At 64.1% G+C, this 55,093-nt stretch carries 55 protein-coding genes, 1 tRNA gene and 1 pseudogene (1 of these 57 only partly in view); 35 read left to right on the forward strand and 22 right to left on the reverse strand.

The window, feature by feature from the left end:
* The first annotated feature begins 12 nt into the window (after positions 1 to 12).
* Positions 13 to 966, forward strand: coding sequence for an AEC family transporter (locus IVA88_RS20870; RefSeq protein WP_247499068.1), 954 nt, complete (start codon positions 13 to 15; stop codon positions 964 to 966).
* Positions 967 to 1,000: 34 nt separating this feature from the next.
* Here IVA88_RS20870 and IVA88_RS20875 read toward each other — a convergent pair whose 3' ends face one another.
* A complete protein-coding gene (locus IVA88_RS20875; protein ID WP_247499069.1) occupies positions 1,001 to 2,185 on the reverse strand; it encodes a UbiH/UbiF family hydroxylase in 1,185 nt (394 codons plus the stop codon).
* 87 nt (positions 2,186 to 2,272) lie between these two features.
* On the opposite strand from IVA88_RS20875, the gene pcsA reads away from it, so the two are divergent.
* From pcsA to IVA88_RS20890, 3 genes are all read left to right on the forward strand, one after another.
* Complete coding sequence (gene pcsA / locus IVA88_RS20880; RefSeq protein ID WP_247499070.1) at positions 2,273 to 3,040, forward strand: phosphatidylcholine synthase; 768 nt, start codon at positions 2,273 to 2,275, stop codon at positions 3,038 to 3,040.
* Positions 3,037 to 3,759 carry a TerC family protein gene (locus IVA88_RS20885; RefSeq protein WP_247499071.1) on the forward strand — a complete coding sequence of 241 codons (723 nt, stop codon included), beginning with the start codon at positions 3,037 to 3,039 and terminating at the stop codon, positions 3,757 to 3,759. Before pcsA ends, IVA88_RS20885 begins: the two co-directional genes overlap by 4 nt.
* Positions 3,760 to 3,846: 87 nt before the next feature.
* Positions 3,847 to 4,821 carry a quinone oxidoreductase gene (locus IVA88_RS20890; protein WP_247499072.1) on the forward strand — a complete coding sequence of 325 codons (975 nt, stop codon included), beginning with the start codon at positions 3,847 to 3,849 and terminating at the stop codon, positions 4,819 to 4,821.
* Positions 4,822 to 4,941: 120 nt separating this feature from the next.
* Here the strand turns inward: IVA88_RS20890 and IVA88_RS20895 are convergent, their stop codons facing one another.
* Entirely contained in the window at positions 4,942 to 6,138 is a 1,197-nt protein-coding gene (locus IVA88_RS20895; protein WP_247499073.1) for an acetylornithine transaminase, read from the reverse strand.
* Between the two features lie 458 nt (positions 6,139 to 6,596).
* On the opposite strand from IVA88_RS20895, the gene IVA88_RS20900 reads away from it, so the two are divergent.
* The 3 genes from IVA88_RS20900 (at position 6,597) to IVA88_RS20910 (ending at position 8,467) form a co-directional block, all read left to right on the forward strand.
* The gene (locus tag IVA88_RS20900) at positions 6,597 to 7,544 is read left to right on the forward strand and encodes a hypothetical protein (protein ID WP_247499074.1); all 948 of its coding nucleotides are present in this window, start codon (positions 6,597 to 6,599) and stop codon (positions 7,542 to 7,544) included.
* A gap of 154 nt (positions 7,545 to 7,698) precedes the next feature.
* The gene (locus tag IVA88_RS20905; protein ID WP_247499075.1) at positions 7,699 to 8,130 is read left to right on the forward strand and encodes a MerR family transcriptional regulator; all 432 of its coding nucleotides are present in this window, start codon (positions 7,699 to 7,701) and stop codon (positions 8,128 to 8,130) included.
* A complete protein-coding gene (locus IVA88_RS20910) occupies positions 8,063 to 8,467 on the forward strand; it encodes a carboxymuconolactone decarboxylase family protein (RefSeq protein ID WP_247499076.1) in 405 nt (134 codons plus the stop codon). The genes IVA88_RS20905 and IVA88_RS20910 overlap by 68 nt, the downstream gene beginning before the upstream one ends.
* A gap of 17 nt (positions 8,468 to 8,484) precedes the next feature.
* Here the strand turns inward: IVA88_RS20910 and rimO are convergent, their stop codons facing one another.
* Positions 8,485 to 9,810 (reverse strand): 30S ribosomal protein S12 methylthiotransferase RimO, encoded by a 1,326-nt coding sequence (gene rimO, locus IVA88_RS20915; RefSeq protein WP_247499077.1) that lies wholly within the window; start codon positions 9,808 to 9,810, stop codon positions 8,485 to 8,487.
* Between the two features lie 110 nt (positions 9,811 to 9,920).
* On the opposite strand from rimO, the gene IVA88_RS20920 reads away from it, so the two are divergent.
* The 5 genes from IVA88_RS20920 (at position 9,921) to IVA88_RS20940 (ending at position 15,744) form a co-directional block, all read left to right on the forward strand.
* Complete coding sequence (locus IVA88_RS20920) at positions 9,921 to 10,511, forward strand: ANTAR domain-containing protein (RefSeq protein ID WP_247499078.1); 591 nt, start codon at positions 9,921 to 9,923, stop codon at positions 10,509 to 10,511.
* Complete coding sequence (locus IVA88_RS20925; protein WP_247499079.1) at positions 10,508 to 11,671, forward strand: CmpA/NrtA family ABC transporter substrate-binding protein; 1,164 nt, start codon at positions 10,508 to 10,510, stop codon at positions 11,669 to 11,671. The genes IVA88_RS20920 and IVA88_RS20925 overlap by 4 nt, the downstream gene beginning before the upstream one ends.
* Positions 11,672 to 12,002: 331 nt before the next feature.
* Positions 12,003 to 13,784: a NirA family protein gene (locus IVA88_RS20930; RefSeq protein ID WP_247499080.1), complete on the forward strand. Its 1,782-nt coding sequence runs from the start codon at positions 12,003 to 12,005 to the stop codon at positions 13,782 to 13,784.
* Positions 13,781 to 15,388, forward strand: coding sequence for a sulfite reductase subunit alpha (locus IVA88_RS20935; protein ID WP_247499081.1), 1,608 nt, complete (start codon positions 13,781 to 13,783; stop codon positions 15,386 to 15,388). Before IVA88_RS20930 ends, IVA88_RS20935 begins: the two co-directional genes overlap by 4 nt.
* A gap of 203 nt (positions 15,389 to 15,591) precedes the next feature.
* Complete coding sequence (locus IVA88_RS20940; protein ID WP_247499082.1) at positions 15,592 to 15,744, forward strand: hypothetical protein; 153 nt, start codon at positions 15,592 to 15,594, stop codon at positions 15,742 to 15,744.
* Here IVA88_RS20940 and IVA88_RS20945 read toward each other — a convergent pair whose 3' ends face one another.
* The 3 genes from IVA88_RS20945 to pxpB are packed head-to-tail and all read right to left on the reverse strand — an operon-like array spanning position 15,745 to position 18,313.
* Positions 15,745 to 16,515 (reverse strand): 5-oxoprolinase subunit PxpA, encoded by a 771-nt coding sequence (locus tag IVA88_RS20945; protein ID WP_247499083.1) that lies wholly within the window; start codon positions 16,513 to 16,515, stop codon positions 15,745 to 15,747.
* A gap of 32 nt (positions 16,516 to 16,547) precedes the next feature.
* Positions 16,548 to 17,585 carry a biotin-dependent carboxyltransferase family protein gene (locus IVA88_RS20950; RefSeq protein ID WP_247499084.1) on the reverse strand — a complete coding sequence of 346 codons (1,038 nt, stop codon included), beginning with the start codon at positions 17,583 to 17,585 and terminating at the stop codon, positions 16,548 to 16,550.
* Entirely contained in the window at positions 17,582 to 18,313 is a 732-nt protein-coding gene (pxpB, locus tag IVA88_RS20955) for a 5-oxoprolinase subunit PxpB (protein ID WP_247499085.1), read from the reverse strand. The genes IVA88_RS20950 and pxpB overlap by 4 nt, the downstream gene beginning before the upstream one ends.
* A gap of 259 nt (positions 18,314 to 18,572) precedes the next feature.
* On the opposite strand from pxpB, the gene IVA88_RS20960 reads away from it, so the two are divergent.
* Both IVA88_RS20960 and IVA88_RS20965 read left to right on the forward strand, forming a co-directional pair.
* The gene (locus IVA88_RS20960) at positions 18,573 to 19,271 is read left to right on the forward strand and encodes a ribonuclease activity regulator RraA (protein WP_247499086.1); all 699 of its coding nucleotides are present in this window, start codon (positions 18,573 to 18,575) and stop codon (positions 19,269 to 19,271) included.
* A 25-nt stretch (positions 19,272 to 19,296) separates the two neighbouring features.
* Positions 19,297 to 19,701, forward strand: a complete 405-nt coding sequence (locus IVA88_RS20965) for a cupin domain-containing protein (RefSeq protein WP_247499087.1) — start codon at positions 19,297 to 19,299, stop codon at positions 19,699 to 19,701.
* A gap of 144 nt (positions 19,702 to 19,845) precedes the next feature.
* On the opposite strand, the gene IVA88_RS20970 is transcribed toward IVA88_RS20965, so the two are convergent.
* The 3 genes from IVA88_RS20970 to IVA88_RS20980 form a co-directional block, all read right to left on the reverse strand.
* Positions 19,846 to 20,196 (reverse strand): hypothetical protein, encoded by a 351-nt coding sequence (locus IVA88_RS20970; RefSeq protein WP_247499088.1) that lies wholly within the window; start codon positions 20,194 to 20,196, stop codon positions 19,846 to 19,848.
* A gap of 182 nt (positions 20,197 to 20,378) precedes the next feature.
* Positions 20,379 to 21,275, reverse strand: a complete 897-nt coding sequence (locus tag IVA88_RS20975) for a DUF2147 domain-containing protein (RefSeq protein WP_247499089.1) — start codon at positions 21,273 to 21,275, stop codon at positions 20,379 to 20,381.
* A gap of 170 nt (positions 21,276 to 21,445) precedes the next feature.
* Positions 21,446 to 22,240, reverse strand: coding sequence for a transporter substrate-binding domain-containing protein (locus IVA88_RS20980; RefSeq protein WP_247499090.1), 795 nt, complete (start codon positions 22,238 to 22,240; stop codon positions 21,446 to 21,448).
* Between the two features lie 114 nt (positions 22,241 to 22,354).
* On the opposite strand from IVA88_RS20980, the gene IVA88_RS20985 reads away from it, so the two are divergent.
* Positions 22,355 to 22,852, forward strand: coding sequence for a DUF1993 domain-containing protein (locus IVA88_RS20985; RefSeq protein WP_247500371.1), 498 nt, complete (start codon positions 22,355 to 22,357; stop codon positions 22,850 to 22,852).
* A 2-nt stretch (positions 22,853 to 22,854) separates the two neighbouring features.
* Here the strand turns inward: IVA88_RS20985 and IVA88_RS20990 are convergent, their stop codons facing one another.
* From IVA88_RS20990 to IVA88_RS21015, 6 genes are all read right to left on the reverse strand, one after another.
* Positions 22,855 to 23,334: a hypothetical protein gene (locus IVA88_RS20990; protein ID WP_247499091.1), complete on the reverse strand. Its 480-nt coding sequence runs from the start codon at positions 23,332 to 23,334 to the stop codon at positions 22,855 to 22,857.
* Positions 23,335 to 23,504: 170 nt separating this feature from the next.
* Positions 23,505 to 24,494: a hydroxyacid dehydrogenase gene (locus IVA88_RS20995; protein WP_247499092.1), complete on the reverse strand. Its 990-nt coding sequence runs from the start codon at positions 24,492 to 24,494 to the stop codon at positions 23,505 to 23,507.
* Between the two features lie 34 nt (positions 24,495 to 24,528).
* On the reverse strand, positions 24,529 to 25,629 hold the full coding sequence (ugpC, locus tag IVA88_RS21000) for a sn-glycerol-3-phosphate ABC transporter ATP-binding protein UgpC (RefSeq protein ID WP_247499093.1): 1,101 nt from the start codon (positions 25,627 to 25,629) through the stop codon (positions 24,529 to 24,531).
* Positions 25,630 to 25,635: 6 nt separating this feature from the next.
* A complete protein-coding gene (locus tag IVA88_RS21005; RefSeq protein WP_247499094.1) occupies positions 25,636 to 26,547 on the reverse strand; it encodes a carbohydrate ABC transporter permease in 912 nt (303 codons plus the stop codon).
* Entirely contained in the window at positions 26,547 to 27,485 is a 939-nt protein-coding gene (locus IVA88_RS21010; RefSeq protein WP_247499095.1) for a sugar ABC transporter permease, read from the reverse strand. The genes IVA88_RS21005 and IVA88_RS21010 overlap by 1 nt, the downstream gene beginning before the upstream one ends.
* A 147-nt stretch (positions 27,486 to 27,632) precedes the next feature.
* Entirely contained in the window at positions 27,633 to 28,973 is a 1,341-nt protein-coding gene (locus IVA88_RS21015) for an extracellular solute-binding protein (protein WP_247499096.1), read from the reverse strand.
* A gap of 471 nt (positions 28,974 to 29,444) precedes the next feature.
* Here IVA88_RS21015 and IVA88_RS21020 point away from each other — a divergent pair, with 471 nt between their 5' ends.
* Positions 29,445 to 30,239: a Spy/CpxP family protein refolding chaperone gene (locus IVA88_RS21020; RefSeq protein ID WP_247499097.1), complete on the forward strand. Its 795-nt coding sequence runs from the start codon at positions 29,445 to 29,447 to the stop codon at positions 30,237 to 30,239.
* A gap of 111 nt (positions 30,240 to 30,350) precedes the next feature.
* Positions 30,351 to 30,728, forward strand: coding sequence for a response regulator (locus IVA88_RS21025; protein ID WP_247499098.1), 378 nt, complete (start codon positions 30,351 to 30,353; stop codon positions 30,726 to 30,728).
* A 60-nt stretch (positions 30,729 to 30,788) separates the two neighbouring features.
* Here IVA88_RS21025 and IVA88_RS21030 read toward each other — a convergent pair whose 3' ends face one another.
* From IVA88_RS21030 to glk, 3 genes are all read right to left on the reverse strand, one after another.
* Positions 30,789 to 30,944: a hypothetical protein gene (locus tag IVA88_RS21030; RefSeq protein ID WP_247499099.1), complete on the reverse strand. Its 156-nt coding sequence runs from the start codon at positions 30,942 to 30,944 to the stop codon at positions 30,789 to 30,791.
* Between the two features lie 141 nt (positions 30,945 to 31,085).
* Positions 31,086 to 31,289 (reverse strand): hypothetical protein, encoded by a 204-nt coding sequence (locus tag IVA88_RS21035; RefSeq protein ID WP_247499100.1) that lies wholly within the window; start codon positions 31,287 to 31,289, stop codon positions 31,086 to 31,088.
* A 147-nt stretch (positions 31,290 to 31,436) separates the two neighbouring features.
* Positions 31,437 to 32,405: a glucokinase gene (gene glk / locus IVA88_RS21040; protein ID WP_247500372.1), complete on the reverse strand. Its 969-nt coding sequence runs from the start codon at positions 32,403 to 32,405 to the stop codon at positions 31,437 to 31,439.
* A gap of 251 nt (positions 32,406 to 32,656) precedes the next feature.
* On the opposite strand from glk, the gene pncA reads away from it, so the two are divergent.
* From pncA to IVA88_RS21075, 7 genes are all read left to right on the forward strand, one after another.
* Positions 32,657 to 33,301, forward strand: coding sequence for a bifunctional nicotinamidase/pyrazinamidase (gene pncA / locus IVA88_RS21045; RefSeq protein ID WP_247499101.1), 645 nt, complete (start codon positions 32,657 to 32,659; stop codon positions 33,299 to 33,301).
* Positions 33,302 to 33,317: 16 nt separating this feature from the next.
* Complete coding sequence (locus tag IVA88_RS21050; protein WP_247499102.1) at positions 33,318 to 34,433, forward strand: alpha/beta fold hydrolase; 1,116 nt, start codon at positions 33,318 to 33,320, stop codon at positions 34,431 to 34,433.
* A 166-nt stretch (positions 34,434 to 34,599) separates the two neighbouring features.
* Positions 34,600 to 36,633 carry an NAD(+) synthase gene (locus IVA88_RS21055; protein ID WP_247499103.1) on the forward strand — a complete coding sequence of 678 codons (2,034 nt, stop codon included), beginning with the start codon at positions 34,600 to 34,602 and terminating at the stop codon, positions 36,631 to 36,633.
* Positions 36,634 to 36,647: 14 nt separating this feature from the next.
* Positions 36,648 to 37,034, forward strand: coding sequence for a GrlR family regulatory protein (locus IVA88_RS21060; protein ID WP_247499104.1), 387 nt, complete (start codon positions 36,648 to 36,650; stop codon positions 37,032 to 37,034).
* Between the two features lie 86 nt (positions 37,035 to 37,120).
* Positions 37,121 to 38,404 carry a DUF1236 domain-containing protein gene (locus IVA88_RS21065; protein WP_247499105.1) on the forward strand — a complete coding sequence of 428 codons (1,284 nt, stop codon included), beginning with the start codon at positions 37,121 to 37,123 and terminating at the stop codon, positions 38,402 to 38,404.
* Between the two features lie 566 nt (positions 38,405 to 38,970).
* Complete coding sequence (ilvD, locus tag IVA88_RS21070) at positions 38,971 to 40,821, forward strand: dihydroxy-acid dehydratase (protein ID WP_247499106.1); 1,851 nt, start codon at positions 38,971 to 38,973, stop codon at positions 40,819 to 40,821.
* A 231-nt stretch (positions 40,822 to 41,052) separates the two neighbouring features.
* Positions 41,053 to 41,376, forward strand: a complete 324-nt coding sequence (locus tag IVA88_RS21075) for a hypothetical protein (protein ID WP_247499107.1) — start codon at positions 41,053 to 41,055, stop codon at positions 41,374 to 41,376.
* Between the two features lie 286 nt (positions 41,377 to 41,662).
* Here IVA88_RS21075 and IVA88_RS21080 read toward each other — a convergent pair whose 3' ends face one another.
* Entirely contained in the window at positions 41,663 to 43,519 is a 1,857-nt protein-coding gene (locus IVA88_RS21080) for a caspase family protein (protein WP_247499108.1), read from the reverse strand.
* A 342-nt stretch (positions 43,520 to 43,861) separates the two neighbouring features.
* Here IVA88_RS21080 and IVA88_RS21085 point away from each other — a divergent pair.
* The 6 genes from IVA88_RS21085 to IVA88_RS21110 all read left to right on the forward strand — a co-directional run bounded on the left by IVA88_RS21085 (position 43,862) and on the right by IVA88_RS21110 (position 48,658).
* Positions 43,862 to 43,951 (forward strand) — tRNA-Ser (locus IVA88_RS21085).
* A 55-nt stretch (positions 43,952 to 44,006) separates the two neighbouring features.
* On the forward strand, positions 44,007 to 44,762 hold the full coding sequence (locus IVA88_RS21090; RefSeq protein ID WP_247499109.1) for a DUF2786 domain-containing protein: 756 nt from the start codon (positions 44,007 to 44,009) through the stop codon (positions 44,760 to 44,762).
* 376 nt (positions 44,763 to 45,138) lie between these two features.
* Positions 45,139 to 45,435, forward strand: coding sequence for a hypothetical protein (locus IVA88_RS21095; protein ID WP_247499110.1), 297 nt, complete (start codon positions 45,139 to 45,141; stop codon positions 45,433 to 45,435).
* A gap of 168 nt (positions 45,436 to 45,603) precedes the next feature.
* Entirely contained in the window at positions 45,604 to 47,637 is a 2,034-nt protein-coding gene (locus tag IVA88_RS21100; RefSeq protein WP_247499111.1) for a VTT domain-containing protein, read from the forward strand.
* Positions 47,637 to 48,332 (forward strand): endonuclease/exonuclease/phosphatase family protein, encoded by a 696-nt coding sequence (locus tag IVA88_RS21105; protein ID WP_247499112.1) that lies wholly within the window; start codon positions 47,637 to 47,639, stop codon positions 48,330 to 48,332. Before IVA88_RS21100 ends, IVA88_RS21105 begins: the two co-directional genes overlap by 1 nt.
* A gap of 134 nt (positions 48,333 to 48,466) precedes the next feature.
* The gene (locus IVA88_RS21110; protein ID WP_007591059.1) at positions 48,467 to 48,658 is read left to right on the forward strand and encodes a hypothetical protein; all 192 of its coding nucleotides are present in this window, start codon (positions 48,467 to 48,469) and stop codon (positions 48,656 to 48,658) included.
* Between the two features lie 49 nt (positions 48,659 to 48,707).
* On the opposite strand, the gene IVA88_RS21115 is transcribed toward IVA88_RS21110, so the two are convergent.
* Positions 48,708 to 48,932: a hypothetical protein gene (locus tag IVA88_RS21115; protein ID WP_247499113.1), complete on the reverse strand. Its 225-nt coding sequence runs from the start codon at positions 48,930 to 48,932 to the stop codon at positions 48,708 to 48,710.
* Positions 48,933 to 49,194: 262 nt separating this feature from the next.
* Between IVA88_RS21115 and IVA88_RS21120 the strand changes: the two genes are divergently transcribed.
* A complete protein-coding gene (locus tag IVA88_RS21120; protein WP_247499114.1) occupies positions 49,195 to 49,512 on the forward strand; it encodes a DUF1476 domain-containing protein in 318 nt (105 codons plus the stop codon).
* 21 nt (positions 49,513 to 49,533) lie between these two features.
* Here the strand turns inward: IVA88_RS21120 and IVA88_RS21125 are convergent.
* Positions 49,534 to 50,105: pseudogene (locus tag IVA88_RS21125) on the reverse strand (TIGR00645 family protein).
* Between the two features lie 135 nt (positions 50,106 to 50,240).
* Between IVA88_RS21125 and IVA88_RS21130 the strand changes: the two are divergent.
* Both IVA88_RS21130 and IVA88_RS21135 read left to right on the forward strand, forming a co-directional pair.
* Entirely contained in the window at positions 50,241 to 50,567 is a 327-nt protein-coding gene (locus IVA88_RS21130; RefSeq protein WP_247499115.1) for a hypothetical protein, read from the forward strand.
* Positions 50,568 to 51,301: 734 nt separating this feature from the next.
* The gene (locus IVA88_RS21135) at positions 51,302 to 52,219 is read left to right on the forward strand and encodes a septal ring lytic transglycosylase RlpA family protein (RefSeq protein WP_247499116.1); all 918 of its coding nucleotides are present in this window, start codon (positions 51,302 to 51,304) and stop codon (positions 52,217 to 52,219) included.
* Here the strand turns inward: IVA88_RS21135 and IVA88_RS21140 are convergent.
* Positions 52,216 to 53,169, reverse strand: coding sequence for an alpha/beta hydrolase (locus IVA88_RS21140; RefSeq protein ID WP_247499117.1), 954 nt, complete (start codon positions 53,167 to 53,169; stop codon positions 52,216 to 52,218). The genes IVA88_RS21135 and IVA88_RS21140 overlap by 4 nt on opposite strands.
* Positions 53,170 to 53,320: 151 nt before the next feature.
* On the opposite strand from IVA88_RS21140, the gene IVA88_RS21145 reads away from it, so the two are divergent.
* A complete protein-coding gene (locus tag IVA88_RS21145; RefSeq protein WP_247499118.1) occupies positions 53,321 to 54,583 on the forward strand; it encodes a D-alanyl-D-alanine carboxypeptidase family protein in 1,263 nt (420 codons plus the stop codon).
* A 2-nt stretch (positions 54,584 to 54,585) separates the two neighbouring features.
* Positions 54,586 to 55,093 carry the 5' portion of a dTMP kinase gene (tmk, locus tag IVA88_RS21150; protein WP_247499119.1) on the forward strand. The gene runs 179 nt beyond the window's last position, so only the first 508 of its 687 coding nucleotides appear in the window; it begins with the start codon at positions 54,586 to 54,588; its stop codon lies off the right edge, out of view.

Consider the following 55,093-nt stretch of genomic DNA (forward strand, 5'->3'; position numbering starts at 1 on the left):
AACACTTCATCAATGGTCGATATCCTCAATCTTGCCCTACCTTATTTCGGTCTGATCTTCGTCGGTTTCGCCTGCGGCAAGGTCAAAGCCCTGCCGGAATCAGGCCTCGCCTGGATGAACTTCTTCCTGCTCTACGTGTCGCTGCCGGCACTGCTGTTTGCGATCATGTCCAAGACGCCGTTCTCGGAATTGAACAACCCGCCGTTCCTCGTTGCGACCACGCTATCGACGGTCGCCGCGTTCACCCTGGCGCTGGTCCTCGGCAAGGTTTTCGGCCGGCTGACACTGCGCGAGGCGACGCTCGCGGGACTCTCCGGCGGCTATGGCAATATCGGCTATATGGGGCCGGGGCTGGCGCTCGCCGTGCTCGGAACCAAGGCGTCGGCGCCGACCGCGTTGATCTTCTGCTGCGACAGCATCTTCCTGTTCACGATCGTGCCACTGCTGATCGAGCTCTCCGACCGGGACCATCCCTCGATGGTGCATGCCTTCGGCGTCGTGCTGAAGCAGATTGTGCTCAACCCGTTGATCATGTCGGCCTGTTTTGGCGCGGCCTTCGCATCGCTGCATATCGAGATGCCCGTCGCACTCGATCGCACCATCACGTTTCTTCAGAACGCGGCGGCTCCGACCGCGCTGTTCGTGCTCGGCGTGACCGTGGCGCTGCGTCCGTTCGACCGGGTCCCGTGGGAAGTGCCGGGCGTGATCGCCGTCAAGCTGCTGTTCCATCCACTCGTAGCGTTCGGCCTGATGCTGGCGTTCGGCCCGTTCGCGCAGCCCTGGGCCGCGACCGCCGTGCTGATGGCCTCGCTGCCGCCGGCGTTGAACGTGTTCGTGATCGCCCGCCAGAACGAGGCCTGGATCGAATCCGCCTCCGTCGCGGTGCTGCTCGGGACGTTTGCGTCCGTGGTTACCCTAACCACCGTGATGTGGGCGATCCAGACCGGCCGGCTGGCGTTTCCTTGAGCGTCAGCCACATCGCTAAACTACCTGCGCCAAACTAGCTGCGCCAAGTCGGCGTCAGCCCCTCGCGCATTGCAAAACGCCGGAGCGGGCCAACGGCGCCGAGCAGGTGCATGCCGATGGCGCGAACCGGCTGGAGCGGCAGGAAATCGTTGAGCAGCGAGCGGTTGGCGATGTCGATCGCAAAGGTCCGGCTCAGAATGTCCGGGCGCCGGGACCGGTCGTAACGCTTGAGCACCTCTGCTGCGCCAGGATCCTGGCCGGCCGCGATGGCTTCGCCCGCAAGCCTCGCAATGTCGGCGGCATCGCGGAGGCCGAGATTGAGACCCTGGGCGCCGATCGGCGGAATCACATGGGCGGCTTCGCCGACCAGTGCGATGCGGTCCCGGCCAAAGGATTTTGGACGTTCGATCGCCAACGGGAACAGATGGCGGCCCGGCTCGACCGTCATACGTCCCAAAATGGAATGCGACTGCTTCTCGATCGCGGCGGACAATTCCTCGTCGCTGAAGCCTCGAAGCCGCTCGGCGTCCGCAGGCGCCGAGACCCAGACCACGCTGGAGCGGTTGCCGGGCAGGGGAACGAACACGCAAGGGCCATGCGGGGTGTGGAACTCGGTCGAGACGTTGCGATGTGGCCGCGTGTGGCCGACGTTGAAGGTCAGCGCCGTCTGGGTCAGCTCCCGCCGCGTCACCGCGATGCCGGAGGCTTCGCGACACAGCGAATGCCGGCCGTCGGCGCCGACCACGAGGCGGGCCGAGAGAAACTGAGTGGCGGCCGTGCGGATCGCGACGTCATCGGCTTCGATGACGACGCTTTCGGCCTCGTCGTCGAAACGAACGAGACCGGGCAGCTCGGCCGCGCGCGCTTCCAGCGCCAGCATCAGCGAGCGGTTGTCGATGTTGTACCCGAAGGCCTCGAGCCCGATTTCGTGACAGGAAAACCGGACCTCGGGGCTGCGGAACAGCCGGCCGGTATCGTCGACGAGCCGCATGATTTCGAGTGCGGCCGCCTTGTCCTTGCAGCGCGGCCAGACGTCGAGCGTTTCCAGGAGATCGACGGAAGCACCGAGCAGGGCGGTGGTGCGGTTGTCGGCATAGGGCACGCGCCGCGCCACCAGCGCAGTCCGTGCGCCCGCCTGCGCCAGCGCGATGGCGGCGCTAAGTCCGGCCGGTCCGCCGCCGATCACGGCCGCGTCATGGAGTCTCGATGCATCTGTCATGGAACGACATTTGACATGCTGCGCGGCAAATTCAAGCCCACCTATATTTCCCTGATTTTATGACGAATTGTGCGACCGGACGCCGCAATGGCTTATGTGCAAACCGGCCCCATTCTGATAGCAGAAGCCATGGACAGCCAAGAGGATTCCCTGAAGCCCAGGCCCGCGATCCGCGCCGCCGCCTTCTCGGTGCACATCTTCACCGCATTCGGTGCGGCGATCGCGCTGCTGGCGATGCTCGAGGCCGTGCGCGAGCACTGGGCGGCGATGTTTCAATGGCTGGGCGTTGCCCTCATCATCGACGCGATCGACGGGCCGATTGCGCGCCGGCTCAACGTCAAGGACGTGCAGCCGAACTGGTCGGGCGACGTGCTCGATCTCGTGGTCGATTTTGTCACCTACGTGTTCGTGCCGGCCTATGCGATCGTGGCCAGCGGCTTGCTGCTGCCGGTCGCGGCTCCCTTGCTCGGGGTCGCCATCATCGTCACCAGCGCATTGTATTTTGCCGATCTGCGCATGAAGGCGGACGACAATCATTTCCGCGGTTTTCCGGCGCTGTGGAATGCGGCGGCATTCTATCTGTTCCTGCTGCACTGGCCGCCGCTGCTGTCGACGCTGCTGGTGGCGGCCTTGGTGGTGCTGACCTTCGTCCCCTTCCACGTGCTGCATCCGGTGCGTGTCGTGCGGCTGCGCTGGCTGACGATGTCGCTGATCGCGATCTGGGCTCTGCTTTCCCTCTACACGCTGCAGATGGACTTTCGCGTCGGCGCCGGCGTGACTGTCGCGCTGTGCGCGATCGCGCTCTGGATCAGCTTCAGCGACGCATTGATACGGCTGACAAGATCCTTCGCATGATGCACCTGTTGACCAGCCCCGAAGCCTGGGCCGCGCTCCTCACCTTGACGTCGCTTGAGATCGTGCTCGGTATCGACAACGTCATCTTCCTGTCGGTGATCGTCTCCCGCATTCCCGAGAAGCAGGCGAACCGGGCCCGCCAGATCGGGCTCGCGCTGGCGCTGATCTTCCGCATCATCCTGCTCAGCCTCCTGGTCTGGCTGATCGGCCTGACGGCGCCGGTGTTTTCGTTTTCGGGTTACGGCTTCTCCTGGCGCGACCTCATCCTGATCGGTGGCGGCCTGTTCCTGATCGCGAAGGCGACGCACGAGATTCATGGCGAGGTCGAAGCCGATGACGGCGAGGGCGACGAGAACGCCCCTCGTAACGCTTTCTTCTGGGTGATCGTCCAGATCGTGATCATTGACATCGTGTTCTCACTGGACTCGATCATCACGGCGATCGGCATGGCACAGGACATCGAGATCATGATCGCGGCCGTCGTGATCGCCTGCCTGATCATGTACATTTCGTCCGGGCCGGTGTCGCGATTCGTCGCGGAGCATCCCACCACGAAAATGCTGGCGCTGGCCTTCCTGGTGCTGATCGGCGTCGCGCTGGTTGCGGACGGATTCCAATTCCACATCCCGCGCGGCTACATCTATTTCGCGATTGCGTTCTCGGCGGCGGTCGAATTCTTCAACGTGCTGGCGAAGCGCAACCGCCGGAAAACCGGCTAGCCGTCGCTCTAGGCGTTCCGGACAGCGTCGAGTTGACAAGGCGGGCGCGATGTCTTTCGCTGGCCCGCGAGAAGAGGAGGTCAGGCGATGACCAAAGCCGTCCGTGTGCACAAGGTCGGAGGCCCCGAAGCTCTGGTCTATGAGAGCGTCGATGTTCCGGCGCCTGGCCCCGGCGAGGTGCGCATCCGTCAGCATGCTGTCGGCCTGAACTTCATCGACGTCTATTACCGCACCGGCCTTTACAAGGCGCCGGGGCTTCCCTTTATCGCCGGCAACGAGGCCTCGGGCGAGGTCGTCGCGGTGGGGCCGGGCGTGACGAATTTTCACCCGGGCGACCGCGTCGCCTACTACCACAATCTCGGCGCCTACACCGGCGAGCGCAACATCCCCTGGGAGCGGCTGGTCAAGCTGCCCGACCACATCACCTACGAACAGGGCGCCGTGCTGATGCTGAAGGGGTTGACCGTCTGGTATCTCCTGCACAAGACCTTCAAGGTCGAGCCGCATCATCGCGTGCTGATCCACGCCGCGGCGGGCGGCATCGGCCTGCTCGCCTGCCAATGGGCGAGGGCGATGGGCGCCCACGTCATCGGCACCGTCGGCTCGCGCGAAAAGGCTGCGCTTGCCGAGGCCAATGGCTGCGACCACGTAATCCTCTACAACGAGGAAGACTTCGTTGCGCGCGTCAAACAGATCAGCCGCAACGAAGGCTGCGATGTCGTCTATGACGGCGTCGGCAAGGCGACGTTCCCGGGCTCGCTATCCTGCCTGAAGCCGCGCGGGATGTTCGTCTCCTTCGGCAATGCCTCAGGCCCTGTGCCGCCATTCTCGATCGCGGAGCTCAACACTCACGGCTCGCTATTTGCGACCCGGCCGAAGCTCAACGACTATATCGGCACGCGCAAGGAATTACTGGAAGGCGCCGACACGCTGTTCGCTGCCGTCATCAACGGCAAGCTGCATGTGCCGATCAACCACGCTTACGCGCTCAAGGACGCCGCCAAGGCGCATATCGATCTCGAAAGCCGCAAGACCACGGGCGCGTCGATCCTGAAGCCGTGAAGAATTGTCTCGCCGAAGTCGTCATGCCCGGGCTTGTCCCGGGCATCCACGTTCTTCGTGCCGCGCTTCAAGGCGTGGATGGCCGGAACAAGCCCGGCCATGACGGAGAGAGCGGGCCGCCTACGCCACCAATCGTGCCGCGCCGGTCTTGGTCAAAATCCCGTCGAGACAATCGATCATCTCGGCGATCTCGGCCCGCGTGACGTTCAGCGCCGGCATGAAGCGCAGCGTGTCGACCTGCGGCGCGTTGAGGAGGACGCCGGCCTCGAACGCCTGCGCGACGATGCCGGGTGCGATCGCCAGCTTGAGGTCGAGCGCGAGCAGGAGGCCACGGCCGCGGACGCCGCCGAGGCCGTGCCGAGCCGAGACCTTCTGCAATTCGCTTTCGAGCAGCAGGCCGGTCTCGGTGACCGCCTTGAGGAAGTCCGGCTTGCCGACTTCGTCAAGCACCGCAAGTCCCGCCGCGCACATGATCGGGTTGCCGTTGAACGTGCCGCCCTGGTCGCCGTGCTCGAAGCAAGCGGCCCGCTCGGTCGCGAGCAGCGCTGCCAGCGGCACGCCGCCGCCGATGCCCTTGCCGAGCGTCATGATATCGGGCGCGATGCCGGTGTGCTCGTAGTGGAAGAGCTTGCCGGTCCGGCCCATCCCGGTCTGGATCTCGTCGAAGATCAGCAATAGACCGTGCGCATCGGTGAGGGCGCGCAACTCCTGCAAGAACTGATCGGTCGCCGGCCACACGCCAGACTCGCCCTGGATCGGCTCGAGCATCACGGCGACGGTGTTGTCGTTGATCAGCTTTTCGACCGAAGCGATGTCGTTGAGCTTCGCCTTCTTGAAGCCGGCGACCTTCGGCTCGAACAGCGGTTCAAAGGCCTTCTTGCCCGAGGCCGACATCGTCGCCAGCGTGCGGCCGTGAAAGCCGCCTTCGAAGCTGATGATCTCGAACGCCCCGCCTTTGTGCAGGCTGCCGTATTTGCGCGCGAGCTTGATCGCGCCCTCGTTGGCTTCCGCGCCGGAATTGGCGAAGAACACCTGGTCGAACGCGCTGTTTGCGACCAGCGCCTGCGCGAGCTTCAGGCTGGGCTCGTTGTAAAAGGCCGGGCTCGGCGTCAGCAGCCGCTTGGCTTGCGCGGCAAGCGCGTCGGCGATCGCGGGCGGGGAGTGCCCGAGGCAGTTGACGGCCCAGCCCTGCACGAAATCGAGATAGCGCTTGCGGCTGTCGTCCCAGAGGTAGGAGCCGGCGCCGCGGACGAACACGGCCTTGGGCCGAGCCGTGATGTCCATCAGCGCATCATACGGATGGGTGGCGGTGGTCATGTCGAACTCCTCTGGAGGCGGGTGGAAAAGGCGCGCGAAATGCAAAAAGGCCGCACCTTGCGGGTGCGGCCTTCTCGAAAACTGGGCTGAATTCAGTGCTTCAGCGGCGTCGTCGGACATGGCGCAACCCATCATCGTCGCGGGAGCGACGACGCATGACTTGGCGCAGATGGGTCCGGGAGCTGATCATGGCCGCGTCCGTACAGCCGAACGCCCGCGCTTGTCAAGCGGGTGCTTTGCAAGTCACCCGCTGAGCGTGCATCGGTCAGCTCGGATACGCGGCGTCTTCTCTTCGCGTTCCGCCAATCCGCATCCGCCATCGTGGCAATGCGCGAGCATCTCCGTGGCAACCATCACGTCTCTGGCGCGTTTGTGATCGGCGAACGCGAATTGGTTCGAACCGGACACATGACGGTTCAGACCAAGAGGGGCGGGACCAACCAGATAGTTTTAAAGCCTTGTCCGAAAAGCCTTATCCGATCGACCTCGACAGCATTCGCGGCGCGTTTCCGCCGGGTATCGAAGCGCCATCCCTGTTGATCGATTTCGCCGGCTGGCTGAAGGGACGCCCTTGGGGCAGCGTCGGCTGCTTCTCGCTGCAGGGTCAGTTTTCCGATCAGGCGCCGATCTTCGACGGCAGTCCTTTACGCGACAGGTTTTCGCTGTTCATGCGGCTGCCGGATGGCTCGGCCGTCGGCGGCTGGTACGGCGCGGGTCTTGATCGCGACAATCCGCCGATCGTGGGGCTTGGCTCCGAGGGCGATCACGAGCTGTTGGCGCCGAGCCTCGATGGGCTGCTCGCAAAACTGACATGGCAGCAATTCGACAAGGCGTGGCACGATCTGCTGCCGTATGACGAAGTCGAATGCCAGACGGTCGAACTCGCGCAATGGCTCGCCGGACGGCCGGCCGGGGAGGCGGCGGCGCCCGATGACAACTTGTCGGAGCTTCCCGACTTTCGCGGCTTCGTGGAAAAATGGAGCCGGGATCGCGAAGACTATTGGGCCAATCATCGCTTGATGGCCGAGCTCGGCTGGCGCCTCGCCGCGCATCTGCCGAAGGGCAAGAAGCCCTGGGACAAGACGGACTTCGAGATCGCGATCGTCGGCAAGCAATACGAGGCGCGCGTCCTGACGCGCGGGCCGCAGCCGTTCGAGGAAGCCGGCTCGATCGAATCCCTGCTGCGCGATCTGCGCGAGGAGATGCGCCGCGCACAGCCGGACCTCGGGCTGTGGCACGCCATGAAGTTCGGACTCTATGCCGACGGCCGGGTCATGCCGAATTTCGAATACGATGTGCGGCCGAGCATCGATGGCGAGCCTGCGAAACTGTCCGAGGCGCAAGCCGATCTTGCCCGCGCACCGCGGCCGGAGCGCTGGGTGCCGAAATGGCTGGCAGCGTCCTGAAGTTCGGAATCGCGCGATGGTGCCATGCAGCCGGCGCGCCGTCTTCTACTGTCGTGCCAGTTTGACCTCGCAAGGATGATGCCTTCGATCCCCCTTGACTTAGAGCGCGCTCGAAGGGGTATCTGTACGTGCGTCAGTACGAGAACGGGCACAAATGAAGATCGGCGACCTCGCAAAACGAACCGGCTTGTCGACTCACACGCTGCGTTACTATGAGCGCATCGGGCTGCTGCCATACGCTGACCGGGATCGCTCCGGCCAGCGTGATTATGACGCATCGATCCTCACATGGATCGCATTCCTTGGTCGGCTGAAGACCACCGGAATGCCGATCCGGGACATGTTGCGTTACGCGGCGCTTCGTGACGAAGGCGAAACGACCGGGCCAACCCGGCGGCAAATGCTGGAAGTCCACCGGGAACAGGTTCGCACGCAGATCGCCGAACTCCAGGAATGCCTGCTCGTCCTCGATACAAAGATCGCCGGTTACGCCGGCGACGAACAGAGGATGAAGAAAAATGACGCACGCCGAAACTCAACCGGAAAGTCGCTTCGATCGCGGCCAGCGGGCCCTGTCACGCATTGATGGCAGCGCCGGCGAAAAAGTCATCGCTTCCCTCGCCGATATAGCTCCGGATTTCGCACGTTACATCATCGAGTTTCCCTTCGGCGACATCTATTGCCGCCCGGGCCTCGGCGTGCGCGATCGAGAGATCGCGACGATCGCCGCACTGACGGCGATCGGAAATGCCGCGCCTCAGCTCAAAGTGCATATCGAGGCGGGTCTGAATGTCGGGCTCTCTCGCGACGAGATCGTAGAGATCATCATGCAGATGGCCGTCTATGCGGGCTTCCCGGCAGCGCTGAACGGGCTGTTCGCAGCCAAGGAGGTATTCGCCGCGCATGACGGACAGCAAGCGTAGGAGAAGCGTCCTAAATCTCAGAATCCCGCGACGCTGCCGTGCAGATCGTACTGGTCGGCGCGCTCGATCTTCGCGGTGACGATCTCGCCGACGCGCAGAGGACGGCGGCTCGACAGGTAAACCGCGCCGTCGATCTCGGGCGCATCGGCCTTGGAGCGGCCCTTTGAGACGGTCGGGCCGACCTCGTCGATGATGATCTGCTGGCGGGTGCCGACCTTGCGCTTCAGCCTGCGCGCAGAGATTTTCTGCTGGCGCGCCATCAGCGCGTTGTAGCGCTCCTGCTTGATCTCTTCGGGTACCGGATTCTCGATCGCGTTCGCCGTGGCGCCGGCGACCGGCTCGTATTTGAAGCAGCCGAGCCGGTCGATCTCGGCCTCGTCGAGCCAGTCGAGCAGATAGGCGAAGTCGGAATCGGTCTCGCCGGGAAAGCCAACGATGAAGGTCGAGCGCAGGGCGAGATCAGGGCACTGCTCGCGCCAGCGCTTGATCCGCGCCAGCGTCTTGTCCTGCGCCGCCGGGCGCTTCATCGCCTTCAGCACCTCGGGGCTCGCATGCTGGAACGGGATGTCGAGATAGGGCAGCACCTTGCCCTCGTTCATCAGTGCGATGACCTCGTCGACATGCGGGTAGGGGTAGACGTATTGCAGCCGGACCCAGGCGCCGAGTTCGCCGAGCTCGCGCGCGAGGTCGATGAATTTGGCGCGGACCTGGCGATCCTTCCACGGGCTCTCGGCGTATTTGAGATCGACGCCGTAGGCCGAGGTGTCCTGCGAGATCACCAGCAGCTCTTTCACGCCGGCGTCGACCAGGCGCTCGGCTTCGCGCAGCACGTCATTGGCCGGGCGTGAGACGAGATCGCCGCGCAGCTTTGGAATGATGCAGAAGGTGCAGCGGTTGTTGCAGCCCTCGGAAATCTTCAAATAGGCGTAGTGCCGCGGCGTCAGCTTGATGCCCTGCGGCGGCACCAGGTCGAGATGCGGATTGTGGGCGGGCGGCAGCGCGCGATGCACGGCGTCCAGCACGCTCTCATATTGCTGCGGGCCTGATATCGAGAGCACGCCGGGATAGGCCTGCTCGATCTGCTCGGGTTCCGCGCCCATGCAGCCGGTGACGATCACCTTGCCGTTCTCGGCCATGGCCTCGCCGATCGCCGACAGCGATTCCTGCTTGGCGCTATCGAGGAAGCCACAGGTGTTAACGATGACGATATCGGCCCCGTCATGCTTGCGGGCGAGCTCGTAGCCCTCGGCGCGCAGGCGCGTGATGATGCGCTCGGAATCCACCAAAGCCTTGGGACATCCGAGTGACACGAAGCTGACCTTGGGCGCAGCCGTCTGATCCATATCTGATCTGCCTGATTGACAGGGTTGAGCTAGTCCCAATTGCCCATAATTACAACCCTTTGCATGGCCCGCGGGCATGCTATGGATGAATCACTGGTGGTGAGTGAGCAATGAGCGCCGAGCAGTCGCCCAAAATCGTGATCGTCGACGAAAGCCCGATCCGGGCCGCGATCCTCGAGGAAGGGTTGCGGGAGTCCGGATTCACGCAGATCGTCCATATCCGGGAGATGCAGAGCCTGCTCGCCCGTATTTATGCGGTAGACCCCGACATCATCCTGATCGATCTGGAAAACCCCAGCCGCGACGTGCTGGAAGCGATGTTCCAGGTCAGCCGCGCCGTGAAGCGGCCGATCGCGATGTTTGTCGACCAGAGCGATTCATCCTCGATCCAGGCCTCGGTCGAGGCGGGGGTCTCCGCCTATATCGTCGACGGGCTGAGGAAGGAGCGCATCAAGCCGATCCTCGACCTCTGCGTGTCGCGCTTCAATGCCTTCGCAAAACTCCAGGAAGAGCTGGAGCGCACCAAGTCGCAGCTCGAGGATCGCAAGGTCATCGAGAAGGCCAAGGGCATCCTGATGAAGGTGAAGGGCCTCAACGAGGACGAGGCCTACGTGCTGCTGCGCTCCACCGCGATGCGCGAGAAGAAGAAAATCGGCGAGATCGCCCAGTCGATCATCACCGCGTCGGAGATGCTGAAATGACCGCTCCCCTCCGCATCGGGTTCATTCCGCTGGTCGACGCCGCGGCGCTGATCGTTGCCGTCGACAAGGGATTTACCGCGGCCGAGGGGCTCGAGGTCGAACTGGTGCGCGAGGTCTCCTGGTCCAACGTCCGCGACAAGCTCAACATCGGCCTGTTCGACGCCGCGCATCTCCTGGCGCCTGTTGCGATCGCGTCCTCGCTCGGGCTCGGTCACGTCAAGGTGCCGATCGCGGCGCCCTTCAATCTCGGCATCAACGGCAATGCGATTACGGTGTCGCCGGCGCTTCATGCCGCGCTGATGGAGGAGATCGACGGCGACCGCTTCGATCCGCTGGCCACGGCAAAAGCGTTGGCACGCGTCGTCGCCAAGCGGCGCAAAGCGGGGGCCGATCCGTTGACCTTCGGCATGACCTTCCCGTTCTCGACCCACAATTATCAATTGCGGTTCTGGATGGCCGCGGCCGGCGTCGATCCGGACGAGGATTTGCGCCTCGTGGTGCTGCCGCCGCCCTACATGGTCGAGAGTCTCGCCAATGGCCATGTCGATGCGTTCTGCGTCGGCGCGCCCTGGAATTCGATCGCGGTCGATCTCGGCATCGGCCACATCCTGCATTTCGTCTCCGACATCCTGGCCCGTGCGGCGGAGAAGGTGCTGGGGGTCCGACAGATCTGGGCTGACAAGAATCCGGACGTGGTCGCTAGCCTGGTGCGCGCGGCGATGAAAGCCGCCGAGTTCATCGAGCATCCGGAAAACCGGAGCGAAGCGGCGCGGATCCTGGCGCAGCCCGAACGCATCGGCGTCGACGCCGAAGTCATCCAGCGTACCCTCACGGGACGCCTCAAGATTTCGCCGGACGGCACCTTTCGCGAGAGCGGCAGCTACCTTCTGGTGGGACGCGAGGAAGCAGGGCGCCCCGATCCGGTCCAGGCCGCCTGGCTCTATGCGCAGATGGTGCGCTGGGGGCAGACGACGCTGACGCCCGACGGTGTCAAGACGGCGATGGCCGTGTTCAGGCCCGATCTCTACGACGCGGCCCTTGGCCAGCGGCCGCCCGTCGTAGCCCCGGCGGCGTTCGGCGCATTCGCCGGCCCCGCCTTCGATCCTGCCAACATTCGGGGGCATCTCGACGCCTTCGAGGTGGGCCGTTGGAAGGCCTGATTCTGTCTGCATCGTTTTTGGGCGTGCGGGATCATCGGCTAAATTTTGAGCCGAGTGCCCGAATTTCGGGAGAGTTCCGGCATCGGGACCTTCCGGCATCCACGTAACCGTTTGAAAAGAAACAACCTTCCAATCACTCAAAGCTGGCACGCAACTTGAATGTTGCAGTGCGGCCAGCCTGTCACAGATGCCTGCTGAGCCGAGTCCCGCAGCAACGAAGCTGATCGGACCGTTGGGTGCGGAGCCGGCTCTTGAGCCAGCCGAGCTCCTCGCGGGTCGTGCACTTTCCGTCGATACCACCCAGGTGGCCGCAGGAGCTTCGTTACTGACCATGAAAATCGACACCGTCTCAGTCGACTTTACCGACGACCAGAAACGCTACCTCGAAGGCTTCACGACCGGTCTGCAGATCAACCGGGTCGGTCGCGGTCTCGGCAGCGCCGCCGGCAAGGCGAACGCTGAGCCTAGCGGCCCCGATGCCGTGCACATCAAGGCCCAGGACAAAGTCATCGCCTCGGGCAAGAAGCTTGCCGACCAGGAGAAGGTCAAGCGCGACGAGCATCCGTTCGATGCCTATCCGCGTCTGCGCCAGCAGGCGCTCGACAACGCGCCGCCGAGTCCGGCGGACAATTTCCGCTGGCGCTATTACGGCATCTTCTACGTCGCGCCGACGCAGGACTCCTACATGTGCCGTCTGCGGATTCCAAACGGCATCATGAAGCACTGGCAGCTGTCCGGCCTTGCCGATCTCGCCGATGAAACCTGCGGGCCCTACAGCCACGTCACGACGCGCGCCAACCTGCAACTTCGCGAAATTCCGCCGAAGAACGCCGTGAAGCTGATCGAGGGCATTCAGGACCTCGGCCTGTGCTCGCGCGGCTCCGGCGCGGACAACATCCGCAACGTGACGGGAACGCCGACGGCGGGCATCGATCCGCAAGAGCTGATCGACACGCGGCCTTATGCGCGCGAGTGGCACTACCACATCCTGAACGATCGCTCGCTGTACGGCTTGCCGCGCAAGTTCAACGTCGCCTTCGACGGCGCCGGCAGGATCGCCGTGCTCGAGGAGACCAACGACATCGCATTCACGGCCGTGGACGTGAAGGACGGTTTCGGCGTCGAGCCCGGGGTCTGGTTCCGCCTCGGCCTCGGCGGCATCACGGGCCACAAGGATTTCGCCAAATATTCCGGCATCGTCGTCAAGCCGGAAGAAGCAACCGCCGTCGCCGACGCCATCGTGCGGGTTTTCATCGAGCACGGCGACCGTACCAACCGCAACAAGGCTCGGCTGAAATACGTGCTCGACGCCATGGGCCATGACGGCTTTCTCAAGATTGTCGAGGAGCGTCTGAAGAAGCCGTTCACGCGCGTGCCGGAAGAGGCGTTTGCGCCGCGGCCAGCCGCGGACCGCATGGCGCATATCGGCGTGCACAAGCAGAAGCAGGACGGCTTGAACTGGATCGGCGTGTCGCTGACGCTCGGCAAGATCAGCTGCGATCAGATGCGGGGTCTCGCCAAGGTGGCGCGGGACCTCGGTGACGGCGAGATCCGTCTGACCGTCTGGCAGAACTTGCTGATCTCAGGGGTACGCGACGAGAACGTCGAGCTTGCCATCGCGGCGATCAAACAGATCGGTCTCGCGGTCGAGGCCTCGCACATCCGCGCCGGCCTGATCGCCTGCACCGGCAATGCCGGCTGCCGCTTCGCGGCTTCCAATACCAAGCGCCACGCCGCCGAGATCGGTGACTGGTGCGAGCCGCGCGTCGCCATGGACAAGCCGGTCAACATCCACGTCACCGGCTGCCACCATTCCTGCGCGCAGCATTACATCAGCGACATCGGTCTGATCGGAGCGCGCGTGTCGGTCAACGACGAGGACACGGTCGAGGGCTATCATCTCTTCACCGGCGGCGGGTTCGGTCCTGACGCCGATGTCGGGCAGGAGGTCTATCACGATCTCAAGGCCGAAGACGCGCCGAAGACGGTCGAAGGGCTGCTCAAGGCCTATATCGCCCATCGCTCCTCTCCCGACGAAACGTTCCTGTCTTTTGCGCGCCGCCATGACGGCGAGACGCTGCGCAAGCTTGCCGATGCCGAGGTGTCCTCATGAACCAGATCAGCCCTCCGCCGAAACTCGACATCATTCCCGCGAGCGCTCCGTTCTCCGACGCGCAACGCTCCTGGCTGAACGGCTTCTTTGCCGGGCTGCTGTCGCCTGACGCGGCCACGCCGCTGTCGGCGGAGCAAGGCGCCGCCGTCATGCAAGCCGGTGACGGCGATGACGGTGAAGCGCCATGGCACGACCAGACAATGCCGATCGCGGATCGGATGAAGCTCGCCGAAGGCCGTCCCGTGCGGCGCAAGATGATGGCGGCGATGGCGCAGCAGGATTGCGGCCAGTGCGGCTACAATTGCCACGACTATTCGGAGGCGATCGCGACCCGCAGTGAAGCGCGGCTCAACCTTTGCGTCCCCGGCGGCAAGGAAACCGCGCGGATGCTGAAGTCGCTGTACGAAGAGCTGGACAAGGCGCCGGCGGCCAAGGCCTCCGACAAGAAAGACGCGGTGGCAGCGCCCGCCGTGACTGTGACCATCGCCGAGCCCGGCCGCTCGCGCGACAACCCTGTCGCGGCGACGTTCCTGTCGCGCCGTCTTCTCAACAGAGGAAAGTCGGAGAAGGAAACCTATCACGTCGAGTTCGATCTCTCCGAGAGCAAGCTCGACTATGTCGTCGGCGATAGTTTTGGCGTGTTCGCGCGCAACGAGGTCGGCCTCGTCGACCAGGTCATCGCGTTGCTCGGCGCCTCCCATACTACGAAGGTCAACGGCAAGACGCTGCGCGAGGTGTTGGTCGACGACGTCTCGCTGTCGCCGGCGCCCGACACGCTGTTCGAACTGCTGTCCTTCATCACCGGCGGCGCACTGCGCGAGAAGGCGCGGGCGCTGGCGCAGGGCGACGATCCCGATGGCGATGCCGCTACCCTCGACGTCATGGCGGTGTTGCAGAAGTTTTCAGGGACGCGGCCGCATCCCGAGGCCTTCGTCGAGGCGCTGGAGCCGCTGCAGCCGCGGCTCTATTCGATCTCGTCGTCGCACAACGCAACGCCGGGCAGGCTGTCGCTGACGGTGGATTCCGTGCGCTACATCATCGGCAAGCGCAAGCGCATCGGCGTCGCTTCGACCTTTCTCGGCGAACGCATCAAGGAGGGCGAGAAGCTCAAGGTCTATGTGCAGAAGGCGCACGGCTTCGGCCTGCCGCAGGATCCGAAGACGCCGATCATCATGATCGGCCCCGGCACCGGCATCGCGCCGTTCCGCGCCTTCCTGCTCGACCGGAAGGCGACCGGCGCGCCCGGCAAGAACTGGCTGTTCTTCGGCCACCAGCGCAGCGATTGCGACTTCTTCTACCAGGAGGAGCTCAATGCGATGAAGACCTCGGGTCTGCTCACGCGCATGTCGCTGGCCTGGTCGCGCGACGGTGAGAAGAAGTTCTACGTGCAGGACCGCATGCGCGAGGTCGGCCGCGAGCTGTGGACGTGGCTGGCCGAGGGTGCCCATCTTTACATCTGCGGCGATGCCAAGCGCATGGCCAAGGACGTCGAGCGCGCGCTGGTCGACATCGTGGCCCAGTTCGGGGCACGTTCGACCGACGAAGCCGTCAGTTTTGTCGCCGAACTCAAGAAGACGGGCCGCTTCCAGGCTGACGTGTACTAGGCGCGGCAGGAGCACAGGCGGGCCGATCGGTTCCAATCGGCTCGCACTTTAACGAATAGGATGCTCGGAACCGGCCGCCGGGGAGAATTTGCGTCTTCGATTGGGCTTCTTAGAAGAGCCCGCATCGCTTTTTCCGCGACGGTCTTGCCCGCCACCCGGGTTGATCCCTCATAATCCCGCAGATGGGGCGTTGGAGATCGACCATGCGCGAACTATCGGCGGAAGCCAGGCTGCACTTCTACGCGCGTTCGCTCTCGCGGCGGACCGGGGCGAGCGTGCATCATGCCGCGATGTACAGCGCCTTCGCGCTCATCGCAGCCATCGTGTTCGGCACGCTCTCGGTGCACCCGCTCTGATCACGCCCCGCGCTTGAACGGCGCGACCTCGATCCCAGCATCCTTCAAAGCCTGCCGCAGGCCGCGCGCGATGTCGACTGCGCCGGGCGTATCGCCGTGGATGCACACCGTGTCGGTGCGCATCTTGATGACCTTGCCCGTGACCGAGACCACAGCGCCGTCCTGCACCATGCGCACCACGCGGTCGGCGATCGCCTCGGCGTCGTGCAGCACCGCGCCTGGCTTCTTGCGCGAAACAAGATTGCCATCGTCCTCATAGGCGCGGTCGGCGAACACCTCGTGCACCATCGGCAGATTGGCGGCTTCGCCGGCCTTCACCAGCTTCGAATTGGCGAGCACGACGAAAATCAGGCCGGGGTCGACCGCCTTGATGCCGGCGGCGATCGCATTCGCCGTCATGTCGTCCTCGCAGGCGACGTTGGAGAGCGCGCCATGCGCCTTCACATGCGTCACCTTGTGACCGGCCGCGGTCGCGATCGCCTGCAACGCGCCGATCTGGTAGGCGACGAGGTTCTCGATCTCGGACGCTTTCAGGCCCGCGATCGGGTGCCGGCCAAAACCGTGCAGGTCGCGATAGCCAGGGTGCGCGCCGACCGAGACGCCGCGCGCTTTCGCCAGCTCGACGGTCCGGCGCATGATGTCGGGATCGCCGGCGTGGAAGCCGCAGGCGACGTTGACCGAGCTTGCCAGTTCAATCATCGCGGCATCGTTGCCCATCTCCCACGCGCCAAAACCTTCGCCGAGATCGCAATTGAGATCGATCGTCTTCATGGGGTGCTCTCCGTCTCTGGTCGTCTTGTCGTTTACGGCTCGGCGGCAACCTGCCAGGTGCCGGCGTCGACGGCACTGACAGCATAGCCTGCGACGTTGGCATCGCTGAGCGCTTCGATGTTGAGCGCGACGGTCTCGGCGGAGCGAAGGCGATCCGGCAGGTTGCGGATCAGTTGCGCAAATTTCTTCGCCTCGTCCTGCGCCACGGCCATGCTGACCGCGCTGAAGCGGAACGCCGTTCCCGCCGAGGTCTGCGCGAGGCGGCCGATATCGGCCGTGATCACGGTTGCGATCTTCGGGTAGCCGCCGGAGGTGCCGCGGTCCATCATCAGCGCGATCGGCGCGCCATTGCCGGGCACCTGGATGCTGCCGTTGACGGTGCCGTCGGAGACGATGTTGTGGCCGTGCAGATGCTTGATCGCGGGGCCCTCGAGCCGGTAGCCCATGCGGTCGGAGGTCGCCGAGATCTTCCACTCGCTACTCAGGAACAGCGCCTTGTTGGCCTCGTCGAACTCGTCGTCCTGCGGTCCCAGCAGGACGCGGATCGGACCGCTCGACGGCTTCGGCAGTTCGATGCGCAGCTCCGCTGCACCGCTTGCGGCATCGACGGTGAATTCGTCGCCGGCCTGCAGCGGCCGCGGGTAGGGGCTGCCGAGACCGGCGCGGGCGTTGACCGCGAGACTGCCGAACACCGGCTCGCCCTTGATCCCGCCTTCGATCGCCAGGTAAGTGAACGCACCGCCGCGGGCGAAGCCCAGCGTCAGCGTCTCGCCGTCTTTCAGCGTCACCGAAGCGTCCATAGCGACCGCACTGCCGGCGACGTCGGCATTGCGCGGCGCGCCTGAAATCGCGACGCGCACCGCACCGTCGCGCGCAGTGAACGCGGCGCCGAACGGGCCGACCTCGACAACGGCGGCGAACGGTTCGTTACCGACAAGCGTGTTCGCTGCCGCGAGCGACAGACGGTCCATCGCCCCGCTGACCGTCAGGCCGTAGCGTTGCGCGCCGTGGCGTCCGCCGTCCTGGACGGAGCTTGCAGGCCCGATGCTGGCGATCACGAGCCGGCTCATGCGACCACCTGCTCGGCAATGATCTCGCCGGCCTCGGCGGCGCGGTCCTGTTCCTCGAACGTCTTGTGGTCGATGGCAAAAAACGTCACGCGATCGCCGGGTTCGGTCAGGAAAGTCGGATTGCGGTGGAGCTGATAGGTCCGCACCGGCGTGCGGCCGAGCAGGTGCCAGCCGCTCGGGGCAGCCAGGCACTGGATGCCGGCCTGGATACCGCCGATCGAGATCGTGCCGGCGGGCGTCAGCAGCCGCGGATTCTGCCGCCGCGACATGTGCAGCGATTTGTCGAGGCCGCTGAGATAGGACCAGCCCGGGGTGAAGCCGATCATCGCGACCTTATAGTCGCCGGCGACATGGCGCGCGACGATGTCGTCCGGCGTGGTGTTCAGCGCCTTCGCGACGTCCTCGAGATCGATGCCGTGCTCGCCGCCATAGGCGACGGGAATGCGCCAGCGGCGCGTCTTGGTGGCCGGCGGCAGCGGCTGGCTGGCCAGCACGAGCAGCTTTTCGCCGAGTGCATCGAAGCCGATCTTGCCGGGATCGTAATGCACCAGCAGCGAGCGATAGGTCGGCACGCACTCGGTGATGCCATCGATCGGGCTTGCTGCGAGTGCCTTGTCGAGCGCGAGCACGCGCTGATTGGCGTCGTCGTCGATGGTGCGGCTGAACTCGACCGTGACGGCGCTGTCACCACTGGGCAGAAGGCGGGGCAGGGGAAGCGTCACGGCCATTGAGCTGTCAAAGGGCTGTCGAAATCGGGCTTCTGCAGATACGCGGGCTCGACCTTGAGTTCCGCTTGTCCCTGCTTCGCGTAAATGCGCCCGCAAGTCCAATAAATTAATGCAGGGGGGAGCGATAACGCCTTGTTATCGCGACGCATAACAGCGCTGCGGCCCTGCATTATTGCCAGCTTCTTGGCCCTTGACGCGAGGCCCGCACCTCGCAAGATGCGCTCGTTCTTTCCCGCCCATCCGGAGCTCGTCTGTTTCCATGTCGCTGTCCCCCGAAGCCCGCAAGACCCTCGCCGGCATCACCACTGCCACCATCACCACGGTCCTGCTGAAGAAGGGCCTGCGCAACATCTGGATGCGCGGCGCGCGTCCGCTGCGCCCGGGTCTGCCGCGCCTGGTGGGACCGGCGTTCACGCTGCGCTTCGTGCCGGCGCGCGAGGACCTGGCGACGCCGGAATCCTGGTCCTCGCCGATCTCGACCCGCACCGCCATCGAGGCGATGCCGGAGGGCTGCATCGCCGTCGTCGATGCCATGGGCATCACCGACGCCGGCATCTTCGGCGACATCCTGTGCGCGCGCATGATGAAGCGCGGCGTCACCGCACTCGTCACCGACGGAGTCGTGCGTGATGTCGAGGGTGTGCTCGGCACCAACCTGCCGGTCTGGTGCGACGGCTATGCCGCGCCGCCGTCGGTTGCCGGCCTGACCTTCGTCGGCTGGGGCGAGCCGATCGGCTGCGGCGGCGTTGCGGTATTCCCGAACGACATCGTGGTCGCCGACCAGGACGGCTGCGTGCTGATCCCGCAGGCGATGCTCGACCACGTGCTCAATGAGGGTGGCGAGCAGGAGCGGATGGAAGCCTGGATCGTCAACGAGGTGAACAACGGCGCGGTGCTCCCGGGACTCTATCCCATGAACGCCGAGACCAAGGCGCGCTACGCGGCCAGCAAGAAGTAATCGCGAAGGAAACGAGGTACATCCAATGGAGATCACTGTTGCAGGCACGCGGCCAACACGCCAAGCGCCCAAGGAACATTTCACCGGCACGGTCCTTCAGGACCCCGTGATCATGGCGCCCGCGCCGGCGCGGCTGAACTGCTCGCGCGTTTCGTTCGAGCCGGGCGCGCGCACCAACTGGCATCACCATCCGCTCGGGCAGACGCTGTACGTCATCTCGGGCGTTGGCCGGGTCCAGGCCAAGGGCGGGCCGATCCGCGAGATCCGCCCCGGCGACACCGTCTGGATTCCGCCGGGCGAGTTGCACTGGCACGGCGCCACGCCGACCAACGGCATGACCCACATCGCCATGCAGGAAGCGCTCGACGGCGTGTTCTCGACATGGTTGGAGCCGGTCACTGACGCGGAGTATGGGACGGCAGTCGGCTAGCATCTCGTGTCCCGGACAAGACGCATCGCCGCAAGGCGATGCGGCACCGATCCGGGACCCAGAGATTTTGGACCCACGAAGACTGCTTGGTCCCGGCTCTGCGGAGCAGCGTTGCACGCTGCACCGCGTCCGGGACAGGAGAAATTACATCCGCTCCGCCGTCCACGAGCCCGTGCACATGGTGCCGCGCCAGGTGCCGGAGCCCGAGGTGCCGCTGAGCCGGCCGAAGCCGACGGCGCGCTTGATGCCGGTGCTCAGGGTGACATTGATGCTGCCGGCATCCGCGACGCGGCCTGACGCCGTCACCATTGCGCTGCTCGAAGCGATCTGACCGTTGTTGATGCCAATCGCCACCGTCGAGCCGTTACCGCAGGTCTCGCTCGACGACGAGATTCGGACATTCCATGCGCCGTCGAAAGTGCTGGCGCTGGCCTGCGCGGCCGGCAACGCGATGACGATGATTGTGGCGAAGAGAGCCTTGCGAAATCCGTTCATGACACGCCCCTAGGGTTGATCATGCGGGGATCGTGTCACGGACGCGGAACCCGCGATGTGAGGGCTGTCACGCGCGCAACGGGCTCTGTGATGTCGCGCACGTCGCAATCGATTTGACGGGCAAAAGACAAAGGGGCCCGTGCTGCGGGCCCCTTTGTCTCAGTCAAAGTGTCGCCCCGAAGTCAGTTCACACGCGTCCAGGTCTGGCCGCCGCAGAACATGCCGCCGAAGGCGCAGCCCTGCACGCGCAGGCGATCGGTGCCCTTCAGCGCGATGGTAGAATCGTAGGTCGAGCCGGAGTTCGGATCGAGGATGCGGCCGGACCATTTCTGGTCCTTGTTCTGGTCCTTGCCGGGCTTCATGTTGATCAGAACCTGCTCACCATTCTGGTTCGATTTCGAATCGACCGAGTAGCCGCAGAGATTGCTGCCGCATTGCTCGATCCGGACCTTGCCTTCCTTCTCCTCGGTGAGCCAGACGCCGAGCGGTGAATTGAGATCGCGCGTGGGCGCGGCTGCGGGAGCCGGCGGCGCGACGGCAGCCGACTGAACGGGGGCAGGCGCAGGCGCCGGGACGGCAGGCGGCGCCGGAGGTGCGGCTGCGACCGTCGGGGCGGGCGGTGGAGGCGGTGCGGGCGGTACTGCGGCCACGGTCGGGGCAGCACTTGGGGCCGGTTGAGGCGGCGGCACAAGCGCCTCTTCGGCCGGAGCATTGTTAGCCGTGGTGGCCGAAGGCGCCGGCGGGGCAGGAGGCGCCACGGCCACGGGAGCTTGGACAGGGGCCTGCTCGGCCGCCGGAGGCGCGGCGGCAGGTGCGGGCGCCGGCGCCGGATTGGCCGGCGGCTGCGGGTCAACCCTGGCTTGTTGCGGTGCCTGCGGGTCCGCTTTCGGAGCCCCCCTGGCGTCGTTCTTGGCCTTCTTCGCCTTGCCCTGGCCGGTGTTGTCGTAGACGCCGGGGATTTGCACCGTGCCGCGGTCGGGATCGATGCGGATGGTACGCCCGCCATAGTCGAAGGTGTACTGCGCCTGCGCAGCGGTGCTCGCCAAAAGGAATGCGGCCGTGGCCAACAGCTTCCTCATTTCCGTCTCCTGAAACAGGTGGTCCCCGCACCGACGCTTACGCCCCGGTTCGATCGCAAAAAGTGATCTAGATCACTGTCACCGTATGAGTCGTGCTCCGGCGGTTTAGGGTTCAATAACACCGGAGCCGGTCCAAAGTTTGGCCGGGGCAAGCGACAGGAGGACGCGGCCTAGTCGAACCAGGCGGCGTAGATCTTCTTGTAGCTGCCGTCCTCCATGGAAATGTGCAGCCATTGGTCGACGAACGCCTTCAGCGCCATGTCGCGCTGGAGCCAATAGGCCTTCTCGGAGAAGTCGAACGGTTTTTCGGGATGCACCGCGCACAGCACGCCTTGATGCTGCTTCTGCTGGTAGCGCGTCTCGGAGGCGTCCGTCATCATCAGGTCGGCATTGCCCTTGGCGATCTCCTCGAAGATCACGGTATTGTCGGAGAAGACGGTGATGTCGGCGTCCTTGATGTTGGCTCGCGCGAAGCGTTCGTTGGTGCCGCCGGGATTGACGATCACGCGGGTGCCCTTCTTGTCGATGTCGGTGATATTCTGGTACTTGGCGACATCGGCACAGCGCGTGATCGGCGTCTTGCCCTCGCGCATGATCGGCGTGGAGAAGAAGCCCTTCTTCTGCCGATCGAGGGTGACCGAGACGCCGCCCATGGCAATGTCGAACTGATCGGCCTCGAAATCCTTCATCAGCTTCGGCCAGGCTGTCGGCACGAACTCGACCTTGACGCCGAGCGCCTTTCCGAGTGCCTCCGCCATGTCGACGTCAAAGCCGCTGAATTGCTGCGTCGTCTTGTCGAGATAGGTGAAGGGCTTGTAGTCGCCGGTCATGCCGACGCGCAAAGTGCCGCGCTTGACGATCTCGTCGAGGCGGGACGGCGCCGCCTGCTGTGCGTGAGCCGAAGGGTTTGCCAGCAGGACCACGGCCAAAGCCGCCAAAATTCGAATGGTCGTTCGAACGATCATCTCTTTTCCACCCATGCCCAAGCTGTCATTGTGCAGATCTCGATGCCTGGATTTAGACCAGATGCCCGTCGCTGGCGAGGCGGAATTGAAGGGAATTTCGAAGTGACGATCTCGATGTATGACGCCTCGGTCGGCGTCTTCGTGCCGTATCTGCGCAACCTGTCCGCACTGCTCGACAAGGGCGTTGCCTATGCCGAAACCCGGAAATTCAATCCGGCCGTCCTGCTTGGCATGCGGCTATCGCCGAACATGTACGATCTGGCCCAGCAGATCGGCGAGGCCTGCCGCCATGCCACGGTCGCCCCGGCCTTGCTGGCCGAGCGCGAGCCGGTCGCGCTGCCGGTGCTGGAGCACGACATGGCCGGCCTCCAGGCCCGCATCGCGACGTCCATCGAGTTCATCGAAAGCCTGCCGCGCGCGGAGATCGACGCGGCGGCGGAACGGAATGTCTTCTTCAGGCTGAAGAACGGGACCGAGTTGCCCTTCACCGGGCGGACGCTGTTGCTGACCTTCAGCGTCCCGCAGTTCTTCTTTCACGTCACGACGGCCTACGACCTGCTGCGGCACGCAGGCGTCGAGCTCGTCAAGAAGGATTATCTCGGACGACGATAGATTTAGGCTTCGCCCTTGCGCTCGTAATCGGCGAGGGAGCTGCGGCCGGCGATCTCGCTGCGCAGCTCTTCGAAGCGCCGATGTGCCTCGTCCTCGTGCGCGTCGACGAAATGCACCGCGGCTTCGCTCGTCATCGGGCCGCTCACCACGGGCACGGACTGCTCGCCGATGGTTTCGTGGACGTAGAACTGGCCGTCATCGTCGCGATGGACCGTCCATTTCAGACGAATCGCCACCATCGGCCCCGGACCAACCTTGCTATAGCCGTCGGCGTCGGTGTGCTCCGGCACCAGCGGCTGCTCCTCGACCACCGGATGTTCGTCGACCATCGGGTGCTCGTCGGCGACCCCATGCTCACCAGCCACCACCATTTCGGTCACGGTTACGGTCTCGGTCTCGCGAACCACGAGAACGGGCTCGGGGTGCTCCAGGATGCTGGCGATGGTCGCCAGCGCGTGGTCGGTCGGGTCGATCTCTGACAAGGGTCCATCCTCCAGCTCGACGCGGCCGGCAAGTCTGTCCCACTGCCGCCGCGGCCGGGCTTATTACACGGGTTTGATTAAGGCTGAGTTGGGGCTCGATCTGCGCCAAAATGGGACGCATTCTGGCGTTCCGAAGGCGGGCGGATTGGCCGCCCGCCCAGGAGATCGGCTCAGCCCAGCACGTCCTGATTGATGATGTTCTGCCGGATGGGATCGCCGTCCAGCACGCTCAGGATGTTGCGCGCGGTCTGCTCGCTCATCCGGCTCACCGCCTCGACCGTGACGCCGGCGACATGCGGGGCCATGATGACGTTGGGCAGCGCGAACAGCGCGTTGCTGACCGGCGGCGGCTCGACCTCGAACACGTCGATGCCGGCACCGGCGAGCTTGCCCGAGACCAGCGCGTCGTACAGCGCCGTCTCCTTCACGATGCCGCCGCGCGCAGTGTTGATGAGATAGGATTTCGGCTTCATCCGGCCGATCCGCGCCGCATCGAACAGGCCGACCGTTTCCGGCGTCTTCGGGCAGTGGATCGTGACGAAATCGGCGTGAGGCAGCGCGGCATCGAGATCGGCGACCGGCTCGCAGCCTCCGGCTTTGATATCTGCGGCGGGCTTGTAGGGATCATAGACCTGCACATTCATGTCCATCGCCAGGCAGCGCTTGGCGGTGCGGGTGCCGATGCGGCCGAAGCCGATGATCAGCACCGTCTTGCCGTAGAGATCGAATGGCAGCATGCTGAGGCGGTCGGCCCATTTGCCGTCCTTGACGCAGGCGTGCATCTCCTGCGCGCGTTTTGCCAGTGTCAGCATCATGAACAGCGCCTGCTCTGCGACCGAGGGCGAATTCGCGCTGCCGGCGACCATCAGCGGCACCTTGCGGCGGGAGAGGGCGGGGACGTCGACGGCGTCGTAGCCGACGCCGATCCGGGTGACCACCTTCATGTCTTTCGACGCTTCGAGCTCGGTCTCGCCGAAGGCGGTAGCGCCGAGCGCCACGCCATGGACCGGCGCGTGGCTCTCGAGCAAGGCCTCGAAGTCTTTGGCGGAGATCAGGTTCGGAAACTCGATGAGCTCGATGTCATCTCGCTGGGTAAGGAGGGTGCGCGCCCCTTGCGACAAAGTTTGTGTAACGAAAATCTTCTTCTTGTTGGTCGCCATCGTCCCCTGCCTGCGCGAGTTTCTTGCCCGGCCGTCACAATACGGCGCCGGTTGTCTCGTTTAGCAGGTGCATATTGTTGAGGTCCATTGCCAAACGCATGGGTGCCCCGTCCTTGGCGCCCGCATTGGGATCGACACGGCCGCAGATCGGCGTGCCTTCCAGTCCGAAATAGACCAGCGTCTCCATTCCCATCGGCTCGGTGACATCAAGCACCGTGTCGAAGGTCTCGACACCCGGCTCCAGATGCGCATGCGATTCCGTGAGATGTTCGGGACGGATGCCGAGCAAGAGGTTTTCAGTCCGGGGCAGCGCGCCGTAGCGGGCGGCGCGGGCCGGCGGCAACGGGAACGAGATGCGGTCCGTCAGGCGGACGTTGAGCTTGCCGCCGACGTCCTCGAGCCGGCACGGAATGAAGTTCATCGCCGGCGAGCCGATGAAGCCCGCGACGAAGCGCGTCGCCGGCTTGTGGTAGAGCTCGTTCGGGGTGCCGATCTGCTCGATGCGGCCCTTGTTCATCACCACGACGCGATCGGCCAGCGTCATCGCTTCGACCTGGTCATGGGTGACGTAGACCGTGGTGGTGCGCACCTTCTGGTGCACCTTCTTGATCTCGATCCGCATCTGCACGCGCAGCTTGGCATCAAGATTGGACAGCGGCTCGTCGAACAGGAAGACTTTTGGGTTGCGCACGATGGCTCGCCCCATGGCGACGCGCTGGCGCTGGCCGCCGGAGAGCTGCTTCGGCTTGCGGTCGATCAGATCGGTGATGTCGAGGAGCCGGGCGGCCTCGGTCACGCGCGCCTTGATCTCGGCCTTGGGATAGTGCTTGAGCCGCAGCCCGAACGACATGTTCTCCGCGACAGTCATGTGCGGATAAAGTGCGTAGTTCTGAAACACCATCGCGATGTCGCGGTCCTTCGGCGGCACGTCGTTGACGACGTCGCCGCCGATCATGATGTCGCCGTCGGTGATGTCCTCGAGCCCCGCGATCATGCGCAACGTCGTCGACTTGCCGCAGCCGGAAGGGCCGACGAGCACGATGAACTCATGGTCGGAAATGTCCAGATCGATGCCGCGCACTGCCTCGACGTCGTCGTAACGCTTGATGACCTTCCGTAACGCAACCTCAGCCATAAGACATCAACCCTTTGTCGCGCCGGCGGTCAGGCCGGCAATGTAATAGTCCATCAGGAAGGCGTAGATGACCAGCGGCGGGGCAGCGCCAAGCAGCGCGCCGGTCATGATCTGACCCCAGTTGAAGACGTCGCCCTTGATCAAAGTGGTGGTGATGCCGACCGGCAGCACGAGCTGGTCGATGGATGTCGTGAACACCAGGGGATAGAGGAACTGCGCCCACGACACGGTGAAGGCGAAGATGGTCGCTGCGATCAGGCCGGGCAGGGCGACGGGGATGAAAATCCGCGTCAGGGTTTGAAGCCAGGAGGCACCGTCGATAAGAGCAGCCTCGTCCAGCTCCTTCGGGATCGAGGCGAAATAGCCGATCATGATCCAGGTGCAGAACGGCACGGTCAGCGTCGGATAGATGAACACCAGCACGTACCAGCGGTTGAGAAGAGTGATGCCAGTGATGTCCTGGACCACCGCGAGCATCTTGAACAAGGGAATGAACAGGAGGCTGTCCGGGATCAGATAGGTAAGAAAGACGCCGGTCGCGAGCGTCGCCGAGCCCCAGAATTTCATCCGCGCCAGTGCAAACGCCGCCGGAATGCTGATCAGCATCGTCACGATCACGACCACGATCGAGATCATCGACGAATTCCAGAAGAATCGCAGAAACTGGTTCGAGGTCAATAGCTCGACATAGTTCGACAGGGTCGGATGAAATACCCACCACGGATTGGTGGCGGCCGAGATCTCCGCGCTGCTCTTGAGCGAGGTGATCAGCATGTAGATCGGCGGGATCAGGAAGAAGATCGCAAACAGCACCAGGAAAAAGTAGGACCAGCGCAGCGCCCAGGTGCGGTCGCGGCTCATGCTTCGAAGCTTGACCTTGCGTGTCGGTCCGGCCTTGTCGATTGCGAGCGTGCTCATCAGGCTTCGTTCCCACGTTTGTTGACATCGCGCAGGATGAAGACCGCTGCGACGGCGAGGATCGGCACCATGAACAGCGAGACGCAGGCGCCGAGCGGAATGTCGCTGCTCTGGATGCCGACCTGGAACGCCCAGGTGGCGAACAGATGCGTCCGGTCCAGCGGACCGCCGGAGGTGAGGATACGCACGATGTCGAAATTGGCGAAAGTGACGATCAGCGAGAACAGCGTGGTGATGGCGATGATGTTGCGCATCATCGGCAAGGTGATGTGCCAGATCTTCTGCCACCAATTGGCGCCGTCGATCGCTGCGGCTTCGTAGAGCTGGTCAGGTACGGATTTCAGCGCGGCCAGGTACATGATCAGGAAGAACGGCGCGCCGTACCAGACGTTGACGAGGATGACGGAGAAGCGCGCCCAAAAGGTGTCACCGAGCCACGGGATGGGACCGATGCCGAAGAACGAGAGCGTATAGTTGAAGGCGCTGTAGGAGGGATCGAATAGCCACAGCCATGCGAGCGTGCTCATTGCCGGCGGGATCACCCAGGGCACCAGCAGCATGCCGCGCCATTTACGTTGCTTCTTGCCCGGAATGTTGTGGACGAAATGCGCGACGATGAAGCCGATCAGCGCCTTGAAGACCACGGCGGTAATCGCAAAAATGCAGGACTGTCTCACCACCATCCAGAACGTCTCGCGCTTGAACAGGAAGGTGAAATTGCTGAGGCCGACGAACTTCGTCATCGCCTTGTTCAGCGTCGCCAGGTAGACCGAATAGAAGGCGGGATAGAGCACCAGCAGGGCGATCAGGAGGATCAGCGGCAGCGTCAGGAAAAACGCCACGGTCGATTTCCGTCCCATTGCATTGCGCAGGCTCGCCCGTTTGCGCGGGCTCGCAGCACGAGAGAGACGGCCTTGCTCAACGACGACATCGGCCATGACGTTAGCCTCTTTGCAGGACACGTAGCAGCACCTGTAGAACGGCGAAGCCGGCGCAGCCGTCGGCTTCATTCGGCACGCGGATCGGTCGACGGGTGCCTCGGCGGCTCACGCGCGAAGCGTGAACCGCCATGGCACATACCCGGCTCAGGTCCGCATGAAGCCTTCGCACTCGCCTTCGGCCCAGGCGAGCGCCGTCTCCAACTTCTCTCCTTGCGCAAAGCGCAGCGCCATCTTGGTCAGCGTCGCCTGGAAGTAGATCTGCTGGGCGATCTTCGGCGGCGCTGGAGATGCGGCGATCGACATCGTCTGCTGCTTGTAGGGATCCGGATAGTGGAAGAGCGTGCCCTTCGGCGGCCCTTCCTCGGCCCAGGTCTTGAACTTCGTCATGTTCGCGTAGGCCGGGAGATCGTACCCGCCGCTCGCCGCGACGAACTTCTCGATCGCCGCTGGCGAGGACAGGTGAACGAGCAAGCTCTTGGCCGCTTCCTTGTTCTTGCCAAAGGCCCAGACGCCCCAGAAGTAGGGCAGGAAGGGCGCAAAACGTCCCTTCGGACCGGACGGGAAGCCGTGCGTCCAGCACTGTTCGGCGACTTGCGGTGCGTCGCGCCTGGCGACCGCCCAGGCACTCGGCGGATTCAGGATCATCGCCCCGCGGCCCGAGATCAGCCATTTGTTGTTGGAGGCATCATCCCAGGACGGTGCGTCGGTGGGCAGGACGGCGATCAGCTTCTTGTAGAATTCGAGCGCCTGTCTGACCGCGTCGGTCTTGACGGTGATATCGCCCTTGGCGTTGACCAGCTCGGCGCCAAATGACTGGAAGATCGCGCCGGCGGTGTCGACGCTATCGGTGGTCTCGCCGAGACCGATGCCAAAGGGGAATCCCGCCTTGTGGCAGGCTTCGGCCGCCTTCAGGAACGTCTCCATGGTCCAGTTGTCCGCCTTTGGCGGACTGCCGGCCGGATACATCTCCTGCACGTCGATGCCGGCGTGCTTCTTCATCAGATCTATGCGGGAGCAGGGGCCCTTGATCTGGCTTCCCGGCGTCGCGGGCACTGCGAGCCATTTGCCGCCCGACCGTCCGAGATATTTGACGGTATCGTTCACCTCGCCGTTCTGCTTGATGAGCGGCTCCATGACGTCGTTGAGCGGTTCGAGGTTCTCGGAATAGGCGTGCGGCCACCAGCTCGGCATCTGCAGAATGTCGTGACCGGACTTGGCCTGAGCTTCGGCCGCCGCCGTCAGCTCGATCTTCTTGTTGTTGCTGGTGATGTAGTCGATCGAGACTTCGACCTTCTCCCTCTCGCCCCATTCCTTGACGAGCGCGGTGGAGGCATCGTTGGCGCCGGGCACCCAATGGTCCCAGAAGCCGATCGAGATTTTGCCGGCGGCGTAAGCGCCTCGGACATAGGGCGCGGTGATCAGCGCCGCGGAGGACATTGCAGTGGCAGCCACAAATTGACGTCGCGTCAGTGTCTTGCGTGACATCTCGTTTCCTCGCTTGGGTGGTTTATTGTTCTGGTGTTTCCTCTGAACTCTTCCGAGTTTTGCTTTTTGATTTTCTTGTTGGACTTTTTTTTATCGATGCCATCAGCTTCGAAGGCAAATTGGTAGCGCGATCAGATCATGATTGATTGCGTCTGTCGAGAAAACCGAACGTCTTGCGCCTAGAACTAACGTTGTGTCCGGGAACGCGGCAGTGCGCTCGATGTCGCGCGCCGGGCATGACCCGCGGTCGGCCGTTTTGCGACGCACACTTTGCGCTGACCCGCCGACCCGATACGTGCGCAATTACGCCGCAGTTTCCAAGGAGCCTGCATAAGCGTCTCGCGCCAAACGCTTTTCCGGCGTGGATAGCAAGTGCCGGCGTCTAGACCTCGAAGCGGTGAAAACGATAGAGTTGCAGCTGGCGGGTGGCTCTCACCCCAACAGGCCAATCAGATCGACATGGAGACCAGAATGATCAACCCGGCGCCGCCCGCGCGGCTTTACCTGCGTCGATGGTTCGCGCTGGGGTCCTTTTTCGTGTTGCTGCTCGGCGCAGCCGCGGTGGCGAACGCTCAAGGTCTGGTCAAAGGCGTTCAGGAAGGAGCGGCGGCCGGGAACAAGGCGGCAGGTCCGGTCGGCGGCGTGCTCGGCGGCGCGATTGGCGGTGTGGTCGGCGTCTTCACCGGCGTGCTCGGCGTTGGCAACAATGGCAATCAGGCACCTGCCGCCAAAGATCCAAGCAAGGACGCGAGCAAGGACTCCGCCAAGGACGCCAAGCAGGGCGCCGGCAAGGACAAGGACGCGAAAAGCGCCAAGGCCGGCAAGGGCGCCAAGACGAGCAAGGAGGCGAAGAACGCGCCGCAGGACAACAAGGATGTCACGGTCCTCACCCAGAGCGGCGCGCCGCAGCTGACCGCCGACCAGATCGTCACCAACAGCGATTCCTATATCGAGCGGATCAAGACTGAGCTGAACCTCACGCCCGAGCAGGAGAAGCACTGGTACGGCTTCTCGAGCGCCATGCACTACCTCGGGCATAACGGTGCTGAGCGACTCAACCTGCGGGTCGCGCGCGCCAAGCGGGATCCGCCGGACGACATCGTCGAGCAGATGCGCAACGAGGCGCAATTCCTGATCGACCGCGCGGCCGACCAGCGCAATGTGGCCGACGCCGCCGAGCCGCTCTATTCGAGCCTCGATGACAAGCAGAAGCAGGTCTTCGTACAGGAGATGGTGCGGCTCAGCCACGAACGGGGATTGGATTGATCAAGTTGAATCGGATCGGGCGCGTCTGAATTAACGGCGGCCGCCACGAATTCGTGAATCGTCTTCGCAATTCGGTTATGATGAGCTTCGTAAGCTGATTGCGGGGGTGATATGGCGGACGGACTCTCCGTTTTCCTGGTCGAAGACGAGACGTTGATCCGGATGATGATGGCGGACATGGTGGAGGAACTCGGCCACCGCGTCATCGCGGAAGCGGATAATGTCCGGGACGCCAGCGCTTTCGCCATGACCGCGCAGTACGATCTTGCGATCCTCGACATCAATCTCAAGGGTGTCTACGTCGACCCAGTCGCCGACTTGATCGAGCGCCGCGGCAAGCCGTTTCTGTTTGCGACGGGCTACGGTCCGGAGCTGCTGCCGTCCTTGCTCCGGCGCCGGCCGATCCTGCGTAAGCCGATTTCGATCGATCAGCTCAAGGCGATGATCGATTCGATGTTTCCGGAAGCGGCGGCGAAGACGCCGCACTGAGATCAAACGAAAATGGCCGCCCGTCAGGGGCGGCCATGTGACGACGGAATTCGTCGTGGCTCACATCAGGCCGGCGCCGAGATCGATGCCCTGCGCCATCAGGCCGAACGAGGCGACCAGGCCCGTGCAGCAGAACAGCAAGATGGTCTTGAACGAAGAATCGGCCACACGCGTTTCGATGGTGGCCGGCATCGCGGCAAGCGAAATCATGCTCATGTTCATTCCCCCCTTTGTTGCCCCTGAATTGCATCAGGTGAGGGAACTCTTAGAGCAAAAAGTTTGACGCGAGCTTTCGAGGGATCGTTAACGAAATTGCAATTGATGCCGCGTTCGCGCGCCATAGCGGGATCAACTGCGTCAATGGCGCCCGTTCTTCAGCACCGTGGCGATGGTGTGAGCTGTCATGGTGGCGCGGTCCGAAGCACGCTGGGCCGCGAGCCGGTCGCGCGCCTTTTCCTCGATCAAAAGCTCGATCAAGGCCAGCCGCTTGCCCTCGTCGTCGGCCTCGAGCAGCAGGCGGTGATAGCGGTGATAGTCGAAACCCAAATCCTGCTTACGCATGTCACGCCCCCGCAACTACGCCACGCACAAGCCAGGATTGTTTCTCATCCAACACGTGCGCGCAAGCACGATCCGACCTGGAATCGCGCGTGCGGTGCAATCAGCTGTGAATCGCTGGAACCCGCGCCGACGGAAGGCGCGCGCCCTTTAAGGCTGGTTGTGCTCCGCAAACATCTTCAGGCCGAGGAAACTCGCATCCGGTTTCGTGACCAGCCTGGTCGGGATGTTGCGGAGATAGTCCTGGAAGCGTCCCTTGGCCTCGAAGCGCGCCCGGAATGCTGAGGCTGCAAGGAACTCCGGAAAGCGCGGCACGATTCCGCCGGCAATATAGACGCCGCCGCGGGCGCCGAAGGTCACCGTGAGATTGCCCGTGACCGAGCCGAGAATGGCGCAAAACATCTCCAGCGTCGCGCGGCTGAGCTCGCAACTGCCCTCCAAGGCCGCCTTCGTGATGGCGGCAGCATCACGATGCGGCACTTGAGCCCCGTCAACCTCGGCCAGCGCCTCGTAGAGGCTTTGCAGGCCGGAGCCGGACAACGCGCCGCGCTCGATGGAGACATGGCCGAGGCGCCGGCGCAAGCACGCGATCACGCGTTCCTCGCGCTCGTTCTCCGCCGGCAGGGTTGCGTGGCCGGCCTCGGTGACGACGGCCAGCCGTGCGCCATGGCGCTGGACCAGACAGGAAACGCCAAAGCCGGTTCCGGGTCCGACCACCAGCAACGGCTCGCCGGGAAGGCCATCCTGTCCGCCGAGCGGGATCAGGTCGGCGGGCTGCAGGGCGGGCAGGGACCAGGCCACTACCTCGAAATCGTTGAGAACATGTACGCTGTCGAAGCCGAGGGCCGGCTGAAGCTCGTTGCCGTCGATGACCCACGGACTGTTGGTCATGACGCAGCGGTTGTTGGTGACGGGACCCGCGACGGCCAGCACGGCCCTCACAGGCTTCTCGTGGCCGGCCCGTTGGAGGACGTCGGAGATGGCCTCCCGAACTGTCGGGTGGTCGGCGACCTTCACATAGTCGATCGGTCCGATCTGATCGTCCTGGCTCAGCGCGAAGCGCGCATTGGTGCCGCCGATATCGGCGAGAAGAATCGTTCCTGTCTTGCCGATACCCATGATCATCCGGCTACCGCGGCCTTGCCGGCTGCGGGAACCTTTTCCTCCGCTCCTTCGATCCGATCCGCGTGCCGCGGACGTCCTAGAATCCGCCCTTGGATGCCGCTAGTCAACACAGCCGACGCCAAAGCGTTGCATGCTGAGGACGAAGGGCGCGCGATTTGCGCGACATTGTTGCAGAATGTCGGTGGTTGCGAAGCTGCGCGGGAAGATCGACACTGAGAACGGCCGGCGTCTGTCGTGCCAGGCCCATGGAATGGGATCTTGCGATGAAGATTTCCGACCGCGACGTGCTGCTGGTCATCGACGTGCAGAACGATTTTTGCACCGGCGGGGCGCTCGCCGTCCCCGGCGGCGAGAAGGTCGTCCCTGCCATCAATCGAATCGCCCAAAAAATCGCCAATGTGGTGCTGACCCAGGACTGGCATCCCCGGGATCATGTCTCCTTTGCTCCGACCCATGCGGGCAAACAGCCGTTCCAGACCGTCGCGCTTGACTACGGCGTCCAGGTGCTCTGGCCGAGCCATTGCGTGCAGGGCACGGCGGGCGCTGAATTGCATCGCGATCTCGACGTCACCCGCGCCAGTCTTGTGGTGCGGAAGGGGTTTCGGCGCGACATCGATTCCTATTCGGCATTATTCGAGAACGACAAGAAAACGCCGACCGGCCTGCTCGGATATCTGCGCGAACGCGAGTTGAAAATGGTCTTCGTCGCCGGCCTCGCGCTCGACTTCTGCGTTCGCTTTTCGGCCGAGGATGCCCGCCAGGCGGGGTTCGAGGTCGCCGTCGTCGAGGACGCCTGCCGCGGTATCGACCTCGACGGCTCGGTGGCCGCGACCCATCAGAGTTTTCGCGAGCGCGGCATTTCGGTCGTCAGCCTCGAGGCCTTCATGTGAGGACCGGGAGATAGCCATGGCGGAGAAGACCGGCAAACAGCTGCGCACACCGGGGCCGGCCCCGGAAGACCCGGTGCTGTGGCCGTTCGCAGCGGCTCAGCTTGCCATGGATGTCTGGTTCGGATGGCTCGAGCGCGGTGCGTCGGTGCAGGCCGACAGCAGCCTGCCATGGACCACGCCCAACTCCGTCGCGCTGGAGCTCGCGACCATGCGCCTGCGCGATTGCTCGCGAACGAGGTCCGGCCAGCCGGCGCTGGTTTGTGCGCCCTACGCGCTGCATCGCGCCCTAATCGCCGACTTCGCACCCGGCCACAGCGTGGTGCAGGCCCTGCAAAACGGCGGCATCGACCGGGTCTATCTGACCGACTGGCGCTCGGCCTCGCCGGAGATGCGATATCTCTCGATCGATAGCTATCTTGCCGATCTCAACGTCGCCGTCGACGAGATCGGCGCGCCGATCGATCTCGTCGGCCTGTGCCAGGGCGGCTGGCTGTCGCTGCTCTATGCGGCGCGCTTTCCCGCCAAGGTGCGGCGGCTGGTGCTAGCAGGCGCGCCCGTCGACCTCTCGACCGACTCCAAGCTGTCGCAGCTCGCCCGCAACGCGCCCGAAATGGTCTACGAGCAACTCGTCGCGCGGGGCGGCGGCAATGTCAGAGGCGAGGAGATGCTGCGTGTCTGGTCGAAGGCGCCGAGCCGCGACGACATCGTGACGGCGCTGCAGAGAGAACTCTCCGGCGAAGAGGGTGCGGCACTGCTGGCACGTTTCGGACGCTGGAACGCCGAGACTCTTAATCTCCCGGGCACCTATTATCTCGAGATCGTCAACTGGATTTTCCGGGAGAACCGGATCGCGCGCGGCCAATTCACGGCACTCGGTCGCGTGATTGATCTGAAGGACGTCAAGGCGCCGGTCTTCCTGCTGGCCGGGCTCGATGATGACGTCGTGCCGGCTGCGCAAGCGCTCGCCACTGCCGGTTTGCTCGGCACGCCACCGGCCTTCATTGCGGCGGCCTCTGAGCCCAGCAACCATCTCGGCCTGTTCATGGGCGCGCGGACCCACGCGCATGCCTGGCCGCGGATCGCCGAGTGGCTGCGCGATGACCTCTCCGGCGTGCTGGCGCGCAGCGCCTGATTTGGCAGCCTGACTTGGTAGCCTGACTTGGCCTTGGGGCGGGGCAGCGAAGCTGCAAATCCGTTATGCATGACGCTGAATGGCCTGCACGGGGGCAGGTCGATGGGGTAAATAGAGTGCAGAGCTGGCGTTAGCCGGTCGCGACGAGATAAAGGTCCTTTGCTCGATGAGTTTCCACTCGATCTACGCCCACGGATTTGCGCGCGTGGCGGCCTGCGTCACCACGTCTCATGTGGCCGATCCCACGGCCAATGCGAAGGCGATTCTGGCGGCGGCGAAGGACTGCCATGAGCAGTCGGTGGCAGTTGCCGTGTTTCCCGAGCTGTGCCTGTCCGGCTATGCGATCGAAGATCTGGTGAAGCAGGATCCGCTGCTCGATGCAGTCGAGCGCGGGCTCGCGGCCATCGTCGAGGCATCCTCGGCGCTGATGACCGTCCTGATCGTTGGTGCGCCGCTGCGCTTTGGCCATCGCATCTACAATTGCGCGGTCGTCATCCATCGCGGCAACGTCCTCGGCGTCGTGCCCAAGAGCTACCTGCCGACCTATCGCGAATTCTACGAGGGGCGGCATTTCGCCTCCGGCGCCGGTATCGTCGGAGAGATGGTTGCCTTTGGCGGGCTGCATGCCCCGTTCGGCGTCGACCTCCTGTTCGCGGCCGAGGACGTTCCAGGCCTGACCATCGGCGTCGAGATCTGCGAGGACATGTGGATCCCTGTGACGCCGGCCTCCGAGCTCGCGCTCGCGGGCGCGAGCGTGCTGATCAATCTCTCGGGTAGCCCGATCACGATCGGCCGGGCCCGCTCGCGCGCGCTCTTGTGCCAATCGACTTCGGCGCGCTGCCTTGCGGCCTACGTCTATTCCGCGGCCGGGGCAGGGGAATCGACCACCGATCTTGCCTGGGACGGCCAGACCTCGATCTACGAGAACGGCGTGCTATTGGCCGAGGGCGAGCGGTTCCGCCAGGGCGGCCAGATCACGCTGGCTGACGTCGATCTCGACCTGCTCAGGCAGGAACGCGCCTCGATGGGGACGTTCGACGACAATCGCCGCCAGCGCGAGGGCTTCTTCCGGAAAATCAGCTTCGCCCTGAAGCCCCCGGCTGCCGATATCGGCTTCCTGCGCAAGATTGAGCGCTTTCCGTTCGTGCCGAGCGACGAGAGCCTGCTCGAGCAGGATTGCTACGAGGCCTACAACATTCAGGTCGCGGGCCTCGTCCAGCGCATGCGCGCGACCGGCACCAAGCGCGTCGTCATCGGCGTGTCGGGCGGGCTCGATTCCACCCACGCGCTGATCGTCGCCGCCAAGGCCGTCGACCTGCTCGGCCTGCCGCGCGAAAACATCCTTGCCTACACCATGCCGGGCTTTGCCACGGGCAGCGAGAGCAAGACCAATGCGCTGGCGCTGATGAAGGCGTTGCAGACGAGTTGGCAGGAGCTCGACATTCGCACCACGGCGACGCAAATGCTGAAGGACATCGACCATCCTTTCGGCAAGGGCGAGAAGGTCTACGACATCACTTTCGAGAACGTGCAGGCGGGCCTGCGCACCGACTATCTGTTTCGGCTCGCCAACCATCACGGCGGCATCGTTATCGGAACCGGCGATCTCTCGGAGCTCGCGCTGGGCTGGTGCACCTATGGCGTCGGCGACCAGATGGCGCACTATAATGTCAATGCCGGGGTGCCGAAGACCCTGATCCAGCACCTGATCCGCTGGGTGATCGCCTCAAAACAGTTCAGCCACGACGTTAACCGCACGCTTGGCTTGATCCTGGTTGCTGAAATCTCGCCCGAGCTGGTTCCGGTCGAACCCGGCGAGAAGCCGCAGAGCACCGAAGCCTCGGTCGGTCCCTACGAGCTCCAGGACTTCAACCTGTTCTACACGCTGCGCTTCGGCATGCGGCCGTCCAAGATCGCCTTCATGGCGCTGCAGGCGTGGAAGGACGTTGCTCAGGGCGAATGGCCGCCGGCGTTTCCGAACGATCGGCGCAGGGCCTATGATCTCCAGGAGATCCGCCGCTGGCTGGAGGTGTTCCTGCGCCGCTTCTTCGCCTTCAGCCAGTTCAAGCGATCGGCCATGCCGAACGGGCCGAAGGTCTCGGCCGGCGGCTCATTGTCGCCGCGCGGCGACTGGCGCGCGCCGTCGGATTCGAGCGCGGCGGCGTGGCTTGAAGATCTCGAACGGAATGTGCCGGTTTGAGCGGGAGATGAGCGATGTCGGCCGGCGATGGGCCCGAGCAGGGCGGCGACCCAAAGAAGGTCCTCAACGGCCTCTACATCTTTGAGATCGAGATGCGCGACGGCAAGCGCGGCCAGGCCAAAGGCGTCGTCGTGCTCTGCGACGGCCGTATCATGGGCGGCGACAGTTATTTCTACTACACCGGCAGCTACACTTTCCGGAACGGGAAATGGCGGGGCGATATGACCGTCAATCAACACACCGAGGCCGTTGGCAAGTCACTCGCGTTCGGCGGCAGGGAAGTGACCTGCGGCTTTTCAGGCGACTACTCCGCGGACGGCGCCGAGGTCGAAGGCATGGCGCTGGTTGGCAAGACCAGCGTGACATTCACGGCGCGGCTCACGCTCAAGGATGCGATGTAAGCGTCCAGCCTGTCGTTCCCATTCAGGAACCTTCCCTCACACAGAACGTTCGCCTCTGTTGTTGCGAATTGTTGAGGAGAGGGATCATGCGCAAGCACCTGATGTTATCGACTGCGGCTATCGGACTGATGCTCGCATCCGGCATCGCCTATGCCCAGGCGCCCGGCGGGCGCGGAGACGAGCCGAAACGGACCGAGGAGCCGGCGAAAGGCGGCGCACAGCAGCGCGGGCAGGGATCGGCTGCGGAAAAGGTCCAGGAGCGGGGACAAGAGCGGGGACAGGAGCGCGCGCAGGGCGCTCAGGACAGAACGCAGGGAGCCGGCCGCGAGGACAAGGGCGGCGCTGCCAAGCACGAAGCAAACGAGGAGAAGCGCCAGCCGACCGGTTCTGCCGAGCGCAACCAGCCGAAGGGGAAGGCTCAGGCAGAAGAATCTCGCGAGCCTTCACGCGACCGCAACCGGGAGGCGGAGAGCGCCAAGCCGGGACGCGACAGCAAGAGCAGCGCCGAGACGAAGCAGGACAAGTCGCCGCCGCAGAAGTCGACCGCGGAGTCCGAGAAGTCCAAGTCCGGCTCCGCTGGCCAGCAGAACGAGCATACGGGAGCTGCGGCCAATCAGAACGAGCGCAACCAGACCCAGCCGCCGCGCAGTGCGGCCGAGCAGCCGTCCCCGGCGCAACAGGGCAACCGGCCAGCCACCGCGACCGACACCAATCGGACGGCTCCGACCAACAATGCGCAGACCGCGCCTGCCACCTCAGGCACGCAGACCAATCAAGCCGGTCAGACGACCCAGACGAATACGCAAGTCAATCAGCAGACCCAGGTGACGTCCGAGAAGCAGGTGCGGATCTCCGAAACAGTGAGCCGCGCACGCCTGGCGCAGCCGGAGCGCAATCTGAACATTTCGATCCGGGTGGGCGAGACGATCCCCTCCCGCGTGCGTCTCTATCGTCTGCCACCCGAGATCGTCTCGATCGAGCCGCAATATCGGGACTACGAATATTTCGCGACGGATGACGACGTCGTCATCGTGGAGCCGCGCACGCACCGCATCGTCAGCCAGGTGCCGCGCGATCCTTCGCGAGCCCGCGCGCAAATGAGTGGTGGTACCTCGTCGAGCATGGCCGCGGCCGGTGGCAGCAACGTGAACTGCCGGATCATGCGACGCGATGCCTCCGGTAACGTCGCCGAAGCAGAACCCTCAACGGTGGGCTCGAGCGCGCGCACAGATTCGCTGAGCGTGACTGTTCAGTTGCCCGGCGGCGGTTCGTCCCCGCCCATCCCGCTGGGGGCCGCGGCTGGCGATATCGTGGTCGCCACGCAAGGGCAGGGCGATTGCACCGTCACGATCGAGCCGCAGACGCGGTAATCGCCCGGTCGGGCAGGACCGCACACGAAAACGCGCCGCCAGGCTGAAGAGCCGGGCGGCGCGTAATCGCGTTCGATTTAGAAAGTCCCGAGGTCCGGAGTGCCTAGGAGTCCGGACCTCGTAACCTTGCCCCAGCCTTTGATCCCCCCGCCCCATGTGGTCCCCCAACCCCATGTAGCGCGATCAGAGGGTGATGCCCTTGGAAGGCCGCCGATCGATGTCCCGCGATGTACGCGACATCAGAATAGGACTCCATTCCGGATCACTACGGACTCGAACGCGCTTGATTTCGCGCGCGGATGCATGGGGCCTGCCCAACATCGTCTCGACCGTGATCGTCTCGATCTAGCGGTCTTTGCAATTGGCGACTGGCTGCGCGACCGCCTCGGTCCGACGCTCCAATAGCCCGCGCCGGGAGCAGGGGAGGCCTGCGAAAGGCCGATCCAGGCCGGTTCGGTCAAGTTCTCGTTGCGCCGGCCCAGCCCGTGCGCTATCCGGCCGGAAAGGCCTGAGGCGGCTCCTGAATTTGCCCGCCCGGCCAGCCAAACCCGAGGACGGAAACCGCCATGCCAGCCTATCGCTCCCGCACCACCACCCACGGCCGCAACATGGCGGGCGCCCGCGGCCTCTGGCGCGCGACCGGCATGAAGGATGGCGATTTCGGCAAGCCGATCATCGCGGTGGTCAATTCCTTCACGCAGTTCGTGCCCGGCCACGTCCATCTGAAGGACCTCGGCCAGCTCGTCGCCCGCGAGATCGAGCAGGCCGGTGGTGTCGCCAAGGAGTTCAACACGATCGCCGTCGACGACGGCATCGCCATGGGCCACGACGGCATGCTCTACAGCCTGCCGTCGCGCGAGCTGATCGCCGACAGCGTCGAGTACATGGTCAACGCGCATTGCGCCGACGGCATGGTCTGCATCTCCAATTGCGACAAGATCACGCCCGGCATGCTGATGGCGGCGCTGCGGCTCAACATTCCCGCCGTGTTCGTTTCGGGCGGACCGATGGAGGCCGGCAAGGTCACGCTGCAGGGCAAGACCAAGGCGGTCGACCTCATCGACGCCATGGTCGCGGCCGCCGACTCCAAGGTCAGCGACGAGGACGTCAAGGTGATCGAGCGCTCGGCGTGTCCGACCTGCGGCTCGTGCTCGGGCATGTTCACGGCCAATTCGATGAACTGCCTCACCGAAGCGCTTGGTCTTGCGCTCCCCGGCAACGGCACGGTGGTGGCGACCCACGCCGATCGCAAGCGGCTGTTCGTCGAGGCCGGCCACACCATCGTCGACATCGTGCGTCGCCACTATGAGCAGGACGACGCCTCCGTGCTGCCGCGCAACGTCGCCAACTTCAAGGCGTTCGAGAACGCGATGACGCTGGACATCGCGATGGGCGGCTCGACCAACACCGTGCTGCATCTGCTCGCCGCCGCTCACGAAGGGAAGGTGGAGTTCACCATGCGCGACATCGATCGCCTGTCGCGGCGCGTGCCCGTGCTCTGCAAGGTCGCGCCGTCGGTTGCCGACGTGCATGTCGAGGACGTGCATCGCGCCGGCGGCATCATGGGCATTCTGGGCGAGCTCGACCGCGCCGGCCTGATCGACACGTCGGTCTCGACCGTGCACGCGCCGACCATGAACGACGCGCTGGAGCGCTGGGACATCAAGCGTTCCAAAAGCGAGTCCGTCCGCACCTTCTTCCGGGCTTCGCCTGGTGGCATCCCGACCCAGGTCGCGTTCAGCCAGGAGCGCCGCTATGACGAGCTCGATGCCGACCGCGAGAAGGGCGTGGTCCGCAACCTCGCGCACGCCTTCAGCAAGGACGGCGGTCTCGCCGTGCTCTACGGCAACCTGGCGCAGGACGGCTGTATCGTGAAGACCGCCGGCGTTGACGCCTCGATCCTGAAATTCTCGGGTCCGGCACGCGTGTTCGAGAGCCAGGACGCCGCCGTCGAAGGCATTCTGGGCGGCAAGGTCGTTGCCGGCGAGGTCGTCGTCATCATCTATGAAGGCCCGCGCGGCGGCCCCGGCATGCAGGAGATGCTGTACCCGACCAGCTATCTGAAATCGATGGGCCTCGGCAAAGCCTGCGCGCTCGTCACCGACGGACGCTTCTCGGGTGGCTCGTCGGGCCTGTCGATCGGGCATCTGTCGCCGGAAGCGGCCGAAGGCGGCAACATCGGCCTGGTGCGGACCGGCGACCGCATCGCCATCGACATCCCGAACCGCAGCATCACCCTCGAGGTCTCCGACGAGGAGCTGGCCAAGCGCCGCGCCGCGGAAGAGGCGAAGGGCGATGCCGCCTGGCAGGCGATCGGCCGCAAGCGCAACGTCTCGACCGCGCTCCAGGCCTACGCCGCGCTCACCACCAGCGCCGCGCGGGGCGCGGTGCGCGAAGTGAAGCGCCGCTCGAAGTAACAGCGTCTCGTGCGGGCGTGATCGCAAGCATCGCGCATGGTCAACAAGTTCTGAACGGCCGGCGAAAGCCGGCCGTTCGCATTAAGGATGCCCCGACGAACTTCGGCAGCGCAGGGTTTTGCGGCGTATACTGCCATCGACCTTCGCAAATCCATTTCGAGAAACTGGGGCACCACAACAATGTCTCGTACTCTTGCTGTCGTTTTCTCAACCGTCGTCGCTGCGATTTCAATGACGAGCGCTGCTTCCGCCGGCTGCTACAATTGCTACGCGCCGCCGCCGTGCACGACCTGCTACCAGCAGCAATACGTGCAGCCGCAATACCGCACCGTCGACGAGACCGTGATGGTTTCGCCGGGCGCGGTCGTGGCGCACCGCGCGCCGGCGCAGTACCGCACCGTGATGGTGCCGCAGACCGTGACGGTGGCGCCGCCGAGCGTCCAGTACGAGCGCATCCCGCCGCAATACGCCACGCGCCAGCGCGTGGAGATGGTCCAGCCGGGCTATTCCTATTACGCGCCAGTGCAGATGAACTGCGCCTCCTGCGGCTACTGAGCCGAGGCAGCAACGAAGAATTCGAGCGGCGCTCCTCACGGAGCGCCGTTTTTCTTTGGGCAGCAAACGAGGCCCGGACAATCGAGACGAAGCCGACGAGGCGCAACCGGATTCCCCGTGGCGGGACGCGAGGGTGCAAGGCAGCTGGTTGAGGAGCACCAGACGCAAAAGCCGGAATTGCACCTGAAGGATCAAGAGTAAGCCAGCTCAGTCGGTGCCGCGTGCGCGATCGAGCCGACCCAAACAACATGGTGCCGAGGCATTACTCAAGGGGCATTCAGAAAGGCTAGTTACACTCTTCCAACATCGCCCTGGGCTTACCGTCGCCTGACGCTGGACCGGAACCGCCGGGCACCAGCCTACAGCCAGATCGCACGGGCCTGCAGCCAGCCGCATTGCAAAACAGCTGGCCAGAGGCCTGTGGCTTTGCCGGCGCAGACTCGACTTGCTTGCGCTGCTCGTCACGCTTTTTCGAGTCGTCCTTCGTCGCAACCGGCTTCCTTTCCTCCACCTTCTCGCATTCATTGTTGTCGCTGACGCGATAACCGGCACGGCAGGTGATCTTCACGCAGGTATCGCCGTCTGCTCGGAAGCCGCGTTCACACACCAGCGGGCAGACACGGCCAGGCTTGGCCTTGATCGCGTCGAGCGCCTCGAAGCTCGCGAGCTTGGCCTCGAACTTCGTGCCAGCGTACTTGTTGAAGGTCGAGAGGGACCGCTGCGACGATGCATTCCAGTCGCCATCCGCAGCGGCGGAGAGGCAACCGACGCGCCGCAACTCGGACTGCACCAGCTTCGCGGTCTCCTGTGGGGATAGGCTCGGTTGTGATGAGGTCGGCGCGACGGCGGCAACCTTTTGCTCGCCATCAGCCTGTAACTTCTTCTCAGCCGCCTGTTTGGTAGCGAGTTCGCCTGCGGCCTTGTCGCTGGCGATCTTGTCCGCGAGCGCCTTTTCGGCGGCCTGCTTGTCGGCCAGCGCCTTGGCCACCGCGGCTTCGGCGTCCTTGCGCCGCTGCTCGGCTGCCGCCGCCTTGGCTTCCTCGATCTGCTTGGCCTTCTCGGCCGCGAGCCGGGCGTCCTCGGCGGCCTTGGCTGCGGCTGCGGCCTTGTCCTGCTCCGCCTGCTTTGCGCGGTCGGCGGCAAGCCGGGCCTTTTCGTCCTCGGCCTGCCGAACCTTCTCCGCCGCCGCGTCGCGCGCTTCTTCGGCGGCGATCCTGTTCAACTGCCCCTTGGCAAGACTGGCGTAGAAGCCATCGGGGTACTGCGCGAGGAAGGCCGCCCAGACCTCTCTGGTGCCGATCTGGAGAGCCAGCTCATAATCCCGGCGCACCGCATCTTGCGGACTCGCCTGCGGTCCAGGAGCGGCTATTGGCTTCGCCGCCACGAGCGGCACGTCGTCGCCGCCGAGCGAACCGTAGACGTAGGGCTCCTGCTTGTAGCCGGTGTTCTTGAGCACGTCGTCGCGCACGAAGCCGAAGGCCTTGCGCAGGTCGAGCCCCGGCGTGGGCAGACGCTCGACAAGGGAGGCGGCAAACGGGCTGTTTTTGGAGTCGCCATCTGAGGCGGTCGAGCCCGCCTTTGCGGCGAACGCGATCATGGTGTTCGGGCTGGTCGGCTCGATCTTGGCAAGACCGCGTCCGATCGCGCGCGAGGCCACCGTGCGCTTCATCGTCTTGGCAAAAGGATTGTCACGGCACGCATCAAGGATCACGAGCCGCAGCTGCTTGGCCGGTTCAATGGCGAACAGCACACGATCGAGCGGAAACGCTTCGTCGAGCACGTCGGTGTCGGTCTCTAGCGCGGCGTCTGTGGGGATCAGGTAGTTGTTGCCGTCCAGCTCGATGCCGTGCCCGGCGTAGTAGATGACGGCGACATCAGCATCGCGTGCCTTGACGCCAAACTCGCGGAGGGCCTTGCGCATGTCGACGACGCTGAGGTCAAGCTTCGTATCGACGAGTTCGAAGCCGGCTTTCCTGAACATGCCGCCGACCAGGGTGGCATCATTCACGGGGTTCGCGAGCCGGGGCACGCTTTTGTAGGCGGAGTTGCCGATCACCAGCGCGACGCGGCGTTCGGCCTGCGCCGGTGCGGCGCCAAGCAAAGACGCAAAAAGCAATAAAACCAATAATCGAAGCGCGCCCATAAAGCCCCAAATCACAATGTGATTAGAGTATTCCGAGCCTTGCGGAAGGCAAGGGGCTGGTCTGTGATGAAGGTCACGAGGCGAGGCAGGAGACGTTGGCGACATGCTGGCTCACTCGACCAGCTGATCTGCATCCTCGATCGCGCGGGCTCCGAGATCCACCGCCGAGGTATTGGTCCGCGCGCGGGTTCATCCCACCAAATCGAGCTTTGGACCGCTTCCTGCGCTTGCGGCGGACCTTCTCAAGCCGTAAGAGACCGTTCTCCCGACACGTCCGCAACCACGGACGGTTCGCATTGCGTTCAACGGGGACAGCCGCTAAGCGGTTGATTCTATTGAGATGGAAGGGTGGCCGAGTGGTTTAAGGCACCGGTCTTGAAAACCGGCGTGCCCGCAAGGGTACCGTGGGTTCGAATCCCACCCCTTCCGCCAGTCTATCAGTGTCCGGCCCGGGGTCTGCCGGTCGGGCTTCCCGGGCAGGTGATCGGTGAATCAGACGTTCAATCCGGCCGCGCTCGACAAGCTGAAGGTCCGTATTCAGGCATTGCGCGCCAAGACCATCGCCAATGGCTGCACCGAGGACGAGGCGCTGTCTGCCGCCGCCAAGGTCGCCGAGCTGCTGGATCGCCATGATCTGTCGCTCTCCGACGTCGAGCTGCGGGCGTCGCCGTGCGAACGGCGGGTCTACGAGACCCATCGCAAGAAGCGAATTCCGCTGGACGACTGCATCGGCGCGATCGCTCAGTTCTGCGATTGTCGGGTCTGGCGCGAGAAGAACGCGGCCGGCGAGAGCAGCTATGTGTTCTTCGGTCTCGGCGCGGATGTCGAGGTCGCGCATTATCTGGCCGAATTGATCGACGGCGCGGTGCGCGCCGAACTTGGCCGCTTCAAGAGTTCGGTCGACTACAGCAGGTTCCGGCACCAGGAGCGGCATCTGGCCAATGCCTCCTTCGCGCTCGGGATGGTGGCGTCAATCGCGGACAGGCTGGTGGCGATCAAGGCCAGTCGCGATCAGGTCAACGAAAGCACCGGCCGCGGGCTGGTCGTCCTCAAGACCTCGGTGGTCGATGCGGAATTCGACAAGCTCGACCTCAAGATCCGAACCCAGCGCGGCACCAGCCGGATGGTGTCGATGACGGCCTATGAAGCCGGCGGCGCCGCCGGAGCGTCGCTTGCCATCAATCCCGGCCTTGATCCCGGTCTTGGCGCGTCGCAGTCGAGGACCACTCGCAAGGGAAGCTGAACGCATCGGGGAGGGGCGCGGCTTCCGCCCGAGCTGACAGCACGGCGATGTCATTCCGGTTAATCAGCTGCCCTCTGCCGTTTCCGCTGCCAGCCAATGAAGTGCAGCGAAGTGCATCCGGAACGCGATCGAATTTGAGAAATTAGCCCGGCAGGAGTTTCGCACCGGGCAACGCATGTTCTTCATTTTCTCGAACCGACTGGGCTGTCTCGGCTCGCTGCTGATCTCCGGCGTGATCACTCTCGCGCTGCTGGTCCTGTTCGGGATCGTCCGGTTCTGAACCCGGCGGTGGTGGGGTGCAGTTCTCGCCAGGCGCCAGGAACCTGGCCCTTGCCCGCCTGTTGTTCGCACTCTCGTCCATCCACGGAGCACGCCCTTGGAAAGTACGATCATTGGAGAATTCGAAACCCGCCGCAGCGCGGAGCTTGCGGTTGAGCATGTCGTGCAGGAATGCGGCGTGCCGCGAAGCGACGTCTTCGTCCAGTCCGCCGGCGGCGCGAACACGGTCGGGACACGTCCTGCCGGTGCTGACGTCAAGGCCGCGCCCGCGCCGGAGGGGCGCCAAAAACTGGGAGGTCTGATCGAAGTCTCCGTGGATTTCCACGGGGACGCCCCTGAGAAGATCGCAGAAATCTTGCGGGGCGCCGGCGCAAAGACTGTCCGAACCAAATAGCGGCAATGGACGACTACGGCGCCGGAATCCGCACACGCTAGGTCGTGGAACCCCTTGAGCGTTCGGGGCGTTTAGAAGGCGTGTGCGAATTGCGAGGTCCATCTGCTTCAGAGTTCATCGACCCTGATCCCCGGCGACACCGTCTGGCGGCGGTGCACGGCGCGGCACGTGGCGGTTCTGAACGATGCGGCCGCTTATTTCGCGGCCCTGCGCGACGCGCTGCTGGAGGCGCGGGATCTCGTCTACATCATCGGATGGGATATCCATAGTGAGACCAGGCTGGTCGGAGCTTCCGGACAGGCGCATGACGGCCTGCCGGAACAGCTTGGGCCATTCCTGCGCGCGCTGGTTCAACGCCGTCCCGCCTTGCGGATCAACATTCTCGTCTGGGACTTCGTCTCGTTTTACGCCGCGGAAAGGGAGTGGAACTCTGCGCCGAAGTTCACCGCCGCAACAGATGGCCGCGTCCGATTTCATCTGGATTCCACGGTTCCGTTTGGCTCGGCCCAACACCAGAAGATCGTCTGTGTCGATGGTTCACTGGCGTTCGTCGGCGGGCTCGATCTGACGATCAGGCGCTGGGACACGAGTGATCATCGCGCCGAGCACGCATCGCGCCGTGATCCCCAAGGTAAGCCATACCTGCCGTTTCATGATGTTCAATGCATGGTCGACGGGGATGCGGCGGCCTGGCTGTGCGACCTCGCAGAGCAACGCTGGCGTGCGGCAGGTCAACAGCCTGATGATCGACGCGCGCCGAAGGGCATTCGGTGGCCGGCGACGGTGCCGGTGGACGCCGAGCACTTGCCGGTGGGTATTGCCAGGACCGAGGTCGTCGGTCCTGCAGGTCTAGGCATCAATGAGGTCGAACGCTCGTTGATCGCAGCGATCCGGTCGGCGACGAGCTTCATCTACATCGAAAACCAGTTTACCAGCGCCATCAAGATCGCACGTGAATTGGCGGAGCAGATGCTGCGCGCGCCTGCGCTTCGGGTTCTGGTCGTCGCTCCCAAGCTGCATTCCTCGTGGCTGGAATCCCAGGCCATGCAGAACGGCCGTGGTGCCTTCATCGACTGTTTCAGCGAGGCTGGCGTCGCAGATCGCATCCGCTTCGTCTACCCGCTCTCATGCAGTGGGGAAACGGAAGCAGCCGTGATGGTGCACAGCAAGCTCATGGTCGTGGATGATCGGATTTTGAGAATCGGCTCGGCGAACCTGAACAATCGATCGATGGGCGCCGACAGCGAATGTGACCTGATCTTCGAATCGGCCTCCGACCAGCATCGGGACTTCATCGCTTCGGTCCGCCGTCGCCTGATCGCCCATTTTTGCGGTCTCGACGAACAGGTGGTCGCGCAAAACGAAGACCGGCTTTTTGCGCTGTTGGACGACGTCTCGAGCGCCGGTGGGGCGAAGACGCTGCGGAAGGTAGAGTCCTCGGTCCTGACCAGTACTCTGGCCACGATGGTTCAGCCCGTGGCAGACCCTGAACGGCCTCTTCATCTGGAGCGGGCGGCATCTCGCATGTGGCGCACGAAGACGATCATCGGGATCGTATCGATAGCCGTCGCGCTTTTTGCACTGGCGATGGCCTGGTCGTACACGTCCTTGAGCGATTTCGCCGACGCGGGTCACATTTCATCGTTTCTATCCGCCTATGCGCAGTCCGTCTGGGGGCCGCCATTCGCGATCGCGGTTTTCGTGGTGGGTGGGTTGGTCGTGTTTCCGGTTCTCGTACTCATTGCGGCAACTGCTGCCGCACTCGGACCATGGCTAGGCTTCGTCACCGCCATGACGGGCGTCTTGCTCAGCGCCTTTGTCCTTTTTGCGATCGGACGGGCACTCGGCCGCGAACGCCTCCAGCGTTTGCTCGGACGACGTGCCGCGCGCATCCAGGCACGTGTTGTCGGCAAGGGCATCCTGGCCGTCGTCGTCATCCGGATGATTCCCATAGCGCCGTTCTCGCTGGTGAACGTCGTGGCTGGTGCGAGCACGCTGCCTCTACGCGATTTTCTGCTCGGAACTCTGCTGGGCATGACGCCCGGGATTCTCGCCATGGCGGTTCTGGGCGCTCAGATCGCAGATCTGGCCAGGAATGCATCCTGGACCAACATATTGCTGCTCGCACTGGCGTTCCTGGGCTGGCTCGCGATCTGCGCAGGCGCGCAATTCGTCGCGACGTGGCTCGCCGGGAGGCGCTGATGGCGCCGATGCGATTCATGACGTGGAATGTGCATGGCACGTTCAGTCTCAATCCGAAGTTCGATCTGGAGGGTATCTGTTCCATCATTCGCAAATGGGCCCCCGATGTCGTCGCGCTTCAGGAGGTGGATTCGCGATCGCGATCGGACGATCCGTTTGCGAAGCTGGCGAGTGTCGTCGGCGATCACCGTGTTCACGCCAAGTCGATCGTCACGGCGGATGGCGCATACGGTCAGACGCTCCTGAGCCGCTTTCCATTCTCCGGCCCGCCCGAGATCGTCGACGTGTCGTATCGTGAACGGGAGCCGCGCAGAGCGATCGCGACGGGACTGCTGACGCCGGTTGGCGATGTGCGCGTGGTGGCCACGCATCTCGGCTTGAGTATCCACGAGCGCTATGCGCAAGCTCAGGCGCTGGCGAGCCTGGTGAAACCTGGAAGGACCGTCGTCCTCGGGGATTTCAACGACTGGTTCTGGGTCAGATCGGTGCGGCGCGTGCTCGCGCAGGTCTGTCCAAACCGTACGCGGCTGCGAACCTTCCCGTCGCATTTACCCCTTCTGCGGCTTGACCGGATCTATGCAACGTCCGACAGCCGGATCGGGAAGGTCTGGACCGACCAAGCGGCAAGGGCTTATTCAGACCATTTGCCCGTGATCGCAGACATCGAGATCTCCGGCCGGTCAAACCCATCTTAAGCGATAAAAAAGTTCTTTCTGCAGAAGCACTTCGCTACTGTGCATGGGGTTGTTTTCGCGGTTATGCAGTCGGCCCACAGTGCCGCGCAGCGGGACCATGCGGAACTCTTTCCTCATTTCCGCGTTAATTGGCCATGACGGAAGACATTTCCTACCGGCGCAAGCCCTTGACCCCCGAACAGCGGCAGGCGCGCGATGCGACACGCCGTATCGAAGCTGAAAAAGCCATGCGCGATCACGAAGCGGCGCAGAAGGCGTTTTATGCCAACAAGGAACGGCTGAGGGCCGAACGGTTGGCACGTGAACAGACGGAGGCGAAGGGCTGACCGAACGCGGTCGCCCCGTCCAAGATGGCTTCGCCCGGGAGCGGCCTCCTCAGTGCCGGTGAGGGACGCGCGTCACGCTCAACGCCTGCTTCAGCGCCTGGACGGCACTTGCGAACGGTCTGCGCGGCGGTTGCGCCTCGATCGCTTCGGCTGCGACGCGACAATCGTCAGCGACCTTGAGCAACCCGCTTCGTGCGAGGTCCATGGTGGAGAGGGCTGCCTGCTCCAGGCAGACCCGTTCAAGTCGTCGAAACTCCCGCAGCTCTTTGTTCATGCGTCAGCTCTCGATGTCCCCGGGCCATGCGGCGCTGAGTCTGCTTAAGGAATGGTAAACATCCCTGCCTAGCCGGGCGGGCTGGCGTGGAGCTGGTGTGCGCAGTGAATGTGTGCCCGGTCTGCGGAGCAGCCACGCGCGGGCTTGACGGCGTTTGCCTTCCGCCGGAAGCTTCAAATGATCCTGAACCGACGTGAACCACGGAGACGTTCGCTTCCAGCCTGTCCGATCCCGATCAGCGAAAGCGAGAATGGAGCTGACCATGACCACGTTCGACAAGCGCGAGCAGGGCTTTGAGGCCAAATTCGTCCACGACGAGGAGCTCATGTTCAAGGCCGCGGCTCGGTCCAACAAGCTGCTCGGGCTATGGGCCGCAAGCCAGCTCGGCTTCAGCGGCGATGCCGCGGCCAGCTACGCGACGGCCTTGGTGACGGATCATCTGGTGAACCAGACGATGGACGAGATCCTGGACAAGGTGTCAGGCGATCTTGCCGCCAGCGGCGTCGCGCGCGAACAGGTCGCGGCCAAGCTTCAGGAATGCTTGCACCAGGCGTTGCAGCAACTCGAAGCGGACAAGTGAAAGAAAGCCGGCCCTCGAGCCTTACTCCGCGTGCTTGCGCGCCCCGGAGTCGCTCAGTCTGTCGACGTAGCAATGCCGATCGCCGAGACGACGAAGGTGAGGTGGATCAGCACCTGCCACATCACACCGGTCTCGGTGAAGCCGGCGCGGTTCGAGCCGAGATTGCCCGCCTCGATGAAGGTGCGCAGCAGCGCGATCGAGGAGATGCCGATGATGGCCATCGCGAGCTTGATCTTCAGGACGCTCGCGTTGACGTGGCCGAGCCATTCCGGCTCATCGGGGTGGCCCTGGAGCTCGAGCCGCGAGACGAACGTCTCGTAGCCGCCGACGATCACCATCACGAGCAGATTGGAGATCATCACGACGTCGATCAGTGCCAGCACGCTCATCATGATCTGCTGCTCGGTGAGGTCGAGGGCGTGCCAGGAGAGATGCTAGAGCTCCTTGAGAAACAGCGCGATGTAGACGCATTGCGCCACGATCAGCCCGAAATAGAGCGGCAGTTGCAGCCAGCGCGAGCCGAAGATGACCATTGGGATCAACCCCAGACGCGGCAAGGGCAGGCGGGTTTCGGGTCCAGGCTCAACCGACATTCAGGCAGTATCCTCGGATCGAGATCATCTCGCTTGCATGTAACCCGACAAGATGGCCTGCGGAAGTCGCGAGGCGCCTGTCGCCTTCGGAGGACCCTGCCGTTTCGTGCTACCGTGCCGAGTGGCCATCGTGCGATGGCCAGGATCGGGAGGCGGGTGGTGTCTTGCGGAGTATCTTGGAGCAGCTTCGGCAGATGGCCCGGCGCGGTCGCGCTCGCGGCTGCGATCCTGATCGGTTGCAGCGCTGCTGAGGTATCGGCCACGCCGCTGACGCCGTTTCGCTACGAGGCGCAGGCGCAGCGTCATTGCCCGCACGACCGGGTCGTCTGGCTCGATTTCAGCAAAGGCGTCTACTACGGCAAAGGCCAGAAGCGGTACGGCCAAGGTTTTGACGGCAGCTTCGTCTGCCTGAGCGAAGCCCGTGACAGCCTCTATTGGCGCTCGCTGTTTGGACTGCGCTGAGCGTATTTCTCCGGAGTGCGGGTTGCAAACAAATCGCGCGCTGCACCGCGGCGTGGCTGTCGCTGGAAACAGGAAAGTGCCGGGGTGCTCAGGCGAAGGCCAATGCCACGAGGCTCGAGCACAGCAGGACCAAACCGCCGGCGGTCAATGCCAGGAAGCCATCGGATACGAGGTCATGATTGCGCATGGGACACCTGTCGCTCTCGTCTTCGATGCTCGATCGGACCGATTAAAATTGTCCGAACGCGCCGTCTTGAAAGAGGTGATGCTTGCTGCCCGCGCGAGTGCTTCAGGCCCTCGTGCGGTAACCTTCAAACGCATGGGCCAGGAAGATCCCCGCGCTTACCAAACCCATCAGTGCCGAAACCGTCTCGATCATCGTCTCATTCCATTCCGCCTTGCACGCGAGAAAACGCGGGCGGCCTTGCACAGTCAAAAGAATTCCAGTGAGCGGTCCGACAATGGGGGTGGAGTGAGGATTTGGCGCAACAGAATGTCCGGCCGTGGCACAGAGCAGGGCGCTCGCGCCCCGTAGTTCAACGGGGAGAAGCAAACGCCCCGTTTACCATCCCGGCGTGATGGCTGTGGGCTCCCCATTTCCGCCGTGTTCGGGTTGCGTTATCGTGACCACTTCCGACGCGGTGGTGGGCCGCCTCGGAGCAAAGGACCGGACAGCGCTTCCCCGTAGCCAAAGCGGGTTGGGTACGCCGCCGGCGAAATGGTATTTGGGGCGAATGGGGATCCGACGGTCAGATTCGGTTTTGCGGGTCGCGCGCGGTGTTGCGACGGCCGCAACCTGCCTTGCGCTCGCCAATTGCGCCTCCTCCAACAAATTCGCCAGCCGCATCGATCCGAAATACGGCGTGTCTTCGAGCCCCCGGGTCGTGGCTTTGGGTGATCCCGTCCCGAAGGGCGGCGGCGCCTACCGCGTCGGCAAGCCCTATGTGGTGGGCGGCCGGACCTATGTGCCCGAAGAGGACGTCAACTACCGTGCCGAGGGCATGGCGTCCTGGTATGGCGACGATTTCCACGGTCGCCTGACTGCCAATGGCGAGGTGTTCGACATGGGCTCGCTGACCGCGGCCCATCCGACCCTGCCGATGCCGTCCTATGCGCGGGTGACCAACGTATCGAACGGCAAGTCGCTGATCGTGCGCGTCAATGACCGCGGGCCCTATCACGGCAACCGGCTCATCGATGTCTCGAACAAAGCCGCCGAACTGCTTGACTTCAAAGGTAATGGGGTCGCCAAGGTCCGTGTCGAATATGTCGGCCGGGCGCCGCTGGAAGGCTCCGATGACCGCCAGCTGATGGCCACCTTGCGGACCGGGATCCCGGCGCCGTCACCCTCGATGGTCCGGGTCGCCTCGGCGAGGCCCTTCGTGCCGGAGCTGCCGTCGTCGAACCGCGGCGCCATTCGCGGCGAGGTTCCGACGCCGGAGGGGCGACCCTACAATCTCGGCAACACCTCCGGCGACATGGCTTCGCTCAACGCGACCTCGGAAATGTCGGCCTCGAGCCGCAGCCGGGGCCGGGTGCTCCAGAACGCGCGCGCCGTGTCCTATGACGAGGACGGCCGCTACGCGACCGAGAGCGCCTCGGACGGGGCTGCCGAGGCCCGCGGGATCCTGAGCGGCCGCGGCCTGTACTAGACCGCGCTTTCCTTCAAGAACCTGACCAACGCCGCATTCACCTCGTCGGGCCGCTCCTGCTGTACCCAATGGCCGGCGCCTTCGATGATCAGCTTTCGCGTCAGATTGGGCAGCACGCGTTCGAGCTCGTTGACGCGCTTGGCCCCGATCAGGCCGGTGATGACGGCGTCTTTCGAACCGGCGATGAAAAGCGAGGGCTGGTGGATTTGAGCATCCTGCCAGGGCGCCGTCAGTTCCCAATTTCGATCGAGGTTGCGATACCAGTTCAGCCCGCCCCGAAAACCGGACTTGCGGAAGGCTTCGGTGAAAAAGGCGAGGTCCGCCTCGCTGAGCCAGTCCGGCAACGGCTCCTCGGCTGACGCATGGCCGAGAAAGCCCTTGCCCTCCGGCACGAACATGGCCGCTGAGGGATCGGCAAGTCCGCGCCCGCCGAGCACGATGCGCATGGTGCGCGCGACGTCATGTTCGAACTCGGCCTCGGCGACGCCGGGTGCCTGGAAATACTGCCAGTAGAAATTGGTGATGCCGCCCTGGCGCAGAAGGTCGAGCGGCTTGCCGCGACCGCGGAACGGCGGCGGCACGCTCAGGCCGGCGACCGCCGTGAAGATGTCGGGCCGGAACAGCGCCGCGTGCCAGGCCACCGGTGCACCCCAGTCGTGGCCGACCACCATCGCCTTGGTCTCGCCGAGTGCCTGCACGAGGCCGACGACGTCGCCGACCGTGTCGAAGATCGAATAGGCTGTCGCGTCGGGCGGCGCCGAGCTTTGGCCATAGCCGCGCATGTCGGGGGCGATAACGCGAAACCCGGCCTCCGCCAGCGCCGGGATCTGGTGGCGCCAGGAGTAGGAGAGTTCCGGCCAGCCATGGCACAGCACCACCAGCGGACCCTGACCGGCTTCGCGGATGAACAGGTCGATCCCGTTGGCCTTGATCACGCGGGTGGAGGACATCGCTTTTCCGCCTTGTTTCAGAGGTTTGGTCAGAAAATCTGAGGTGCCACGATAGGGGCGCGACGAGAATCGTGCAATCTCGGGACGAGCGGCCACCTCATGTTGTTCGCACCGGTCCCAACTGTTAGAACGCCGCTCTCAGGGCTTGGCCATGGCATTTCGTCTTTCTTCGTTCGGTCTTACCCGGTTCACCGCCGGAGCGGTGGCGCGCGGACTGATCGCGACGGCTCTGGTCGCGGGCATTGGCTGGGGCGGGGCGCTCTACGCCGCCAACCAGAGCGTCCAGGGCGCCAAGAAAGCAGATGATTCCGGCTTCGACGGCGACGCCCCGACCGCGATCCTGATCGAAGCCTCCAGCGGCAGCGTGCTGTTCGAGAAGAACGCCGACGAGCTGCGCGCCCCGTCCAGCATGATGAAGTTGATGACAGCGGAGGTCGTCTTCAATGCCATCAAGAAGGGCGATATCAAGCTGACTGACGAATACCGGATCAGTGAGAATGCCTGGCGCAGGGGCGGCGCCCCCTCCGGTGGCTCGACCATGTTCGCCGCGATCAACAGCAAGGTCTCGGTCGACGATCTCCTGCATGGGGCGATCATCCAGAGCGGCAACGACGCCTGCATTGCGCTCGCCGAAGCCATGGCGGGCAACGAGCGGATTTTCGCCGCCGACTTCATGACCAAGCGCGCCCGCGAGCTTGGCCTGACGAAGTCGACCTTCGGCAATTCCAACGGCTTGCCCGACCCCGCCAACAAGATGACGGTGCGCGAGCTCGGCATGCTCGCCCGCCACATCATTCTCGACTTCCCCGAATTCTACAAACTGTTCGGCGAGAAGGAATACACCTGGAACAAGATCCGCCAACCCAACCGCAATCCGCTGCTCAATTCGATGGAAGGTGCCGACGGTCTGAAGACCGGCTACACCAAGGAAGGCGGCTACGGCATGGTCGGCTCGGCGGTGCAGAACGGCACGCGGCTGATCGTCGTCGTCAACGGACTGGAAGATCCCGAGGATCGCGCCACGGAAGCCAAGAAAATGCTGGAATGGGGCTTTCGCAACTTCGAGACCCGCACGTTGATCGCAGCCGATCAGCCCGTCGGCTACGCCAAGGTGTTCGGCGGCGAGAGCCGCTCGGTGAAGCTGGTCGCCAAGACGCCCGTGAAGGTGATGGTGCACAAGAACGGCAGCGACAAGCTGATCGCGCGCGTCGTCTATAGCGGTCCGGTGCGCGCCCCGGTCGAGGCCGGCCAGAAGGTCGGGCTGGTCAGGGTCTGGCGCAGCGGCAACATCGCAGTGGAGACGCCGGTCTATGCCGCTGACGCGATCGGCACCGGCTCGACCGTGCGCCGTGCAATCGACGGCGCCAGCGAGCTGGTGATCGGCATGTTCCGCGCGGGCGCCGAGAAGCTCTGATCATGAGTGAAAGCGCGGTAAAGTGGCCGTCTGGACGCGGACGCTTCGTCACCTTTGAAGGCGGCGAGGGGACTGGCAAGTCGACCCAGATCAAGAAGCTCGCCGACCGTCTCAAGGCGGCAAGGATGCGCATCCTCGTCACGCGCGAGCCGGGCGGCTCGCCGGGCGCCGAGATCATGCGGCATCTGGTGCTGTCAGGCATGGGCAAGCTGCTGGGACCCGAGGCCGAGACGCTGCTGTTCGCGGCCGCGCGCGACGACCATGTCCGCACCGTGATCCAGCCCGCGCTCAATCAGGGCACCTGGGTGCTGTGCGACCGCTTCGCCGATTCGACGCGGGCCTATCAGGGCAGCCTCGGCCGCGTGCCGGCCGCGCTGATCAACGCGATGCAGCGGGTCACGATCGGCGATCTCAAGCCGGACCTCACCATCATCCTCGACCTGCCTGTCGAGATCGGTTTGCAGCGCGCGGCCGCACGCCGCGGCAGCGGCACGCCAGACAGGTTCGAAG

It is taken from the genome of Bradyrhizobium sp. 149 (genome assembly GCF_023073915.1).
Lineage (GTDB): Bacteria > Pseudomonadota > Alphaproteobacteria > Rhizobiales > Xanthobacteraceae > Bradyrhizobium.

Excerpts from the sequence above, each read along its gene's own strand:
- IVA88_RS20870 (WP_247499068.1), top strand. The coding sequence starts at position 13 with ATGGTCGATATCCTCAATCTTGCCCTACCTTATTTCGGTCTGATCTTC.
- IVA88_RS20875 (WP_247499069.1), bottom strand. The coding sequence starts at position 2,185 with ATGACAGATGCATCGAGACTCCATGACGCGGCCGTGATCGGCGGCGGA.
- pcsA (WP_247499070.1), top strand. The coding sequence starts at position 2,273 with ATGGCTTATGTGCAAACCGGCCCCATTCTGATAGCAGAAGCCATGGAC.
- IVA88_RS20885 (WP_247499071.1), top strand. The coding sequence starts at position 3,037 with ATGATGCACCTGTTGACCAGCCCCGAAGCCTGGGCCGCGCTCCTCACC.
- IVA88_RS20890 (WP_247499072.1), top strand. The coding sequence starts at position 3,847 with ATGACCAAAGCCGTCCGTGTGCACAAGGTCGGAGGCCCCGAAGCTCTG.
- IVA88_RS20895 (WP_247499073.1), bottom strand. The coding sequence starts at position 6,138 with ATGACCACCGCCACCCATCCGTATGATGCGCTGATGGACATCACGGCT.
- IVA88_RS20905 (WP_247499075.1), top strand. The coding sequence starts at position 7,699 with ATGAAGATCGGCGACCTCGCAAAACGAACCGGCTTGTCGACTCACACG.
- IVA88_RS20910 (WP_247499076.1), top strand. The coding sequence starts at position 8,063 with ATGACGCACGCCGAAACTCAACCGGAAAGTCGCTTCGATCGCGGCCAG.
- rimO (WP_247499077.1), bottom strand. The coding sequence starts at position 9,810 with ATGGATCAGACGGCTGCGCCCAAGGTCAGCTTCGTGTCACTCGGATGT.
- IVA88_RS20920 (WP_247499078.1), top strand. The coding sequence starts at position 9,921 with ATGAGCGCCGAGCAGTCGCCCAAAATCGTGATCGTCGACGAAAGCCCG.
- IVA88_RS20925 (WP_247499079.1), top strand. The coding sequence starts at position 10,508 with ATGACCGCTCCCCTCCGCATCGGGTTCATTCCGCTGGTCGACGCCGCG.
- IVA88_RS20930 (WP_247499080.1), top strand. The coding sequence starts at position 12,003 with ATGAAAATCGACACCGTCTCAGTCGACTTTACCGACGACCAGAAACGC.
- IVA88_RS20935 (WP_247499081.1), top strand. The coding sequence starts at position 13,781 with ATGAACCAGATCAGCCCTCCGCCGAAACTCGACATCATTCCCGCGAGC.
- IVA88_RS20940 (WP_247499082.1), top strand. The coding sequence starts at position 15,592 with ATGCGCGAACTATCGGCGGAAGCCAGGCTGCACTTCTACGCGCGTTCG.
- IVA88_RS20945 (WP_247499083.1), bottom strand. The coding sequence starts at position 16,515 with ATGAAGACGATCGATCTCAATTGCGATCTCGGCGAAGGTTTTGGCGCG.
- IVA88_RS20950 (WP_247499084.1), bottom strand. The coding sequence starts at position 17,585 with ATGAGCCGGCTCGTGATCGCCAGCATCGGGCCTGCAAGCTCCGTCCAG.
- pxpB (WP_247499085.1), bottom strand. The coding sequence starts at position 18,313 with ATGGCCGTGACGCTTCCCCTGCCCCGCCTTCTGCCCAGTGGTGACAGC.
- IVA88_RS20960 (WP_247499086.1), top strand. The coding sequence starts at position 18,573 with ATGTCGCTGTCCCCCGAAGCCCGCAAGACCCTCGCCGGCATCACCACT.
- IVA88_RS20965 (WP_247499087.1), top strand. The coding sequence starts at position 19,297 with ATGGAGATCACTGTTGCAGGCACGCGGCCAACACGCCAAGCGCCCAAG.
- IVA88_RS20970 (WP_247499088.1), bottom strand. The coding sequence starts at position 20,196 with ATGAACGGATTTCGCAAGGCTCTCTTCGCCACAATCATCGTCATCGCG.
- IVA88_RS20975 (WP_247499089.1), bottom strand. The coding sequence starts at position 21,275 with ATGAGGAAGCTGTTGGCCACGGCCGCATTCCTTTTGGCGAGCACCGCT.
- IVA88_RS20980 (WP_247499090.1), bottom strand. The coding sequence starts at position 22,240 with ATGATCGTTCGAACGACCATTCGAATTTTGGCGGCTTTGGCCGTGGTC.
- IVA88_RS20985 (WP_247500371.1), top strand. The coding sequence starts at position 22,355 with ATGTATGACGCCTCGGTCGGCGTCTTCGTGCCGTATCTGCGCAACCTG.
- IVA88_RS20995 (WP_247499092.1), bottom strand. The coding sequence starts at position 24,494 with ATGGCGACCAACAAGAAGAAGATTTTCGTTACACAAACTTTGTCGCAA.
- ugpC (WP_247499093.1), bottom strand. The coding sequence starts at position 25,629 with ATGGCTGAGGTTGCGTTACGGAAGGTCATCAAGCGTTACGACGACGTC.
- IVA88_RS21005 (WP_247499094.1), bottom strand. The coding sequence starts at position 26,547 with ATGAGCACGCTCGCAATCGACAAGGCCGGACCGACACGCAAGGTCAAG.
- IVA88_RS21010 (WP_247499095.1), bottom strand. The coding sequence starts at position 27,485 with ATGGCCGATGTCGTCGTTGAGCAAGGCCGTCTCTCTCGTGCTGCGAGC.
- IVA88_RS21015 (WP_247499096.1), bottom strand. The coding sequence starts at position 28,973 with ATGTCACGCAAGACACTGACGCGACGTCAATTTGTGGCTGCCACTGCA.
- IVA88_RS21020 (WP_247499097.1), top strand. The coding sequence starts at position 29,445 with ATGATCAACCCGGCGCCGCCCGCGCGGCTTTACCTGCGTCGATGGTTC.
- IVA88_RS21025 (WP_247499098.1), top strand. The coding sequence starts at position 30,351 with ATGGCGGACGGACTCTCCGTTTTCCTGGTCGAAGACGAGACGTTGATC.
- IVA88_RS21030 (WP_247499099.1), bottom strand. The coding sequence starts at position 30,944 with ATGAGCATGATTTCGCTTGCCGCGATGCCGGCCACCATCGAAACGCGT.
- IVA88_RS21035 (WP_247499100.1), bottom strand. The coding sequence starts at position 31,289 with ATGCGTAAGCAGGATTTGGGTTTCGACTATCACCGCTATCACCGCCTG.
- glk (WP_247500372.1), bottom strand. The coding sequence starts at position 32,405 with ATGGGTATCGGCAAGACAGGAACGATTCTTCTCGCCGATATCGGCGGC.
- pncA (WP_247499101.1), top strand. The coding sequence starts at position 32,657 with ATGGAATGGGATCTTGCGATGAAGATTTCCGACCGCGACGTGCTGCTG.
- IVA88_RS21050 (WP_247499102.1), top strand. The coding sequence starts at position 33,318 with ATGGCGGAGAAGACCGGCAAACAGCTGCGCACACCGGGGCCGGCCCCG.
- IVA88_RS21055 (WP_247499103.1), top strand. The coding sequence starts at position 34,600 with ATGAGTTTCCACTCGATCTACGCCCACGGATTTGCGCGCGTGGCGGCC.
- IVA88_RS21060 (WP_247499104.1), top strand. The coding sequence starts at position 36,648 with ATGTCGGCCGGCGATGGGCCCGAGCAGGGCGGCGACCCAAAGAAGGTC.
- IVA88_RS21065 (WP_247499105.1), top strand. The coding sequence starts at position 37,121 with ATGCGCAAGCACCTGATGTTATCGACTGCGGCTATCGGACTGATGCTC.
- ilvD (WP_247499106.1), top strand. The coding sequence starts at position 38,971 with ATGCCAGCCTATCGCTCCCGCACCACCACCCACGGCCGCAACATGGCG.
- IVA88_RS21075 (WP_247499107.1), top strand. The coding sequence starts at position 41,053 with ATGACGAGCGCTGCTTCCGCCGGCTGCTACAATTGCTACGCGCCGCCG.
- IVA88_RS21080 (WP_247499108.1), bottom strand. The coding sequence starts at position 43,519 with ATGGGCGCGCTTCGATTATTGGTTTTATTGCTTTTTGCGTCTTTGCTT.
- IVA88_RS21105 (WP_247499112.1), top strand. The coding sequence starts at position 47,637 with ATGGCGCCGATGCGATTCATGACGTGGAATGTGCATGGCACGTTCAGT.
- IVA88_RS21110 (WP_007591059.1), top strand. The coding sequence starts at position 48,467 with ATGACGGAAGACATTTCCTACCGGCGCAAGCCCTTGACCCCCGAACAG.
- IVA88_RS21115 (WP_247499113.1), bottom strand. The coding sequence starts at position 48,932 with ATGAACAAAGAGCTGCGGGAGTTTCGACGACTTGAACGGGTCTGCCTG.
- IVA88_RS21120 (WP_247499114.1), top strand. The coding sequence starts at position 49,195 with ATGACCACGTTCGACAAGCGCGAGCAGGGCTTTGAGGCCAAATTCGTC.
- IVA88_RS21130 (WP_247499115.1), top strand. The coding sequence starts at position 50,241 with ATGGCCAGGATCGGGAGGCGGGTGGTGTCTTGCGGAGTATCTTGGAGC.
- IVA88_RS21135 (WP_247499116.1), top strand. The coding sequence starts at position 51,302 with ATGGGGATCCGACGGTCAGATTCGGTTTTGCGGGTCGCGCGCGGTGTT.
- IVA88_RS21140 (WP_247499117.1), bottom strand. The coding sequence starts at position 53,169 with ATGTCCTCCACCCGCGTGATCAAGGCCAACGGGATCGACCTGTTCATC.
- IVA88_RS21145 (WP_247499118.1), top strand. The coding sequence starts at position 53,321 with ATGGCATTTCGTCTTTCTTCGTTCGGTCTTACCCGGTTCACCGCCGGA.